Annotated in this window: 52 protein-coding genes (2 of these 52 running past the window's edge); 23 read left to right on the top strand and 29 right to left on the bottom strand. The window is 71.3% G+C overall.

What is annotated here, in order from left to right:
* The 3 genes in view from ACZ6S4_RS12085 to ACZ6S4_RS12075 are tightly spaced (at most 5 nt apart) and all read left to right on the top strand, a layout consistent with a single transcriptional unit that may run on beyond the window.
* Positions 1-81 carry the 3' end of a Gfo/Idh/MocA family protein gene (locus ACZ6S4_RS12085; protein WP_465474953.1) on the top strand. The gene continues 969 nt to the left of window position 1, outside the view, so only the last 81 of its 1050 coding nucleotides appear in the window; the start codon falls outside the window, past its left edge; its stop codon occupies positions 79-81.
* Positions 78-956: a sugar phosphate isomerase/epimerase family protein gene (locus ACZ6S4_RS12080; RefSeq protein ID WP_465474952.1), complete on the top strand. Its 879-nt coding sequence runs from the start codon at positions 78-80 to the stop codon at positions 954-956. Before ACZ6S4_RS12085 ends, ACZ6S4_RS12080 begins: the two co-directional genes overlap by 4 nt.
* Before the next feature lie 5 nt (positions 957-961).
* Positions 962-2284: a lactate racemase domain-containing protein gene (locus tag ACZ6S4_RS12075; RefSeq protein WP_465474951.1), complete on the top strand. Its 1323-nt coding sequence runs from the start codon at positions 962-964 to the stop codon at positions 2282-2284.
* On the opposite strand, the gene ACZ6S4_RS12070 is transcribed toward ACZ6S4_RS12075, so the two are convergent.
* From ACZ6S4_RS12070 to ACZ6S4_RS12030, 9 genes are all read right to left on the bottom strand, one after another.
* Complete coding sequence (locus ACZ6S4_RS12070; RefSeq protein ID WP_465474950.1) at positions 2185-3264, bottom strand: LacI family DNA-binding transcriptional regulator; 1080 nt, start codon at positions 3262-3264, stop codon at positions 2185-2187. The two genes, ACZ6S4_RS12075 and ACZ6S4_RS12070, sit on opposite strands and share 100 nt — an antisense overlap.
* A 25-nt stretch (positions 3265-3289) precedes the next feature.
* On the bottom strand, positions 3290-4522 hold the full coding sequence (gene larC / locus ACZ6S4_RS12065) for a nickel pincer cofactor biosynthesis protein LarC (protein ID WP_465474949.1): 1233 nt from the start codon (positions 4520-4522) through the stop codon (positions 3290-3292).
* Positions 4519-5193 carry a nickel pincer cofactor biosynthesis protein LarB gene (larB, locus tag ACZ6S4_RS12060; RefSeq protein ID WP_465474948.1) on the bottom strand — a complete coding sequence of 225 codons (675 nt, stop codon included), beginning with the start codon at positions 5191-5193 and terminating at the stop codon, positions 4519-4521. Before larB ends, larC begins: the two co-directional genes overlap by 4 nt.
* The gene (larE, locus tag ACZ6S4_RS12055; RefSeq protein ID WP_465474947.1) at positions 5186-6007 is read right to left on the bottom strand and encodes an ATP-dependent sacrificial sulfur transferase LarE; all 822 of its coding nucleotides are present in this window, start codon (positions 6005-6007) and stop codon (positions 5186-5188) included. The genes larB and larE overlap by 8 nt, the downstream gene beginning before the upstream one ends.
* Positions 6008-6100: 93 nt before the next feature.
* Positions 6101-7069 (bottom strand): NAD(P)/FAD-dependent oxidoreductase, encoded by a 969-nt coding sequence (locus ACZ6S4_RS12050; RefSeq protein ID WP_465474946.1) that lies wholly within the window; start codon positions 7067-7069, stop codon positions 6101-6103.
* 8 nt (positions 7070-7077) lie between these two features.
* Entirely contained in the window at positions 7078-7971 is an 894-nt protein-coding gene (locus ACZ6S4_RS12045; RefSeq protein WP_465474945.1) for a carbohydrate ABC transporter permease, read from the bottom strand.
* Between the two features lie 33 nt (positions 7972-8004).
* Positions 8005-8904 (bottom strand): carbohydrate ABC transporter permease, encoded by a 900-nt coding sequence (locus ACZ6S4_RS12040; RefSeq protein WP_465474944.1) that lies wholly within the window; start codon positions 8902-8904, stop codon positions 8005-8007.
* Position 8905: 1 nt separating this feature from the next.
* Positions 8906-10258 (bottom strand): ABC transporter substrate-binding protein, encoded by a 1353-nt coding sequence (locus tag ACZ6S4_RS12035; protein ID WP_465474943.1) that lies wholly within the window; start codon positions 10256-10258, stop codon positions 8906-8908.
* Positions 10228-11232 (bottom strand): EamA family transporter, encoded by a 1005-nt coding sequence (locus ACZ6S4_RS12030; RefSeq protein WP_465474942.1) that lies wholly within the window; start codon positions 11230-11232, stop codon positions 10228-10230. The genes ACZ6S4_RS12035 and ACZ6S4_RS12030 overlap by 31 nt, the downstream gene beginning before the upstream one ends.
* 70 nt (positions 11233-11302) lie before the next feature.
* Between ACZ6S4_RS12030 and ACZ6S4_RS12025 the strand changes: the two genes are divergently transcribed.
* A complete protein-coding gene (locus tag ACZ6S4_RS12025; protein WP_465474941.1) occupies positions 11303-12268 on the top strand; it encodes a GlxA family transcriptional regulator in 966 nt (321 codons plus the stop codon).
* Between the two features lie 377 nt (positions 12269-12645).
* On the opposite strand, the gene ACZ6S4_RS12020 is transcribed toward ACZ6S4_RS12025, so the two are convergent.
* The 3 genes from ACZ6S4_RS12020 to ACZ6S4_RS12010 form a co-directional block, all read right to left on the bottom strand.
* A complete protein-coding gene (locus ACZ6S4_RS12020) occupies positions 12646-13434 on the bottom strand; it encodes an ABC transporter permease (protein WP_465474940.1) in 789 nt (262 codons plus the stop codon).
* On the bottom strand, positions 13431-14411 hold the full coding sequence (locus ACZ6S4_RS12015) for an ABC transporter ATP-binding protein (RefSeq protein ID WP_465474939.1): 981 nt from the start codon (positions 14409-14411) through the stop codon (positions 13431-13433). The genes ACZ6S4_RS12020 and ACZ6S4_RS12015 overlap by 4 nt, the downstream gene beginning before the upstream one ends.
* A 110-nt stretch (positions 14412-14521) precedes the next feature.
* Entirely contained in the window at positions 14522-15052 is a 531-nt protein-coding gene (locus ACZ6S4_RS12010) for an EXLDI protein (protein ID WP_465474938.1), read from the bottom strand.
* Positions 15053-15239: 187 nt separating this feature from the next.
* Between ACZ6S4_RS12010 and ACZ6S4_RS12005 the strand changes: the two genes are divergently transcribed.
* Positions 15240-15986: an alpha/beta hydrolase gene (locus ACZ6S4_RS12005; RefSeq protein WP_465474937.1), complete on the top strand. Its 747-nt coding sequence runs from the start codon at positions 15240-15242 to the stop codon at positions 15984-15986.
* Between the two features lie 99 nt (positions 15987-16085).
* On the opposite strand, the gene ACZ6S4_RS12000 is transcribed toward ACZ6S4_RS12005, so the two are convergent.
* Positions 16086-16502: a MerR family transcriptional regulator gene (locus tag ACZ6S4_RS12000; RefSeq protein ID WP_465474936.1), complete on the bottom strand. Its 417-nt coding sequence runs from the start codon at positions 16500-16502 to the stop codon at positions 16086-16088.
* Between the two features lie 75 nt (positions 16503-16577).
* Between ACZ6S4_RS12000 and ACZ6S4_RS11995 the strand changes: the two genes are divergently transcribed.
* Positions 16578-17339 carry a methyltransferase domain-containing protein gene (locus ACZ6S4_RS11995; RefSeq protein WP_465474935.1) on the top strand — a complete coding sequence of 254 codons (762 nt, stop codon included), beginning with the start codon at positions 16578-16580 and terminating at the stop codon, positions 17337-17339.
* 626 nt (positions 17340-17965) lie between these two features.
* Here the strand turns inward: ACZ6S4_RS11995 and ACZ6S4_RS11990 are convergent.
* Both ACZ6S4_RS11990 and ACZ6S4_RS11985 read right to left on the bottom strand, forming a co-directional pair.
* On the bottom strand, positions 17966-18850 hold the full coding sequence (locus ACZ6S4_RS11990) for an MFS transporter (protein WP_465474934.1): 885 nt from the start codon (positions 18848-18850) through the stop codon (positions 17966-17968).
* Entirely contained in the window at positions 18820-19173 is a 354-nt protein-coding gene (locus ACZ6S4_RS11985; RefSeq protein WP_465474933.1) for a hypothetical protein, read from the bottom strand. Before ACZ6S4_RS11985 ends, ACZ6S4_RS11990 begins: the two co-directional genes overlap by 31 nt.
* Positions 19174-19203: 30 nt before the next feature.
* Here ACZ6S4_RS11985 and ACZ6S4_RS11980 point away from each other — a divergent pair, with 30 nt between their 5' ends.
* Positions 19204-20235 (top strand): LacI family DNA-binding transcriptional regulator, encoded by a 1032-nt coding sequence (locus tag ACZ6S4_RS11980; RefSeq protein WP_465474932.1) that lies wholly within the window; start codon positions 19204-19206, stop codon positions 20233-20235.
* A gap of 487 nt (positions 20236-20722) precedes the next feature.
* Complete coding sequence (locus ACZ6S4_RS11975; RefSeq protein WP_465474931.1) at positions 20723-22918, top strand: heavy metal translocating P-type ATPase; 2196 nt, start codon at positions 20723-20725, stop codon at positions 22916-22918.
* On the opposite strand, the gene ACZ6S4_RS11970 is transcribed toward ACZ6S4_RS11975, so the two are convergent.
* Positions 22896-23435, bottom strand: coding sequence for a DUF2269 domain-containing protein (locus tag ACZ6S4_RS11970; protein ID WP_465475075.1), 540 nt, complete (start codon positions 23433-23435; stop codon positions 22896-22898). The genes ACZ6S4_RS11975 and ACZ6S4_RS11970 overlap by 23 nt on opposite strands.
* Positions 23436-23437: 2 nt before the next feature.
* Positions 23438-23572: a hypothetical protein gene (locus ACZ6S4_RS11965; protein ID WP_465474930.1), complete on the bottom strand. Its 135-nt coding sequence runs from the start codon at positions 23570-23572 to the stop codon at positions 23438-23440.
* An 82-nt stretch (positions 23573-23654) separates the two neighbouring features.
* Here ACZ6S4_RS11965 and ACZ6S4_RS11960 point away from each other — a divergent pair, with 82 nt between their 5' ends.
* From ACZ6S4_RS11960 to ACZ6S4_RS11930, 7 genes are all read left to right on the top strand, one after another.
* On the top strand, positions 23655-24224 hold the full coding sequence (locus ACZ6S4_RS11960; protein WP_465474929.1) for a TetR/AcrR family transcriptional regulator: 570 nt from the start codon (positions 23655-23657) through the stop codon (positions 24222-24224).
* 30 nt (positions 24225-24254) lie between these two features.
* On the top strand, positions 24255-24908 hold the full coding sequence (locus tag ACZ6S4_RS11955; protein ID WP_465474928.1) for a hypothetical protein: 654 nt from the start codon (positions 24255-24257) through the stop codon (positions 24906-24908).
* A gap of 99 nt (positions 24909-25007) precedes the next feature.
* Positions 25008-25634, top strand: coding sequence for a DUF305 domain-containing protein (locus ACZ6S4_RS11950; protein WP_465474927.1), 627 nt, complete (start codon positions 25008-25010; stop codon positions 25632-25634).
* A gap of 101 nt (positions 25635-25735) precedes the next feature.
* Complete coding sequence (locus ACZ6S4_RS11945; RefSeq protein ID WP_465474926.1) at positions 25736-25945, top strand: heavy-metal-associated domain-containing protein; 210 nt, start codon at positions 25736-25738, stop codon at positions 25943-25945.
* Positions 25946-25947: 2 nt separating this feature from the next.
* On the top strand, positions 25948-26901 hold the full coding sequence (locus ACZ6S4_RS11940; protein ID WP_465474925.1) for a hypothetical protein: 954 nt from the start codon (positions 25948-25950) through the stop codon (positions 26899-26901).
* 12 nt (positions 26902-26913) lie between these two features.
* Positions 26914-29175, top strand: coding sequence for a heavy metal translocating P-type ATPase (locus ACZ6S4_RS11935; protein ID WP_465474924.1), 2262 nt, complete (start codon positions 26914-26916; stop codon positions 29173-29175).
* Between the two features lie 25 nt (positions 29176-29200).
* Positions 29201-29851: a hypothetical protein gene (locus ACZ6S4_RS11930; RefSeq protein ID WP_465474923.1), complete on the top strand. Its 651-nt coding sequence runs from the start codon at positions 29201-29203 to the stop codon at positions 29849-29851.
* Here ACZ6S4_RS11930 and ACZ6S4_RS11925 read toward each other — a convergent pair.
* Entirely contained in the window at positions 29822-30019 is a 198-nt protein-coding gene (locus ACZ6S4_RS11925; RefSeq protein WP_465474922.1) for a hypothetical protein, read from the bottom strand. The genes ACZ6S4_RS11930 and ACZ6S4_RS11925 overlap by 30 nt on opposite strands.
* Positions 30020-30078: 59 nt before the next feature.
* A complete protein-coding gene (locus tag ACZ6S4_RS11920) occupies positions 30079-31677 on the bottom strand; it encodes an MFS transporter (RefSeq protein WP_465474921.1) in 1599 nt (532 codons plus the stop codon).
* Between the two features lie 105 nt (positions 31678-31782).
* Here ACZ6S4_RS11920 and ACZ6S4_RS11915 point away from each other — a divergent pair, with 105 nt between their 5' ends.
* Positions 31783-32148, top strand: a complete 366-nt coding sequence (locus ACZ6S4_RS11915) for a hypothetical protein (protein ID WP_465474920.1) — start codon at positions 31783-31785, stop codon at positions 32146-32148.
* A complete protein-coding gene (locus ACZ6S4_RS11910) occupies positions 32145-33656 on the top strand; it encodes a P-loop NTPase (protein ID WP_465474919.1) in 1512 nt (503 codons plus the stop codon). Before ACZ6S4_RS11915 ends, ACZ6S4_RS11910 begins: the two co-directional genes overlap by 4 nt.
* Positions 33657-33691: 35 nt before the next feature.
* Here ACZ6S4_RS11910 and ACZ6S4_RS11905 read toward each other — a convergent pair whose 3' ends face one another.
* Positions 33692-34804 (bottom strand): YncE family protein, encoded by a 1113-nt coding sequence (locus ACZ6S4_RS11905; protein ID WP_465474918.1) that lies wholly within the window; start codon positions 34802-34804, stop codon positions 33692-33694.
* A gap of 401 nt (positions 34805-35205) precedes the next feature.
* Here ACZ6S4_RS11905 and ACZ6S4_RS11900 point away from each other — a divergent pair, with 401 nt between their 5' ends.
* Positions 35206-44010, top strand: a complete 8805-nt coding sequence (locus ACZ6S4_RS11900) for a DNRLRE domain-containing protein (RefSeq protein WP_465474917.1) — start codon at positions 35206-35208, stop codon at positions 44008-44010.
* Positions 44011-44083: 73 nt separating this feature from the next.
* Complete coding sequence (locus tag ACZ6S4_RS11895; protein WP_465474916.1) at positions 44084-44431, top strand: hypothetical protein; 348 nt, start codon at positions 44084-44086, stop codon at positions 44429-44431.
* A 34-nt stretch (positions 44432-44465) separates the two neighbouring features.
* On the opposite strand, the gene ACZ6S4_RS11890 is transcribed toward ACZ6S4_RS11895, so the two are convergent.
* From ACZ6S4_RS11890 to ACZ6S4_RS11860, 7 genes are all read right to left on the bottom strand, one after another.
* Positions 44466-45665, bottom strand: coding sequence for an MFS transporter (locus ACZ6S4_RS11890; protein WP_465474915.1), 1200 nt, complete (start codon positions 45663-45665; stop codon positions 44466-44468).
* A gap of 230 nt (positions 45666-45895) precedes the next feature.
* A complete protein-coding gene (locus tag ACZ6S4_RS11885; RefSeq protein ID WP_465474914.1) occupies positions 45896-46108 on the bottom strand; it encodes a hypothetical protein in 213 nt (70 codons plus the stop codon).
* Positions 46108-47490 (bottom strand): dihydrolipoyl dehydrogenase family protein, encoded by a 1383-nt coding sequence (locus tag ACZ6S4_RS11880; protein ID WP_465474913.1) that lies wholly within the window; start codon positions 47488-47490, stop codon positions 46108-46110. Before ACZ6S4_RS11880 ends, ACZ6S4_RS11885 begins: the two co-directional genes overlap by 1 nt.
* The gene (locus ACZ6S4_RS11875; protein WP_465474912.1) at positions 47487-47675 is read right to left on the bottom strand and encodes a hypothetical protein; all 189 of its coding nucleotides are present in this window, start codon (positions 47673-47675) and stop codon (positions 47487-47489) included. The genes ACZ6S4_RS11880 and ACZ6S4_RS11875 overlap by 4 nt, the downstream gene beginning before the upstream one ends.
* 119 nt (positions 47676-47794) lie before the next feature.
* Positions 47795-48310, bottom strand: coding sequence for a VOC family protein (locus tag ACZ6S4_RS11870; RefSeq protein ID WP_465474911.1), 516 nt, complete (start codon positions 48308-48310; stop codon positions 47795-47797).
* A 107-nt stretch (positions 48311-48417) separates the two neighbouring features.
* Positions 48418-49239 (bottom strand): hypothetical protein, encoded by an 822-nt coding sequence (locus ACZ6S4_RS11865; RefSeq protein WP_465474910.1) that lies wholly within the window; start codon positions 49237-49239, stop codon positions 48418-48420.
* Between the two features lie 26 nt (positions 49240-49265).
* Positions 49266-50201, bottom strand: a complete 936-nt coding sequence (locus ACZ6S4_RS11860; protein ID WP_465474909.1) for an oxidoreductase — start codon at positions 50199-50201, stop codon at positions 49266-49268.
* A gap of 80 nt (positions 50202-50281) precedes the next feature.
* Between ACZ6S4_RS11860 and ACZ6S4_RS11855 the strand changes: the two genes are divergently transcribed.
* From ACZ6S4_RS11855 to ACZ6S4_RS11845, 3 genes are all read left to right on the top strand, one after another.
* A complete protein-coding gene (locus ACZ6S4_RS11855; RefSeq protein WP_465474908.1) occupies positions 50282-50902 on the top strand; it encodes an acyl-CoA-like ligand-binding transcription factor in 621 nt (206 codons plus the stop codon).
* A 309-nt stretch (positions 50903-51211) separates the two neighbouring features.
* Positions 51212-51778 (top strand): hypothetical protein, encoded by a 567-nt coding sequence (locus tag ACZ6S4_RS11850; protein WP_465474907.1) that lies wholly within the window; start codon positions 51212-51214, stop codon positions 51776-51778.
* 108 nt (positions 51779-51886) lie between these two features.
* Positions 51887-52669, top strand: a complete 783-nt coding sequence (locus ACZ6S4_RS11845; protein ID WP_465475074.1) for an SAM-dependent methyltransferase — start codon at positions 51887-51889, stop codon at positions 52667-52669.
* Here ACZ6S4_RS11845 and ACZ6S4_RS11840 read toward each other — a convergent pair whose 3' ends face one another.
* Complete coding sequence (locus tag ACZ6S4_RS11840) at positions 52670-53317, bottom strand: alpha/beta hydrolase (RefSeq protein ID WP_465474906.1); 648 nt, start codon at positions 53315-53317, stop codon at positions 52670-52672. It lies immediately after the preceding gene.
* Positions 53318-53613: 296 nt separating this feature from the next.
* Here ACZ6S4_RS11840 and ACZ6S4_RS11835 point away from each other — a divergent pair, with 296 nt between their 5' ends.
* A complete protein-coding gene (locus ACZ6S4_RS11835; protein WP_465474905.1) occupies positions 53614-54378 on the top strand; it encodes an NAD-dependent epimerase/dehydratase family protein in 765 nt (254 codons plus the stop codon).
* 705 nt (positions 54379-55083) lie between these two features.
* On the opposite strand, the gene ACZ6S4_RS11830 is transcribed toward ACZ6S4_RS11835, so the two are convergent.
* Positions 55084-55576: the 3' portion of an NAD(P)-dependent alcohol dehydrogenase gene (locus ACZ6S4_RS11830; protein ID WP_465474904.1), read on the bottom strand. It continues 470 nt past the right edge of the window; the window shows 493 of its 963 coding nt (coding positions 471-963); the start codon falls outside the window, past its right edge — the gene reads right to left on this strand; it ends in the stop codon at positions 55084-55086.

Genomic DNA, 55576 nt, shown 5'->3' with positions numbered 1-55576 from the left:
GAGACCAACCGGCAGTCGATCGGCGTCATCACCGGCGCGTACGAGTCCGCGCGGACCGGAAGGCCGGTGCGCCTGTCATGAGCACGCCACGCATCGCCGCCAATCCCATTCCGTACTGGAGCCGGGCCGGCAAGACCAGGGAGGTGTTCGCCGAGGCGTTCCGGGACTTCCAGGAGATCGGCTTCACCGCGGTCAAGGCCGACGTGCCCGACGACATGACCGCGGCGGAGTACCGGGACTGGATCGCCGGCTACGGCCTGGCCCCGGCGCTGAGCCTGTTCAACTCACCGTTCGACGAGACGGTCGACCTGGCCGCGGAGATCGAGCGGGCCAAGCGGTTCGCGGCGACCCAGGTGGCGCTCGGCCTCGACCGTACGATGATCTCGTCGATGGCCGTGCCCGCCCGGATGGCCGAACCGGCCGCCGGCGCCGATTTCGACGCGGGCCGGTTGGCGCGCGCGATCGACAACTGCGGCGCGGTCTGCCGGGTGTTGCAGGCCGAAGGGCTGCGCCCGCTGCACCACTCGCACGTCGGCGGCGTCTTCGAGACCGAGGACGAGATCGTCCGCCTGCTCGACGACCTCGGCCCCGGCGTGATCGGCTTCGGACCGGACACCGGTCACCTGCGCTGGGCCGGCATCGACCCCGCGCCGTTCATCCGGCGCTACGCCGACCGGATGGGCGGCATCCACCTCAAGGACTGCTTCCCGGACCTGCTGAGCCCCGAGAGCCGAAAGGGCATGAGCTACCACGAAGTGCAGGCCACCAAGCGACTGTGGGCCGAGCCCGGCCTGGGCGTCGTCGACTTCGCGGCGGTGCTCGCGGCCGTCCCGGCGGACTACGACGGCGACTTCATGATCGAGGTGGACGAGCCCAGCATGGACTCCCGCGCCGAGTCGCACCGCATCTCGTTCGAGTGGGCCCGGCGCAATCTGCCGGTGCAGGGCGGAGGATGAAGGACATGACTTCCCTGACGACCGGAACCAGGCAGCGTGCGGCCCGGATCGGTGGCGCGGACCGCGTCCTCGGCGCCCGCGAGGTCACCGCCTTCATCGCCGAGCAGCTGGCCGGCATCGACGCCGACGGGCTCAGCGTCTGCGTGCTGGTCCCCGACGCGACCCGCAACTGCCCGCTGCCGCTGCTGGTCAGCGCGGTGCACCGGGCCCTGCACGGGCGGGCCTCCCGGCTCACCGTGCTGATCGCGCTGGGCACGCACGGGGCGATGAGCGACGACGCGCTGGCCGAGCACCTCGGATACCGCGGGCGGGACCTGGCCGATGTCTATCCGGGCACGACCGTGCGCAACCACGAGTGGTGGAAGCCCGAGACCTTCGCCGACCTGGGCACCATCCCGTCCGCGCGGATCGAGGAGCTCTCCGAGGGCCGGATGAGCGGCGACGTGGAGGTGCTGCTCAACCGGGCCGTGGTCGACCACGACATCGCCCTGGTGGTCGGGCCGGTGCTCCCGCACGAGGTTGTCGGCATGTCCGGCGGCAACAAGTACTTCTTCCCCGGTGTCGCCGGTCAGAAGATCATCGACGTGTCGCACTGGCTGGGCGCGCTGATCACCTCGGCCGAGATCATCGGTACGACCGAGGTCACGCCGGTACGGGCGCTGATCAACGACGGCGCCGCCCTGATCCCCGCGCGCACGTACGCGCTGTGCGTGGTGACCGCCGAGACGCCGGAGGAGGACGACGGCATCCCCGCGGACAGCGACCGCGGCACCGCCTTGCACTCGGTCTCCTTCGGCGACTGCGTCTCGTCCTGGGAGAGCGCCGCCGAGATCAGCGCCGCGACCCACGTGACCTACCTCGACGCGCCGGTCCGCCGGGTGCTGTCGCTGGTCCCGCCCATGTACGGCGAGATCTGGACCGGCGCCAAGGGCGTCTACAAGGTCGAGCCGGTGGTGGCCGACGGTGGCGAGGTCATCCTGTACGCCCCGCACATCCGCGAGATCGCCACCAGCCACCCGGAGATCCACGAGATCGGCTACCACTGCCGCGACTACTTCGTGCGGCAGTGGGACGCCTTCAAGCACATCCACTGGGGCGTGCTCGCGCACTCCACGCACCTGCGCGGGGCCGGCACGTACGACCCGGCGACCGGCGAGGAGCGGCTGCGGGTGGATGTGACGCTGGCGACCGGCATCCCGGAAGAGGTCTGCCGCGCGCTGAACCTGGGCTACCGCGACCCGGCCACGATCGACGTCGCCGACTTCACGGCCGACCCGGACACGCTGGTCGTGCCGCGGGCCGGGGAGGTGCTCTTCCGCCTGCGCTGACTCGTCGACTGGCGGACGACCAGGCGGACCGGGAGCACCAGGGGCGTGCCGCTGGGCCGGGTGCCGTGCCACACCGCGATGCAGTTGCGCACCCCGGTGAGGCCCATCCGGTACAGCGGCGAGGCGATCGTGGTCAGCTGCGGATTGACCAGCTCGTCGTAGACGATGTTGTCGAAGCCGACCACGCTGACGTCGTGCGGGACGGTGACGCCCAGCTTGTGCAGCCCGTTCATGATCCCGATGGCCAGCATGTCGTTGTACGCGAGCACCGCCGTCGCGCCCAGCTCGGCCACCCGCCGCGCGGCGCTCAGCCCGGCCAGCACGGTGGGCTCGTTCGGGCCGATGCGCCGTACGTCGAGCGGCAGCTGAGCCGCCGCCTCCCGCAGCGCCCGCCAGCGCACCCCGTCGGCCCAGCTGATCTCCGGGCCGGCCACGTACAGCACGGAGTCGTGGCCGAGCGCGCAGAGGTGTTCCGCCGCCTGCCGGATCCCGCGCTCGTTGTCGTTCACCACGCAGCTGGCCTCGGGGATGATCCGGTTGAGCAGCACCACCGGCTTCTGCTTGGCCATCATCCGCAGGGCCGAGTCGCTCATCCGGGAACTGGCGATGACGATGCCGTCTACCTGTTCCATCTCCCGCTCGATGGTCTGCCGCTCGACCTCCGGCGACTCGTTGGTGTGCAGCAGGACCAGCTGGTATCCGGCCTCGCGGGCGGCCTCGTACCCGCCTTTGATGATCTCGCCGTAGAACGGGTTGGTGACGTCGGCGATGACCAGCCCGATCGAGCGGTGCGTGGGCCGGACGCCGGGTTGCTGGCCGTTGAGCGGCCCGGACCGGTAGCCGAGGCGTTCCGCCGCCTGGAAGATCTTCTGGGCGGTCTCGGCGTGCACCCGGCCCGGCCGCGAGTAGGCCCGGGACACGGTGGAGGCGGCCACGCCGGCTTCCCGCGCGACGTCGTAGATCGTCGGGCGTCGCCCCATGCCGCTCATCGTAGGCCCGGTCCGGTCAAAAGACGCCGGTCCGGTATTCATGGCTGTCGTGGTATGCGGCCCCCACGACCAGCCCGGCCGCGGTTGCCGCTGCGGCGGCCTGGTGCAGCACCAGCCGCTCGGGACGCCCCAGCCGGCGGGCCGCCGCGGCGACGTCGTCGAACTCGGGCATGACCTGCGTGATGACGCCGTCCCGGTGGGCCACCTTGACCGCGATCGTGCCGCCGTTCAGCTCAATGTCCACGAAGGCCCGCGGCACCGCGTACCGGTGCAGCACGTGTTCGCGGACACCCAGTGTGCTGGTGTCGCGGAGCATCCGTTCGCGCAGCACACCGGCGCTATGCGGCCGGCACAGCACGCTCAAGGTGTGCGCGGGACGACCCTTCTTCATGACGATCGGTACGAGCCACGCGTCGGCGGCACCGTCGGCCAGCAGTCCGGCCAGCACGCCCGGCCACAGCCGCGGGTCGAGGTCGTCGACGTTGGTCTCCAGCATGATCATCGGCTCGGCGGGCTCCGCGGGCGTCAGGACACCCACGAGGACCCGGACCACGTTCGCCCGCCCCGGGGTGTCCCGGCCGCCGGCGCCGGACCCGACCTCCTCGACCGCCATCGCCGGCAGGTCCTCGCAGGAGGTCGCGAGCGCCCGGATCGCCGCCATCCCCGTCGGGGTGGCCAGCTCGCCGGTGCCACCGGCGCGGACCCGCCAGCCGCGGGCCAGCTGCGCCACGGCCGGTACGGGTACGGGCAGGTCGCCGTGGCCGGACCGGACCCGCCCGGAGCCCACCGCCACCTCACCCGCGGACACGGTGGCGACGTCGAGCTCCTCCAGGGCGGCACAGACCCCGACCACGTCCGCGATGGAGTCCAGCGCGCCGACCTCGTGGAAGTGCACGTCGTCGACCGGTATGCCGTGCACCCGTGCCTCCACGTCGGCGAGCCGGGCGAACACCGCGCCCGCCCGGTCGCGGACCCGGCCGGCCAGGTCGGCCTGGGCGAGCAGCTCGCGGATGCCGTGCCAGGTGCGGTGCGGTGGGTCGGCCACGAGTGGCTGCGCGTCGACCTTGAGCGCCCGCAGCCCGGCCCGGGTAACCGTCGTCGCCGTGAGCTCGATCGAGCCGGGGAGCACCGCGTCGACCGCCCGCTGGACGGCGGTCAGCTCGGCTCCCGCGTCGACGAGGGCGCCCAGCAGCATGTCGCCGGCCACGCCCGCCGACGCGTCGATCCACGCGTGCCGGCCGGGGCTCACGCGTCGTCCGCCGGGGCAGCGATCTGCGCGGCGAGGTGGCCGGCGCCGTACCCGTTGTCGATGTTGACCACCGCGACGCCGGGCGCGCAGGAGTTGAGCATGGTGAGCAGCGGCGCCAGTCCGCCGAAGGCGGCGCCGTAGCCCACGGACGTCGGCACGGCGACCACCGGCGCGGCGACCAGACCCGCGACCACGCTGGGCAGAGCGCCGTCCATCCCGGCGACCACGACGACGACCCGGGCCCGGCGCAGCAGGTCGAGCTGGCCCAGCACCCGGTGCAGCCCCGCCACGCCCACGTCGACCACCAGTTCGGTGCGGCGGCCCAGGTAGCGCGCGGTCTGCCTGGCCTCGCGCGCGACCCGCAGGTCGGAGGTGCCGGCCGCGACCACGACTATCAGCCCGCCGGTACTCTCCGGCGGCTCGGGCGGCCAGGCGAGCAGGCCCGCCTCGGTGTCGTGGACGGCGTCGGGCAGCTCGTGCAGGACCGCCTTGGCGTGGGCAGGCCCGGCCCGGGTGAACAGGGTGACCACGTCGGGGCGGGCGCGTACGGCGGCCGCGATGCCGGCGACCTGCTCCGGGGTCTTGCCCTCGCAGTAGATCGCCTCCGGATAGCCGCGGCGGGCGGTGCGTCCGAGATCCAGCTGCGCGAAGCCGGACAGCTCGTCAGACATCGCCGGCCCGGACCAGCGGCAGGGTGAAGGCGCCGGACTGCACGCCGGCCAGATCGACGGTGACGAAGCGGAAACCCGCCGCCACGACGGCGTCGCGGATGGCGGTGCGCAGCGGGTCGGTGACGGCGCGCGGCAGGTCCTCCGGGGGCAACTCGAGGCGGGCGATGTCGCCGTGGTGGCGTACCCGCAGGTCGGTGAAGCCCAGCCGGCGCAGCGCCGCCTCGGCCCGGTCGATCTGCACCAGCTTGCGGGGCACGACCTCGGTGAAGTGCGGGATCCGGGACGCGAGGCAGGGCGCGGCGGGTTTGTCCGCGCACGGCAGGCCCAGCTCCCGGGCGATCTCACGGACCGCCGCTTTGCCGAGCCCGGCGTCCGCCAGCGGCCGCAGCACCCGGTGCTCGGCCGCGGCACGCGCACCGGGCCGGTCCGGCCGGCGGGCGTCGTCGGCGTTCTCGCCGTACGCGACCGCGTCCAGCCGGTGCCCGGCCACGACCTCGTCGGTGATGACGGTGAACAGCTCGTCCTTGCAGTGGAAGCAGCGGTCCGGCCCGTTGGCCCGGTACGCCGCCCGGTCGCCCTCGTGGGTGACCACCTCGACGAGGGTCGCGCCGATGTGGGCGGCGACGCGATGGGCGGCGGCACGTTCGTCGGCGGCGAGGCTGGGGGAGACGCCCAGGATCGCCACGACCCGATCCCGGCCCAGCGCCCGTACCGCCAGGGCGAGCAGGACGGAGGAGTCCACGCCGCCGGAGAACGCGACGCCCAGCCGGCCGATGCCGGCGAGCCGGTCGGTGACGGCGGCCGCACCGATCATGGAGTGTCCTTCCCTCGACGGGATGTCGGTCCACCCACCATCCCAAGCGTCCGGCCCGAGCATTGGCAAGCGATTGCCAGAAGTTGTGCCGCGTCAGCCGCCCTCCGAGGAGTGGCCGGGGAAGAGGTGGGCGCCGGGATCGATGGCCACGGCCGCGTTGTTCACGGCGGTGGCCGCCTCGCCGAAGCCGGTGGCGATCAGCCGCACCTTGCCCGGATAGTCCACGATGTCCCCGGCGGCGAACACCCGCGGCAGGTTGGTCGCCATCGTGCTGCTCACCACGATGTGCCGGCGGTCCAGCTCGAGCCCCCACTCCGCGAGCGGGCCGAGGTCGGCGGTGAAGCCCAGCGCCGCCACCACGGTGTCCACCGGCAGGCGGGTGGTCCCGGCCCGGTCCACCGCGACGTCCGCATGCGTCACCGTCTCGACCCCGTGCAGGGCCGTGACCTGTGCGTTCACCAGGATGGTCACGGGCAGCGCCTGGACCCGGGCGACAGTGGCGGCGTGCGCCCGGAACCGGTCGCGGCGGTGCACCAGTGTCACCGAGCGCGCCACGTCGTGCAGCGCCAGCGCCCAGTCGAAGGCCGAGTCGCCACCGCCGACGATGAGCACGTCGTGCCCGGCCAGGCCGGCCGGCCGCGGCACGAAGTAGACGATCCCGGCGCCGGGAAAGCTCTGGGCGGCCGGCAGCGGGCGTGGAGTGAAGCTGCCCAGGCCACCGGTCACGATGACCGCGCCACAGCCCAGGTCGCTGCCGTCGGCCAGGTGCAACACCGGCAGCCCGTCGCGGTACGAGAGCTTCTCCGCGCGTACCCCGAGAAGGTAGTGCGGCGCGAACGGCGCCGCCTGGGCGACCAGGTTGGTGACCAGGTCGCGGCCCTTGATCGACGGCAGGCCGGCGACATCGAAGATGTCCTTCTCCGGATACAGCGCGGTGATCTGCCCGCCCGGTTCCGGCAGCGTGTCCACCACCGCCACGGTCAGGCCGCGGAAGCCCGCGTAGTACGCGGCGAACAGCCCGGTGGGGCCGGCCCCGATGACGGCGACATCGACTGCTCGCATCTCTTTGCTCACCCCTTGCGGCCTTGAGTGGCCACGCCCTCGACAAAGTACCGCTGGCACAGGAAGAAGGCGATGATCATCGGTACGGTGGTGAGCACCGCACCGGCCAGCACCACCTCCCACTGCGCCTCGCCGGCCTGGCCGAACTGGTCGAGGATCGACTTCATGCCCCGGGGCATCGTGAACAGTGCCGGGTCACGCAGGTAGATGAGCGGCTTGAGCAGGTCCGACCAGCTCGCCCGCAGCTCGAAGACGAACGAGACGATGAGCGCCGGCTTGCACAGCGGCACCGCGATCCGCCAGAACAGCCGCCAGTAGCCGGCGCCGTCCACCCGGGCCGCCTCGAACAGCTCGCGGGGCACGCCGAGGAAGAACTGCCGGATCAGGAAGATGTAGAACGCGCTGCCGAACAGGTTGCTCGCCCACAGCGGCACCTGCGTGGCGGCCAGGCCCAGCTCGTTCCAGATGAGGTAGGTCGGGATCATCGTGACCGCGCCGGGCAGCATCATCGTGCCGATCACCGAGGCGAACAGCGCATTGCGTCCGGGGAAGCGGAAGTACGCGAAGCCGAACGCCACGATCGCACTCGACACGGTCACCGCCGCGGCCGCCGCCAGCGCGACCACGACGCTGTTGACCATCCAGGTGAACACCGGCGCCGCCGACCAGATGGTGGCGTAGTTCTCCGGCGCCCAGTGCCGCGGGACCAGCACATTGTCGAAGACCTCCGGCCGCGGTTTCAGCGACGCGCTGATCAGCCACGCGAACGGATACAGGAACACCACGGCGGCGGCCGAGAGGGCCGTCCACAGCACCCATCGGTGCCGCTGCCGGCGCCCGGAGTGCCGGGGCGCGCCGGTGTCCACGGTAGCCAGGGCCTGCGGCTCCTGCAGCGCGGTCATGGCCTCACTCGCTCTCGTCGCGCAGTCATCGCCTCACTCGCTTTCGTAGTAGACGAAGCGGCGGCTGAGCCGGACCTGGACCAGGCTGATCAGCACGATGATCAGGAACAGCAGCCAGGCCAGCGCCGACGCGTAGCCCATGTGCAGGAACTGGAACGCCTGCTGGAACAGGTAGATGACGTAGAACAGGGCCGCGTCGTTGCCGTACGTCTGCTGGTTGGCGCTGCCGAAGAACGCGGTGTAGACCTCGTCGAAGGTCTGCAGCGAGCTGATCGTGTTGATGATCAGCGTGAAGAACAGCGCGCCGCTGATCATCGGCACGGTCACCGCCCGGAACCGGGCCCACGGTGACGCGCCGTCCATCTCGGCCGCCTCGTAGAGGTCGCGCGGCACGTTCTGCAGCGCGGCCAGGTAGATGATCACCGTGCTGCCCAGGCTCCAGGCGCTCATCAGCACGAGGCCGGGCTTGATCCACGGCCCGTCGGAGGTCCAGTCGGGCCCGTTGATCCCGACCCACCCGAGCGCCTCGTTGATCAGGCCGATCTGGCCGTTGAACAGCAGCAGGAAGAGCACGCCCACGGCCACCTTGGGGGTGATCGTCGGCAGGTAGAAGATCGTCCGGAAGAAGCCGGCCGACCGGCGCCCGGCCCGGGCCAGCAGCATGGCCAGTCCCAGCGCCACGGCCATGGTCAGCGGCACGTGCAGCACGGTGTAGAACATCGTGTTGGCCAGGCCGGCGCGCACCTTGGGATCGGCCAGCAGCATCCGGTAGTTCTCCCCGCCCACGAAGGCGGTGCTGGTCAGCACGTCGTAGTCGGTGAAGGACAGCACCAGGCTGGCGACCATCGGCCCGGCCAGGAACACCAGGAACCCGACGATCCACGGCGACAGGAAGCCGTACGCGGCCCAGGTCTCGCGACGGCGCGCCGTCATCTCAGGAGCCGCTGTTGGCTTTGTCCAGAGCCGCCTGCGCCTGTTGCTGAGCCTGGGCGAGTGCTGCGGCCGGCTGCTGCTCGCCGGCCAGCACCCGGTTCACCGCGTCCTGCCAGGCCGCCTTGAACTCCTCGCCGGCGGCCAGCGCCGGCTCGGAGAACCCGGCCTCCTGCGTCTGCCGGACCGTCTGCACGGCGGCGTCGAACCCGGCGTGACCGGTGGGCTTCACGACGTCCTGGAAGATCACCTCGTCGGCCTTGATGTTGCCGGTGAACAGGCCGGTGAACGGCGCGCCCTCGGCCTGCCGGGCCGCCGCCCGGGCCTTGGCGGCCGCGATCCAGGAGTCGGTCTCGGTCATTTTCTTGATCCACTTGCAGGCCTGGGTGGGATGCGCGCTCTTGGCCGGGATGGCCCAGGCGTTGCCGGTGATCCAGTCCACCGGCTGCCCGTCGACGCCGCGGAACGGGGCAACGGTCAGCTTCACGTCGGGGGAGTTCTCGCCCAGCACGCTGAGGTAGAAGTCCTCCATCGGGAAGGCCCCGAGCTGATCGGTGGCGAACTGGTTCTTGGCGCCGAAGAAGTCGAAGGAGTCGCGGAAGGACTTGAACTTCGCCCAGCCGCCCTGCGCGTTGATCAGGGAGACGGCGAAGGTGAGCGCCTCGACCACCTTCGGATCGGTCAGCTGCGCTGTCCGGCCGTCCTGGCTGACCAGCGAGCCGCCGTTGGCCCGGGCCCACATCGGCAGGAACTCGGGGATCTTGGGGTCGAAGCCGATCCGGGACAGCTTGCCCCCGCGCATCGCGGTGAGCTTCCTGGTGGCGGCGGTCAGAGCCGGCCAGTCGGCGGTGCTGAACGCCGCCGGGTCCAGTCCGGCCTCGGCGAAGGCGGTGTCATTGATCATCAGGACCCGGTTGTTGTAGAACTCCGGCAGGCCGTACAGCGTGCCGCCGAGGGTGGCCTCGGTGACCGCGGCCGGACGGAACTGTCCCAGGTCGATCTTCTCGCGCTCGACACAGTCGGTCAGCGGCAGGATCGCCTTCTTGACCGCGTACGTGCCGAGCAGCCGTCGTTCCAGGTAGACCAGGTCGGGCGGGCTGCCCGAAGCCACCGCGGACAGGAACTGCTGGGCGCTGAAGCTGCCCTCGGACGCCTTGGCGCTGCTGGGGGCGATCGCGGCGTTGGCCGCGTCGAACCGCGTCTTCGCGACCTCGTCGCCGGTGCCGAAACCCATCATGGTCAGGGTCACCGTGGCGTTGTCGGAGTCTTCGCCGGAGCTGCCGACCCCGCCACAGCCGGCCGCCATCGCCACCACGAGGGCGGCACTCACTGCCGCCCGGATCGATCGGATGAACATCGATGTTCTCCTGTCGGCGCACGTTCCCGTAGCCGGAATATAGGATCGCGTCGATCCCTCCGCAATTCGGGACGCCCGGAGCCGGCCGCGGGTCTCCCGGGCAGCACGATCAGTGCCACCGCACCGGCGATGACCAAACCGGCCAGGACAGTGCGACCACCCAGCGGCTCGTCCAGCAGCCACCAGCCGAGCAGCACCGCCACCACCGGGTTGACGAAGGCGTACGTGCCGGCGATCCGGGCCGGTGCGTGCCGCAGCAGCCACTCGTACGCGCTGTAGGCCAGCAGGCTGCCGAACACGATCAGGTAGCCCACCGCCAGCAGCGAGCCGGTCACGTCCGCGGACAGGTCGATCCGGCCGAACTCGCCGCCCAGGCCACCGAGCACGGCCAGGGCAGCGCCGGCACAGATCATCTCCACGGCGCTGGCCAGCAGCGGCTGCTCCGGGTGCGCGGCGTGGCGGCCGTACACCGAGCCGAGGCCCCAGGACATCGCCCCACCCAGAGCCACCGCGGCGGCGAGCGGGTCGGGTGAGGTGCCGGAGAACGGGTTCACCAGCACGCCGACGCCGGCGATCCCGGCGATCAGGCCCACGGCGACCGGCGCGCTGATCCGTTCCCGGTCGACGATGCGGGTGCCCAGCACCATCCACAGCGGGATCGTGGCGAGCAGCAGGGCCGCCGTACCGGAGGAGATCTCCTGCTCCGCCCACGTCGCCCCGCCGGTGCCCGCGGCCGGCAGCAGCAGGCCCTGGACCAGGCCGGCCCGCCACTGCGCCGGGGTGGGCCGGCGCCAGCTCCGATCCGGCCGCTGCCGCCGCCGCCAGGCACACCAGGCGTAGAGCAGCAGCCCGGCGACGAGGAAACGCACCGCGCTGAGGGTCAGCGGCGGCAGGTGCTCGACGGCCACCTTCAGGGCCAGATACGTCGAGCCCCAGACGACGTACACGATCGCGAGAGGTCCGAGAAGAGGCATACCTTCACCGTGCCCCGATCCGGGACGGCAGACTTGCCAGGCACCCCGCAGTTTCTGCCAAGATGGGACGATGCCGTCGGACGTCGCGGTGGTGGTCGCCGCCCCGGTGCCGGCCTTCGAGCTGGGCATCGTCAGTGAGTTGTTCGGGCTGCGCCGGCTGGACCCGGAGCTGCCGTCGTACCGGTATGCGGTCTGCGCCGAGCGGCGCACGCCGATGCCCACCTCCACCGGCTTCTCGGTCACCCCGACCCACACCCTGCGCCGGCTCGCGACCGCCGACCTGATCATCGTCACCGGCGCCGCCCCGCCGATTCCGCCACCGACGCCCGCGCTGCTCGCGGCGCTGCGCCGGGCCGCCGCCCGCGGCGCCCGGCTGGCCGCGGTCTGCACAGGAGCGTTCGTGCTTGGCGAGGCCGGGCTGCTCGACGGGCGCCGCGCCACCACCCACTGGGGGTACGCGGACGACCTCGCCGCCCGCCATCCGGGCACGACCGTCGACCCGGACAGCATCTACGTGGTCGACGGTCCCATCGCGACCAGCGCCGGGGCGTCCGCCGCGATCGACCTGTGCCTGCACCTGATCCGCGCCGACCACGGCGCCGACGTCGCCAACCGGGTGGCGCGCGAGCTGGTCGTGCCGGCCCACCGCAGCGGCGGGCAGTCGCAGTTCACCCGTACGCCGGTGAGCGCCCCGCAGCTGCCGGGCTCGCGTACCCTGGCCGATCTGCTGGACTGGGTCACCGCGCACCCGGACGCGGATCTGTCCGTGGGCGCGCTGGCCGCCCGGGCGGCGATGTCACCGCGAACCTTCGCCCGGCACTTCGCGGCCGCCACCGGCTCCAGCCCGGCTGCCTGGGTCCGCTCGCAACGGGTCCGCCTGGCCGAGCAGATGCTGGAACGTGACGGGGCCACGATCGCTGCTGTTGCACGGCGGTGTGGACTGGGCAGTCCGGACACCTTGCGGCGGCACTTCCGGGCTGTGCGAGGCGTCAGCCCGGAGCAATACCGCACGGCGTTCGGTACGCCCGCCCACTGACCTGGTCCGGTCCGCGAGTAAGTCTCCGGCTCGCCCGGTGATTGGGCGCGCCTTCCGTGAGCGGGCCGCCGGGCTCGGCTGCTGGGTGGGCGCGTTTCGTGAGGGGGCCCGCTGGGCTCGCCTGTTGGGTGGGTGCCTTTCGTAAGAGGGTCCGCTGGGCTGGCCTGTTGGGTGGGCGCCTTTCGTGAGGGGGTCCGCTGGGCTGGCCTGTTGGGTGGGCGCCTTTCGTGACGGGGTCCGCTGGGCTCGCCTGCTGGGTGGCCGTCTTCTGCGAGCACGTCGCCGGCCCGCCTACTGAACGGCGGCTCTCCGCGAGCAGGCCGCCGGGTCCGGTCCTTGTCCGGCCGGAACCATCGCCCTCGCCCGCCGGGCGGCGGCTACTGCGCGGCCCGTCGGTAAAACAGGCGCTTGGCCCACAGGTAGGACGCCAGCGCGATTGCCGCACACCACGCCAGCGCGATCGCTGCGCTGGTGCCGATGCCTGTGCCGAGCAGCAGTCCACGGAGTGTCTCGATGGCCGGGGTGAAGGGCTGGTACTCGGCGAACCAGCGCAATTCGGCGGGCATGGTGGCGGTGGGCACGAAGCCGCTGCCCAGGAACGGCAGCACGGTGAGGACCATGGGCAGGTTGCTCGCGGTCTCGACGCTGTCGCTGACCAGGCCGAGAGCAACCGAGAGCCAGATCAGCGCGAACGCGACGGCGGCGAGGACACCCGCGGCGGCGAGCCACTCGACGGCGGTGGCATCGGGGCGGAAGCCGATCAGCAGCGCGACACCGAGCACGACGGCGATGCTGAGCACGGTCTGCGCCATGCTGCCGAGCACATGTCCGGTCAGCACAGAGGCCCGCGAGATGGCCATCGTGCGGAAACGGGCCATGATGCCCTCGGTCGTGTCCATGGCCACGGAGATAGCGGTGCCCTGGGCGGCGCCGGCCGCCGCGAACAGCAGAATGCCGGGCACCAGGTAGTCGAGATAGGCGGCCCGGTCACCGCCGGCGCCGAGACCGGCGCCGAGCGTGGCTCCGAAGACGTAGACGAACAGCAGCAGGAAGATGACCGGGACACCGACGAGGATGCCGGTCAGTGACGGATAGCGCCGGATGTGGCGGAGCTGCCGGCGCAGCATGGTCGCTGAGTCGGTCATGGCGCGGGCCGGACTTGTCATCGGGGTCCCTCCTGATCGGTTTCCGGGGCGGCGGTGGACCGGGGCTGCCCGGTGAAGGCGAAGAAGACGTCGTCCAGGTCCGGAGTGTGGATCGACAGCCGGTCGATCTCGGTGCCCGCGTGCTCGAGCCGATCCAGAACGGACCGCAGTGATCGCACGTCGCCGTCGCTCGGCACTTGCAGGGTGAGCGCGGCGTCGTCCCGCTGTCCGGATCCGAGCGCGTCGGCAGCCGCGTGCAACGCGGCGGGGTCGGCGAACGTGAGCATGATGTGCCCGCCGTGAACCTTGCGCTTGAGCTCGTCGGGGGAGCCCTCGACGACGATGCGGCCGTTGTCGAGCAGGGCGATCCGGTCGGCCAGCTCGTCGGCTTCGTCAAGGTACTGGGTGGTCAGGAACACCGTGACTCCCTGGGCGGCGAGTCCGCGGATGAGCTGCCACATCGCCTGCCGGCTGCGCGGGTCGAGGCCCGTTGTGGGCTCGTCCAGGAAGATCAGCCGCGGACTGCCGACCAGCGTCATCGCCAGATCGAGCCGGCGACGCATCCCTCCGGAGTAGACCGAGGCCGGGGTGCGGACCAGATCGGCCAGGCCGAAGCGCGTGATCAGCTCGTTGACACGGCGCCGGCCCTCAGCGCGACCGAGATGGTGCAGGTCGGCCATCAGCCGGAGGTTCTCCTCCCCGGTGAGCAGCTTGTCGACGGCGGAGAACTGGCCCGTGACGCCAATCGCGGCCCGGACAGCGTCCGGCTCGCCGGTCACGTCATGGCCGGTGACGCGGATCGATCCCGCATCGGCGGGCACCAGCGTGGACAGGATCCGTACGACGGTGGTCTTGCCCGCTCCGTTCGGTCCGAGCAGGGCGAACACCGTTCCCTCGGCGACCGTGAGATCGATGCCGTCCAGGACGACTGTGCCGCCGAACGTCTTGCGCAGGCCGGACACCGAGATGGCCGGCCGGGTCATGGTCGTCGCTGCCATTGCTTCTCCTTCAGGTCGCAGGTGGCCGCGCCGGGGACAGGCGCCATCGCCGGTCGAGCCGCCGGAGCGGGACCGGGCGAAGGCTGCTTGTCACAGCCGGTGGGTGGTGCTCAGATGTCGAGGTCCTCGATGGTGGGCTGGTCGACCAGGTCGGCGACCACGTCGTAGAGCTCGTCCGGCACCATGCCGCGCAGCTCCTCCAGCGAGCCGGCGACCCGCAGGCTCGACTCGGCCGGCGTACGGGTGAAGGTCTGGTCGGCGCTCCAGTCACCGACCCAGGCCCGCCAGCCGGTGTTCCACTTCTCGGCGTTCGGGCCGACGTTGGTGTAGGCCTCGGAGCGTTCCAGGTGGACGACGAACTTCTCGCTGCGGGACCGGTAGACGCGGAAGGTCTCCGTGCGCTCGTTGGTGGATCGTTCCCACTGGGCCAGGAGCACGCCGGAGAAGCGCTGTTTGCGGCCGAGGCCGGGGCCGACGCGGACGACGATCTCGTCGTAGCCCTGCTTGCGGCCCTCCTCGACCTCGACGAAGCGGCGCAGCGCCGCCGTGATGGTCGCCGAGAGCGTGCCGCCGGCCAACTCCTGGGCACGCTGATAAAGCGGCAGGTCGTCGTCGGCCACATAGATCGTCTTGTTGGGCATGCGCTGACTATACGCATACATGTACGTACACACAATGGCGCTGTGATACGTTCAGCGCCGCTGATGTGACCCGAGGAGGTGAGACCGATCAACGCTGTGACAGGTCGGGACTCCCTCCTTCGAAAGGTCTAGCTCGCTAGTTCTGGGGGAGTGCCCGCGAAAGGCATCCCGAAAGGCTTCACACCTCATGCGCTTCACCTCGCGGACGTCGTCGGACGGCGTCACCGAACAGCTCTTCACGCTCACCTCACCATTGGGTGCGGTCGTCCCGGGCGTCTTGTGGACGCCGGAGCACGCCGCCGGCGTCCGTCCGCTGATCCTGATGGGTCATGGCGGCGGTCAGCACAAACAGGCTCCCGGCATCGTGGGACGGGCCCGCCGTTTCGTCGCCGAGGGTGGCTTCGCGGTGGCGGCCCTCGACGCGCCCGGTCACGGTGACCGGCCGCGGAGTGCGGAACAGGACCGGATCATCGGCGAGCTGCGCAGTCGCGCGCAGGCCGGGGGAGAACCAACCCCGGTGGTTGCCTCGCTGCACAATCTGCTTGCCGGGCAGGCCGTACCGGAATGGCGAGCGGCCATCGACGCCCTGCAGAAGCTCGACCATGTCGGCGCGGGACCGGTCGGGTACTGGGGGATGTCGATGGGCTGCGGGCTGGGCGTTCCGTTCGTCGCCGCCGAGCCGCGCGTCCGGGCCGCGGTGCTGGGTCTGAACGGGGCGGAGACGTCGGCGGAGGCGGCCGCGCGGATCACCGTGCCGGTGGAGTTCCTGGTGCAGTGGGACGATCGGCTGGTGCCGCGGGCGGCGAGCCTGGCGCTGTTCGAGCTCTTCGCTTCCGCGGAGAAGACGCTGCATGCCAACCCCGGCGGGCACGGGGATGTGCCGATGTTCGAGCTGGACAGTGCGCTGCGGTTCTTCGCCCGGCACCTGTACTGACGATTGGGTCGCCCGGGTCGGACGTCCCGGGTGGTCCCATGGTCTCGGCCAGGTCCACCCGTCGACCCGGGCGAGCGCCATCGCCTGGAAGTTCGGACGTCATGGGTGGTCCAGGGCCTCGGTCAGGTCCACCCCGTCGACCCGGGCGAGCGCCATCGCCTGGAAGTGCGGGCAGGCCTGGTAGTCCTGGTGCCGGCACCGCAAGCCGTGCTCCAGCAACGTCTGCGACAGCGTGAGTCGGGCGATCCGCTCCCGCACCTGAGTGAGCTGGCTGCGCAACACCTCACGCCGTTGCCTGCGGTCCGGTGCGGTGAACAGCTCCCGGAGCTGCTCCAGGCTGAAGCCCGCGTCCTTGCCCAGGAGAATCTCCGCGACCCGGGTCACGTGCGCGGTGCCGTACACCCGGCGGCCCGCGACCCGCCGCGCCGGCGTCAGCAGGCCCATGTCCTCCCAATGGCGCAGCACGTGCGTGGCCAGGCCGAAGCGGTGTGCCAGCTCGCCGATCGAATACTCCATCGACCCTTCCCTCCCGCTTTCTTGACTTCAGGTCAGGTTGACTTCAGGTCGACCTGAAGTCGCACACTCGGCCGCATGCCCGAGACGCACAGCGCCCACACGGACGCCGACACTCTGATCCGAGCACTCGACGCCGCCGAGAACACGCCCGGCGCCGTCACGTTACGCGCGCGCAGCTATGAGCTGCTGCGGTTGTCCACAGGCGCGACGGTGGTCGACGTCGGCTGCGGCACCGGCCGCGCGGTGGCCGAACTCGCGGGGCGCGGCGCCCGGGCCGTCGGCGTGGACCTCGATCCCGCCATGCTGGCGGCGGCCCGCGACCGCTTCCCGGAGCTCGACCTGCGCGCCGCCGATGCGGCCGATCTGCCCTTGGGCGAGGGTGCGGCGCAGGGTTACCGGGCGGACAAGGTTTACCACGTGCTGCCCGATCCGGTCGCCGCCCTTGTCGAGGCTCGCCGGGTCCTTGCCCCCGGTGGTCGCATAGTGCTGCTGGGTCAGGACTGGGACACGATGGTGATCGACTCCGATCAGGGGGCTCTGACTCGCCGGATCGTGTACGCGCGTGCGGACACGATCCGCCATCCTCGGGTTGCTCGCGCTTACCGCAATCTGTTGCTGAACGCGGGTTTCCGGGAGGTGGAGCTTGAGGTGCACACCATGGTGTTCACCGACGCCTCAACTTTGCCGCTGCTCGCCGGGCATGCGGCTGCGGCTCGCAACACCGGTGCCATCAGCGATGAGGAGGCTGAGGGGTGGGTCGGTGAACAGAATCGGCGTGCCGCTGCGGGTCGGTTGCTGCTAGCTGTCCCGATGTTCCTGGCCGCCGGGACCCGCTGAGAGTCGGCGGGTGGCTGGGTTGCTGTTCGTGCCGCTCCGGATTCAGGGATGGGTGGGCTTCTTGATGGCGGGGTGCGCCTGAGGTGGCCGGCGCTGGCATTGCCGGTGGGAGCAACGCTCGGCTCTCATCCGCGGCCGGCACCCAGGCGGATGGTGTTGTTTCTGTTCGTGCCACTGAGATTCGAGGATGCGTGGGATTTGCCGATGCCGGGGTGCGCCTGAGGGTGGCCGGCTCTGGGACCGCCATTGATAGCCGGCGGGTGGCAAGCTTTCCAGTCGTGCCGCTGAGAGCCGGGGCGTAACGGACTTGGATGGTCCCGGTGCTGATGGTCGGGATGGCCGGCTCTTGGTCTCGGCGCTGAGTATTGGGTGGCGGGCTGGCTGGTCCAGGCAGAAGGCCGGCGGGTGATCGGTTTCCTGCCGCTGGAGGTCAGGCACAGGTGGGCATCCTGATGCTGGGGTGAGCCTGAAGTCGCTAACGTCCTGGCCTGCCGCTGTGAGCCGGCGCCCGGCCAGTCTGCTGTCCGCGCGTCGCGCTGACCCCGGCCGGGTCCTGGTCCAGCTGCGACTCGTTGAGTGTTGGAAGCGGTCGGCAATCTGCTGAAAGTCGGTTCAGGCGCTGAGAGTCAGGTCCGGCGGGCTGGATGGTAGTGCGGCACGGCGGGCTGGGGCGTCACCACGTATCGGCTCAGAGCCAGCAGCGGCAAGGTCAGCACAGCCAGGACAACACCGAGCGCCGCGACCGCGAGCATCGCGCCGCGCAGACCCGCCGCTGACGCCCACAGGCCGACGTAGACCGGACCCAGCAGGAAGCCGAGGTACGACACCACCGTCACGATCGAGGTCGCTCGCCCGCGCGAGGACTCGACGACGTTGCGCGAGACGATGCTCAGCAGCGTCGGGAACAGGGCCGCAGTCCCGGCGGCGGCGAGAACGAGCCCGGCCAGAGCGACCGGCACGGACGTGGCCCGCGCAACCACCGTCGCGCCGGCCGCGGCCACGAGGGATCCGAGGACGAGGACCACGCGGGCGTGGGCCGGGCTCAGCGCACTGACTGCGAAGCGGGTGACCGCCACGACGGCGGCGAACACCGCAGGTGCGAGCGCGCTCAGCCCCGGCCCGGTGGTGAGGACGTCCTCCAGGAAGACCGCACCCCAGCTCTGATGGGCGTTCTCGCCGGCGAACGCGAGCGCGCCGAGCGTACCCACGAGAAGCAGCGGCACAAGCGGCATCCGGACGCCCCGTGTCGGCTCGGGCAGGACCGGCCCGGAGTCGCCGGCGGGCAGGGCTCGGTTGATGGCGGCACCAGTCACAACGGACAGCAGCAGGACGGCCGCGAACGGCACCCAGGTCGGCGCGTCGAGGACGTACGCCGCACCGGTGCCGAGGCTGGATACGACGACCACGGTGGAGAACGCGGCCCCGGCCCGGGTGATGACCGGCCGGCCGGACCGCTGCTCGGCGCGGCCGCCGATCGAGTTCATCGCGACGTCGGCTGCGCCGCTGGCCATGCCCACGCCGAGAGGCCGGCACACAGGCTGACGAGCCCGCTCGCCGTGACGGCCGCGACCACCCCGGCCCCGCCGAGGACGACCACCAGCAGGGCGGCGCAGCGCAGACCCCAGCGGTCCAGCGCCCGACCGGTCAGCAGCATGGCGGGCAGGGCGCCGGCACTGATGAACAGCAGGGCGATGCCGAGCTGGGCGTCATCGAGTCCGGCCTGGTCACGAACTCGCGGCACGGCCGAGCCCCAGGTGCCCCAGAACGCGCCGAAGATCCCCGAGGCGAGATAGGCGGCTGTGGTGAGGCGGTGGTACGACGTGGCGAGCTGCATTGTGTAACGCTACACAGCTACGATGGCCGGGTGCAACCGCGCCCGCCCGCCTCCCGCCGGGTCACGATGACCGATGTGGCCCGGGCGGCCGGCGTGTCGCCTATGACCGTCTCCTACACCTACAACCGTCCGCAGCGGGTCTCCGTCGAGACCCGGGCCAAGGTCCTCGAGACAGCGACGGCGCTCGGCTACGCCGGGCCGGATCCCAGCGCCCGGTCCTTGCGGTACGGCGCCACCCGGACCGTCGGCGTCGTGCTCGGCGAGCACCTCACCTACGCCTTCGACGACCCGCAGGCGGTCCTGTTCCTCGCCGGCATCGCCGAGGTCTGCGCCGAGCGCGGATACGGCCTGCTCATCGTCCCCACCGGTACGGGTGACGACGACCGTGACCGGGTGGCAGCCGCGGCGGTCGATGCCTACGTCGTCTGGACGACCACAGCCGACGACCCGGTGCTCGCCGCCGCCACGGGCACCCGCCGTCCGGTCGTCATCCACAGTGGACCTGTTCTGGACGGCACGGTGACGCTGGGCATCGACAACCGCGCTGCGGCCCGCGCGGTTGGGGCTGAGGTCTTCGCGACTGCCCGGCGCCCAGCCGTGCTCAGCTTCCCCGTCGACCGGCAGCGGGACACCTTCATCCGCGCGGGCCTCGACCCCGGTGGCATCGCGTATCCCGTCACCCGGGACCGGCTGGCCGGCTACCGGGACGCCGCCCAGGAGCTCGGCCTCGACTGGTCCCAGGTGCCGGTCGCGGTGTGCCGCACCAACGACGAGGCCGAAGCCCGCGCGGTCATGCGCAAGCTCCTCGCATCGGCACCGGGCATCGACGCCGTCGCCGCGATGAACGACCCGATGGCGCTGGCCGCTCTGCGCGACGCGGGCGATCGGGTACGGATCAGCGGCTGGGACGACTCGGCGCTCGCCCGGGAGCACGGGCTCACCACCGTGGCCCAGTCGTTGCGCGAGCAGGGGGCTGCCTGCGCCGCGGCGGCGCTCGGCGATCCGGCACCGGACTTCCGCAATGCCTGGCACATGGTCCGACGCGCGTCCACCGGCGGCTGACCGCGGGGTGCCGGCCGATCGCGGGGCGGTGGCCGATCGCAAGGTGCCGGCCGATCGCGAGGCGGTGGCCGATCGCGGGCGGCGGCAGCCCGCGGGGCGGTGGCCGATCGCGGGGCGCCGGCCGATCGCGGGGCGCCGGCCGATCACGGGGCGCCGGCCGATCACGGGGCGCCGGCCGATCACGGGGCGCCGGCCGATCACGGGGCGCCGGCCGATCACGGGGCGCCGGCCGATCACGAGGCGGCGGCCGATCACGAGGCGGCGGCCGATCACGAGGCGGCGGCCGATCACGAGGCGGCGGCCGATCACGAGGCGGCGGCCGATCGCAAGGCGCCGGCCGATCACTAGACGGCGGCCGATCGCGAGGCGCCGGCTGACCGCGAGGCGGCAGCCGATCGCGAGGCGGTTGTGACGCCTGAGCCTGTGACCTGACAGACCTTGCCGGGTACCCCCAGGGGGTATACCTTGACTCCCGGAGGTGGCCACGATGAATTCTGTAGACAGTGAGGGCCGGGCCCAGGGCCCGACCACGGCGGTCCACGAGCACCACCACGACGGCAACCACAGCGACGGCCACGGCGATCACGACCACCAAGCCGGCCACGGCGATCACGACGACCAAGCCGGCCACGGCGGGCATCAGGGCCATGACAAGCACGCCGGCCACGACCCCGAGATGTTCCGGCGCAAGTTCTGGCTGAGCCTCGCCCTCACCCTGCCGATCGTGCTCACCAGTCACATGGTGATGGACTGGTTCGGCTACTCCCTGGACTTCCCCGGGATGAGCCTCGTCGGCCCGGTCCTCGGCACGTTCGTGTTCGGTTACGGCGGGTGGCCGTTCCTGGCCGGCGCCGTCGCCGAGGTTCGGGACCGGGCGCCCGGCATGATGCTGCTCATCTCGATGGCCATCACCGTCGCCTACGCGGCATCGCTGGCCACCAGCTTCGGGGCGTTCGAGCTGGACTTCTGGTGGGAGCTCGCCGCCCTGGTGACCATCATGCTGCTCGGGCACTGGCAGGAGATGAAGGCGATCGGCCAGGCCCAGGGCGCCCTGGCCGCCCTGGCCGCGCTGCTGCCCGATGACGCCGAGCGGATCACCGCCGCCGGCGACGTCGACCGGGTGCCGGTCGCCGATCTGCGGGTGGGTGACACGGTGCTGGTGCGCTCCGGCGCCCGCGTGCCTGCCGACGGTCGCATCGTCGAGGGTTCGGCCGAGCTCGACGAGTCGATGATCACGGGGGAGAGCCGCCCGGTGGCCCGGGCGGCCGGCGATCGGGTCGTGGCCGGCACGGTCGCGACGGACTCCGCTCTTCGGGTACGGGTCGACGCGATCGGTGAGGACACCGCGCTGGCCGGCATCGGGCGTCTCGTCGCGCAGGCACAGGCCTCCAACGGCCGCGCGCAGGTTCTCGCCGACCGGTTCGCCGCGATGCTGTTCTCCATCGCTACGGCCGCGGCGGCGCTCACCTTCGTGGTGTGGTGGCTGCTGGGTGATGTGGACGGGGCTGTGGTCCGTACCGTGACGGTCTTGGTCATCGCGTGCCCGCACGCGCTCGGCCTGGCCATTCCGCTGGTGATCGCGTTGTCCACGGCCGTGTCGGCCAAGGCCGGCATCCTGGTCAAGGACCGGCTGGCGCTGGAGCGGATGCGCACCGTCGACGCCGTGCTGTTCGACAAGACCGGAACGTTGACCAAGGGCGCCCACACCGTCACGGGCATCGCCGTCGCGGACGGTGAGAACGAGGACGACGTGTTGCGCCTGGCCGCCGCGGTCGAGGCGGACAGTGAGCATCCGCTGGCCCGAGCCATCGTCGCGGTCGCCGAGCAGCGCGGACTGCGTGCGTCGGCCCGGGACTTCCGGTCACTGACCGGCCGCGGGGTGCAGGCGGTCGTCGATGACACCGCGTACGCCGTGGGTGGACCGTCCCTGCTGCGTGAGCTGAACGTCGAGGTGCCGGCCGGGTTGCGCCGTACCGCTGAGGAGTGGTCACGGCGTGGCGCCGCGGTCCTGCATCTGCTGCGATTGACGCCTGAGTCCTTCGAAGAAAAACGGCCCGCGGACGGCGGTCCGCAGGTGCTGGGCGCGTTCGCCTTGGAGGACGAGGTTCGTCCCGAGGCGCGCGAGGCCATCGCCGACCTGCGGGCGCAGGGCGTGCGGAAGATCGTGATGATCACCGGGGACGCCCGCCCGGTGGCCGAGGCGGTCGCGGCTGACCTGGGGTTCCGGCCCGGCGTCGACGAGGTCTTCGCCGAGGTGCTGCCGGCCGACAAGGATCGCGCGGTCGCGGAGTTGCAGGGCCGGGGGCTGACCGTGGCGATGGTGGGCGACGGCGTCAACGACGCGCCCGCGCTGGCCCGCGCCGATGTCGGCATCGCCATCGGGGCCGGCACGGACGTGGCCATCGAGTCGGCCGGCGTGGTGCTCGCCTCGTCCGACCCGCGCGGGGTGACCGGGGTGATCCGGCTGTCCCGGGCGTCCTACCGCAAGATGGTGCAGAACCTGGGCTGGGCGGCCGGGTACAACGTCATCGCGATCCCGCTCGCCGCGGGCGTCCTGGCCTGGGCCGGGTTCACGCTCAGCCCGGCGGTCGGCGCCGTGCTCATGTCGGCGTCCACCATCGTCGTGGCGCTCAACGCCCAGTTGCTGCGGCGGGTGCGGCTCACGCCCGGCCCGAGGGTGTGACCCCGGCGGGCTGTTGCCGCAGCTGCGCACGCCGACCGTGGCCGGTCGTGCCGCGCGGCTTGTAGATCGACAGCACCGTGGCGATCAGGAGAAGCACGACGGCGGCAGCGCTGTGCAGCACGGGGGACGGGTCGGCCAGGCCGGCGGTCCCGTCGCTGCCCGGCGCCGCCGCCTCGGCCCGGTCGGCCAGGACGGCGAGCGTGCCCATGTAGAGCAGCAGCACGCCGGTCGCGAAGAGGTTCATCAGCAGCTTGATCAGCACCCAGTAGTGGCGGAACAGGCCCCACGTGGTGCCGAGTGACTGCACCACCCCGGTGGCCAGCGAGGCCACGCTGAGCGGGACGAGCACGTACCAGCCCAGCGGCTCCAGCGTCAGGTGGACCGCGCGGACCAGCTCCCCGTCGTCCGAGCTCAGGCCGATCACGCTCAGCGCCAGGGACGTGACCACCGCGCCGAGCCATCCGACGGAACAGGCGACGTGGGCGACGAGCATCAGGCGCCGCACCGCGGGTGGCATCGTCACGCGGCGGGTCCCGGCCAGGTGCCGGTGTGCCGGCCCGGATCGTGGCCGGTGAACAGCGCGACGAGCACCAGGACGGCCAGCGCGATCCCGACGACGGCGAACACTTTGACCCAGCGTGGCAGCTCGCTCATCACCCCATGAAACCATTTTGCGAGACAGCCTGTCTACTTCAAAGACACCATGACTTCGGTACGGCGTACGTATGCTGACGGGGTGCCGAAGCTGTGGAACGACACGATCGACGGGCACCGCCGTACCGTGCACGCGGCGATCCTGGACGCCGCCGCCGCACTGGCCGCCGAGCACGGCCTGGCCTCGGTCACCATGTCGCAGATCGCCAGCAGTGCCGGCATCGGCCGCGCCACGCTCTACAAGTACTTCCCCGACGTCGACGCGATCCTGGTGGCGTGGCACAAGCGCCAGATCGAGCACCATTTGCAGCAGCTCGTCGCGGCGCGGGACAGCGCCCCGGAGCCCGGCCGGCAGCTCGCCGCGGTGCTCGACGCCTTCGCGCTCATCTCGCACGAGCATCACGGCAAGGATCTCGCGCTCGCTCTGCACCAGCGTGCGCACGTCGGCCGCGCCCACCAGCATCTGCGGGACCTCGTCACCGAGCTGATCAGCCGGGCGGCGGCCGCCGGGGAGGTGCGTGGTGACATCGCCGCGGGGGAGCTGGCCACGTACTGTCTGCATGCCCTGACCGCGGCCAGTGACCTGCCGTCGAAGGCCGCCGTCGGCCGGCTGGTCACGCTCACGCTGGCCGGCCTGCGCCCGGCGGCGTAGCCGGCGAGGCGGCGCGCTAACTTGGACCCCGTGCCGCTAGATGAAGCAGGACAGACCGGGCGATCCGTCCGGTGGCTCCTGCTCGCCTGCACCCTGTTCGGCCTGGCCGCGATGCACACGATCGGCCATGCCGGCATGCGGCTGGAAGCCGCCGGTCACCACCCGGCCACGATGGCCGCGGCCATGCCGAGCGCGACCTGGGCCGAGCCCGCCGCCGCCGTGCGGGAGGCGACCTGGGCCGTGCTCGCCGCCCCCGCGCCAGGCGCGACCTGGGCCGTGCTCGCCGCCCCCGCGCCAGGCGCGACCTGGGCCGTGCTCGCCGCCCCCGCGCCAGGCGCGACCCGGGCCGAGCCCGCCGCCGCCGTGCGGGAGGCGGCCTGGGCCGTGCTCGCCGCCGCCATGCCAGGGGCGACCTCGGCCGAGCCCGCCGGCGCCGGCGGGTGTGATGGCGGATGCGCGCACGGTCCGGGGTCGGCGCCGCACGGCGGGATGGCCGGCTGGAGCGTCTGCCTCGCCGTGCTCGGGGCCGTCGCGACGCTGATCCTGCTCGCGATGCTGGTGGCGCCGTCGCGCCGGCGGGAGCGTCCGGCCTCGGTGGCGGATCCGTGGGCCGTCGTGTCCCGGGGCCCGCCGGTCAGATCCGCCGGACTCGCCGTGGCCGCAGTGTCGGTGCTGCGCATATAGGACGCCGCGTCGCCCACCCCTGTCCCGGGGCGGGCCGCGCTCTGTCCTCGTGCACGTTCACCGATACCGAAAGGCCCTCTTGTGTTGAAGCATTCTGTGTTGCCGCGCCGTGCTCTGCTCGCGGGCGTGACCGCCACCGCGCTGCTGGCGTTGTCCGCCTGCGGTGACGACATGTCGGGTTCCGGCATGGATCACGGCTCGGCCCCGGCCGCGAGTGCCGCGGCCCCCGCGGGGAGTGCGCCGGCCGGCGCCGCGGCGTTCAACGACGCCGACGTGATGTTCGCCCAGATGATGACCGTGCACCACCGTGAGGCCGTCGAGATGGCCGACCTGGCCGGCACGCGCGCCGCGGACGCCGAGGTGACGGCCCTGGCCGCCAAGATCAAGGCGGCCCAGCAGCCGGAGATCAGCACGATGACCGGCTGGCTCGGCGCGTGGGGTCGGCCGGCGCCGGAGCCGGGCATGGCCATGCCGGTCATGGGGCACGGCGCGATGCCGGGCGACATGTCGGCCGCCGACCTGGAGAAGCTGGCGGCCGCCAAGGGTGTGGCCTTCGACAAGCAGTTCCTCACCATGATGATCGCCCACCATGAGGGTGCCGTGACCATGGCGCAGGACGAGCTGAAGGACGGCTCGAACACCGACGCCAAGACGCTCGCCCAGAAGATCGTCACCGATCAGCAGGCCGAGATCGCCACGATGCGGTCGATCCTCGGCCGGTTGTAGGACCGTCGGTCCGGCCGGGCGCCTGAGCGGGTGCCCGGCCGTGCTGGGTGTCACTCCCCATGCCGCTTGATACCCTTGGGGGGTATGGGTAGTGTGAAGGAATGACGACGACAAAGACCTACACCGTGACCGGAATGACCTGCTCGCACTGCGTCGGCGCGGTCAGCGCCGAGGTCGGCCGGCTCCCCGGCGTCACCGACGTGCGGGTCGACCTGGCCACCGGCGCGGTCACGGTCACCAGCGACCAGCCGGCCGACGACGAGGCGGTCGCCGCGGCTGTCGACGAGGCGGGTTACGAGGTGGTGAGGTAGCGATGGGCACCCCACTCAAGCTCGGTTCCTTCGTGCTCGGCCTGGCTGTCGTGTTCTCCGCGGCGTTCGGCCTCGGCAATCTGGCCGACCCGGCCGACAGTGCGACCACCACCACGACGGCCCACAGCGACGGCGGTCACGACAGTGCCGCCGCGGCGGACAGCCCCGGCGAGCACGTTCCGGCCGGCCTCCAGATTGCCCAGGACGGCTACCAGCTCCAGCCGCTCTCCCCGGCCCTGGCCGTCGGCCAGCCGCAGCCGTTCGCCTTCCGGATCACCGGACCGGACGGCGCGCCCGTCACCAGCTACACCATGAGCCATGACAAGGACCTGCACCTGATCGTGGTGCGCCGGGACCTGTCCGGCTTCCAGCACGTGCACCCTGCTCTCGCCGCGGACGGCACCTGGTCGATCCCGCTGGCAGTTCCCGCCGCGGGGCAGTACAGGGTCTTTGCCGACTTCCGGCCCGCGGGGCACGCGGAGGGCCTGACGCTGGGCGCGGACGTGCCGGCGCCGGGCGACTACCGGCCACGGCCCCTGCCCGCGGCGGCACGGACGGCCACCGTCGACGGCTACACCGTCACTCTGGAGGGCGATCTGGTTCCGGGTGCGTCGTCGAAGCTGACGCTGTCGGTCGCCAAGGGCGGCGCGCCGGTCACCGACCTCCAGCCGTACCTGGGCGCGTACGGGCATCTCGTGGCTCTGCGGGCCGGCGACCTCGCCTACCTGCACGTCCACCCCGACGGTGCCCCGGGCGACGGCAAGACCGCTGCCGGGCCGCGGGTCACCTTCTACGCTGAAGTTCCGTCGAGCGGCAGCTACCGGCTGTACCTGGACTTCCAGCACGCCGGCAAGGTACGCACCGCTGAGTTCACCGCCATAGCGGGTACTCCGATGGTGACGCCGGAACCGTCCGTCGCGGGCGGGCACGACACCACCGACCACAGCCACGAGTGAGGGAGAGCAGCCATGGCATCAGGCGCCGAGCCGCTGCTGACGGCACCGAACCGGATCGAGCTGTCGATCGGTGGCATGACCTGTGCCTCCTGCGCGTCGCGGATCGAGAAGAAGCTCAACCGCATGGACGGGGTCACCGCCACGGTCAACTACGCCACCGAGAAGGCCTCCGTCACGTTCCCGGCCGCCGTCACCGCCGATGATCTGATCGCCACGGTGGAGAAGACCGGCTACACCGCCGAGGTGCCGCCCCCGCCGCGTACGGCGGACGGCCCGGCGGAACCGGCGCAGCCGGCCGACGAGTTGCGCGGGTTGCGGACCCGGCTGTGGACGTCGATCGTGCTCAGCGTGCCGGTGATCGCCCTGGCCATGATCCCGGCGCTGCAGTTCACGTACTGGCAGTGGCTGTCGCTGACGCTGGCCGCGCCGGTCGTCGTCTACGGCGGGCTGCCGTTCCACCGGGCGGCGTGGACCAACCTGCGGCACGGCGCCGCCACCATGGACACGCTCATCTCGCTGGGCACCCTGGCGGCGTTCGGCTGGTCGCTGTGGGCCCTGTTCTTCGGCACCGCCGGCATCCCCGGCATGGTCCACCCGTTCAGCTTCGCCGTCACCCGCGGCGACGGCGCCGGCAACATCTATCTCGAGGCCGCCGCCGGGGTCACCACCTTCCTCCTGGCCGGCCGGTACTTCGAGGCCCGCTCCAAGCGCCGCGCCGGAGCCGCCCTGCGCGCGCTGATGGAGCTCGGCGCCAAGGACGTCGCCGTGCTGCGCAACGGCACCGAGACCCGCATCCCCGTCAGTGAGCTCGCGGTGGGCGACCGCTTCGTGGTACGGCCGGGGGAGAAGGTCGCCACGGACGGCGTTGTCGAGGACGGTGTCTCGGCGGTCGACGCCAGCATGCTCACCGGCGAGTCCGTACCCGTGGAGGTCGGCGCCGGGGACACCGTGGTCGGCGCGACGGTCAACGCCGGCGGCCGGCTGGTCGTGCGGGCCACCCGCATCGGCGCGGACACCCAGCTCGCGCAGATGGCGACGCTGGTCGAGCAGGCCCAGACCGGCAAGGCCGCGGTCCAGCGCCTCGCCGACCGCATCTCCGGGGTCTTCGTGCCGATCGTCATCGCTCTCGCCACCGCCACGCTGGGCTGGTGGGTCGGCACCGGCAGCGGCTGGACCGCCGCGTTCACCGCCGCCGTGTCCGTGCTCATCATCGCGTGCCCGTGTGCGCTGGGCCTGGCCACGCCGACGGCGCTGCTGGTCGGCACGGGCCGCGGCGCCCAGCTCGGCATCCTGATCAAGGGGCCGGAGGTGCTCGAGGCGACCCGTACGGTGGACACGGTCGTGCTGGACAAGACCGGCACCGTCACCACCGGCCGGATGACCCTGCTCGACGTCGTCGCCGGCGACGAAGTCGACGCCGACGAGGTGCTGCGCCGGGCCGGGGCTGTCGAGGCCGCGTCCGAGCACCCGATCGCCCAGGCCGTCGCGACCGCCGCCACCGACCGGGTCGGCGTGCTGCCGGCCGTGACCGGCTTCGCCAACCTCGAGGGCCTCGGCGTACGCGGCACCGTGGACGGCGTCGAGATCCTGGTCGGACGGCTGCGGCTGCTGGAACGCGAAGGACTCGACGTCCCGGCCGGCCTCAAGCGGGCTGCCGCCGATGCCGAGGCTGCCGGGCGTACCGCGATCGTGGCCGGCTGGGACGGCCGGGCCCGCGCCGTCCTCGCGGTCGCGGACGCCGTCAAACCGACCAGCCGGCAGGCCGTCGCCGCCCTGCGCGCCCTGGGTCTGACACCGGTGCTGCTGACCGGCGACAACACGACCGTGGCCCGGGCGGTGGCCGCCGACGTCGGCATCACCGAGGTCGTCGCCGAGGTGCTGCCGGCCGACAAGGTCGACGTGGTCAAGCGGCTGCAGGCCGAGGGCAAGGTCGTCGCGATGGTCGGCGACGGCGTCAACGACGCCGCCGCCCTGGCCCAGGCCGACCTGGGCCTGGCCATGGGGACCGGTACCGACGTGGCCATCGAGGCGTCCGACCTCACCCTGGTCCGCGGTGACCTGCTGGCCGCGGTCGACGCGATCCGGCTGTCCCGGCGCACCTTGCGGATCATCAAGAGCAACCTGTTCTGGGCGTTCGCCTACAACATCGCGGCGCTGCCGCTGGCCGCGGCCGGCCTGCTCAACCCGATGATCGCCGGCGCCGCGATGGCGTTCTCCTCGGTGTTCGTGGTGGCCAACAGCCTGCGCCTGCGCCGCTTCGCCGGCGCTGTCTGACCTGCGCGAGAAGGGAGCTATCGCCATGTCCACGAGTTCCACGGCCGCGGCCCGCGCCGGGCTGTGGGCCCTGCCCGCGTACGGGGTGCTGCTGGGCCTGAGCACCGTGACCCACCAGCCCTCGGTCGACGACTTCGACGCCTACGCTCGCTACGTCACGACCGATGTGTTCCTGGTCAGCCATCTCGGTGCCAGCGTCCTCGGCGCCGGCCTGGCCGTCCTCGGCGCGACCGCCGTCACCGCGCTGCTGGTGCACGGCCGGGCCGCGCGCGCCGCGATCACCGGGCTGGTGCTGACCGTGCTGGCCAACGTGTTCCTGGCCGCGGCGTTCGGCAGCGCCGCCTTCGTCCAGCCCGGTATCGGCCGTGCCCACCTCGACGGCGTCGCAGGCATGCCGGATCTGAACGCTGACACCGCGTACGGGCCGGCCTTGTTCGCCACCGCACTGAGCGCCACGTTCCTGCTCATCGTCGCGGCGGGCGTGCTCGGCACCGCCATCGCCCGGACGAACCGGCGGCTGCGCTGGTACGGCGTCGGTTACGCCGTCCTCATCGCGGTCTTCGCCCTGTCCGGCTTCTTCCTGCAGCCGGTCCAGCCGTGGAGTGGTTTCGCCCTGGCCGCGGTAACCGCGGCCCTGGCGATGCGGCTACCGAGGATCGTCACCGCCCACACGTGACCCCCTCTGTCCATGGTGGTCAGAGCTCAGGTGCCGGTTGTGCTTGCGGGTGATGTCGAAGGTGTCCGGGTCGGGGAAGGTCTGCGGGTCGCGGTTGGCCGCCATCAGCGCCATCGGGGCCAGCTCCTCCTGCTCCTCGGGCGTGAGGCGCTGCAGGACCTGGGCCATGTGGCGCCGGGATCGGCATTGTCCGGGAAACGACGGATGCGGCGGTCCATCGTTGGTGGTCAGCGGGCCGAGATCAGGTGGCTCACCTGTGGTGGGCCGTCGGCCAGCGCGTGGGCCCGTTCCTCCACCGCCCGGTCGGCCCCGGTCAGCCGGCCGCCGTGCTGCCGCAGGTGCTCGTCCCAGCTCGGCACCAGGTACGCCTCGACGAAGCGGTCCGGCTGCTCCCCGTCCCGGAACAGGCCCCAGCGCACCGCGCCGGTCCGCAGCCGGCTGCGGCGTACCGCCTCCATCGCCTCGACGAACGCCGCCGCGCGTTCGGGGCTCACCGGATAGCTGGCGGTGACCAGGACCGGGCCGTCCTGGCTGTCCGGGTCCAGCTCCAGGTGCGGCTCGGGCCAGAACACGGCCGGTTCGCGGTTCAGGCCGGTGGTGTCGCGCATCGGCCACCAGCGCAGCGTCGCCGCGCCGGCCAGCATGAGGACGGCGGCGGTCAGGTGCGCGGGCACCAGCCCCCACATGTCCGACAGGGCGCCCCAGGCGAGGGCGCCGGCGGCCTGGGCCCCGGCGAAGACCATCTGGTAGACCGCGAGGCCGCGGGCGCGTACCCAGTTGGGCAGGAACAGTTGCATCGCGGCGTTCACGCTGGACAGCACCATGACCCACGCGACGCCGGCCGGCAACAGCGCCGCGACGACGACGGCCTCGGAGCGGCTCAGCGCGAGGACGGTGAGGACCAGGGCGAAACCCGTGCCGGCGACCAGCAGCAGCCGGTTCAGGGACCAGCGGGCCCGCAACCGGGGGAGCAGCAGCGCGCCGGCCACCGCGCCGACGCCGACCGCGCCGAGCAGGACGCCGTACCCGCCGGAGCCGAGCCCCAGGCGACGGCTGGCGACCAGGGGGAGCAGGGCCCAGAGGGCACTGCCGGGGATCAGGAACAGACCCGCGCGCAGCAGGATGCGGCGGACCACCGGTGAATACCGGACGTAGCGGCCGCCGGAGCGGACTGCTGCGGCGAACCGTTCCGGCGCGGTGCCCATCGTGGCGGCCGGGGGCCGCCAGCGCCACAGGACGAGCGCGAACACGACGAAGGAGAGGGTGTTGAGCGCGAACACCACACCGACACCGGTACGGGCGATCAGCACGCCCGCGACCGCGGGGCCGACCGCCCGGGCCAGGTTCATGCTGATCGCCCCGAGCGCGGAGGCGGAGGCCAGCTGGGGCCGCGGCACCAGCTCGGGGATGACGGCCTGCCAGGCCGGGGCGGTCAGCGCCTGACCGGCGCCGAGCGCGAAGGTGAGCGTCAGCAGCAGGGTCGGCGGCATCCGCTGGACGAACGTCAGCACGGTGAGCAGAACACCCACCGCGACCAGGAACGCCTGCACGCCGATGAGCAGCCGGCGCCGGTCGAAGGTGTCGGCCAGCGCGCCGGACGGCATCGCCAGCAGCACGATCGGCAGGGTGCTGGCGGTCTGGACCACCGCGACCAGGGTGTCGGTCCCGGACTGCTCGACGAGCAGCCACTGGGCTCCGACCGTCTGCATCCACGTGCCGATGTTGCTGGCCAGCAGAGCGAGCCACAGGCTGCGGAAGGCGGCGACGCGCAACGGTGCCCACGCCGAGGGCGGCGCGACCCGGGCGGTGGATGACTGGGCGCTCACCGTACGGGTCTACCCGGGCCCGCCACGCTCTACCGCCGGGCGGGAAATCCTCGATGGGGTGACGGAGCTTGGCGCAGCCGCGCGGCGGGCCTTCTAATGTGTGCCGTGATGGAGTTCAGCCGGCGCGCCGGATGTGTCGTGGCCGGGTTGCTGGTCCTCGGGCTCGTGGCGCTGTTCGCCGCGACCGGCCTGGACACGGCCGACAAGGTCGCCAGCGCGGTCTGTGCCGTGCTCGCCGTGGTGGCGCTCTGCTGGCAGTATCTGGTGTCGCCACCCGGTTCCGGCGCGCCTCCGGTGAGTGTCCCCGGTCCCGGTGCCGTCGCGGTCGGCGGTGACAACAACGCGGAAGTGAGCACCCGGTTCGCCGGCCCGGTCCCGGCGGCGGCATCCGGCGCGAGCGGGCCCGCATCGGTCGTGGTCGGTGGCACGAGCACTGCTGCCATCCGTACCGATGTGCAGTTGTGGCAGTGACGCCCGACCGCGGCCGGGCGGCCCACGCGGCCGGGCCCGGTGCGGTCAGCGTCGGCGGCGACGTGCACGCTCCGATCACCACCCACGTGTACGGCGGCGACGGCCCGATGTTCACCGTCGAGACGCCACCGCCCGAGCTGCCCCACGAGTTCGCGGATCTCGCCGCGTTGCGGGAGCAGCCCAGCAAGCTGCTCAACGCCCGCCGCCGGGTGATCCCGTTCAGCGGCCGGGCCCGGGAGCTCGGCGAGCTGGCGGCCTGGCGTGACCACGGGCCACGGCGAGCGGCCCGGCTGATCTGTGCCGCCGGTGGTGAGGGCAAGACCCGGCTCGCCGCGCGGGCCGCCGAGCTCGCCGCCGCAGCCGGCTGGACGGTCGGCTGGGCGCGGCACCGCACCGACACCCCGGGCGGCGGCGCACCGCTCACCGTGGCCGGCGACCATCCGCTGCTCATCGTCGTGGACTACGCCGAACGCTGGCCGTTGACGCACCTGCAGTCACTGCTGGACCGGTACGCCCGGCACACCGGTCCGCTGCGGGTGCTCCTGCTGGCCCGGTCGCTGAGCTGGTGGTCGGTGGCCGACTCGATCTGCGACAAGCTCGGGATCATCACGGGCGTACCGGTGCCGCTGGAGCCGCTCGCCGGCACCGACGCCGAACGGCAGGCGCTGTTCGAGACGGCCTGCCGGCGCTTCGCCGAGATCTACGGGCTGCCCGCGTCCACGGAATTCGCCGTCCCCGGTGGTCCCGCGGACCGCGCCTACGGCTCAGTGCTGACCGTGCACATGGCCGCGCTCGCCGTCGTCGACGCGAACGCCCAGCACCAGCTGGCCCCGAGGGGCGCGAGGGACCTGTCGCGGTATCTGCTCAACCGCGAGTGCCACTACTGGACCGTGCTGCACGGCGAGCACCGGTCCACCACGGCCGCGCGGGCGGTCTTCATCGCCTGCATCACCGGTGGCCTGCCCCAGCCCGCCGGCGCCGCGCTGCTCACCCGCAGCGGACTGCCCGCGGCCGCCGGCACGAGCGCCCAGCAGATCCTCGACGCCCACGCGCGCTGCTATCCGCCCACCACCGCCGGGACGGTCCTGGAACCTCTGTACCCCGATCGTCTCGCCGAGGACTTCATCGGGCTCACCCTGCGTACCGATCAGCCGGACAGCCTGGCCGACCCCTGGTGCGGCAGCTCGCTCACCGACGTCTTCGCCCGCGAAGCCGGGCGGGTGCCCGGCCATGCGGGCCGCGGGCTGATCTTCCTCGCCGCGGCCGCGGCGACCTGGCCGCACGTCGGTACGGCGCTGCGTACGCTGCTGCACGCCGATCCGTCGCTGGCGGTCGAGGCCGGCGGCCCGGCGTTGCTGGCGATCACCCCGTACGCCGACGCGGAGATCGCCGCGGCCATCAGCCGGCACCTCACCGAGCGCAGCATCGACCTGCACCCGGCGGCCGCCCTGCTCAGCTGCGGCATCCTGCAGGTGTCACTGCTGCTGAACAGCCGCCGGGGCACGTGATGTGGGGGCGCGGCTCGGCGGCCGCGCCCCACCGGTCATGAGGTCGGGTTGTTGACGACGTGCAGGGTCGGTGCGCCGCCCGCGGCCGGCTGGGTGACGGCGTACAGGGTCTCGCTGTCGGGGGACCAGACCAGTCCGCGCGGGGCGAGCACGTCACTGGTGATGTCGATGCGCCGCTCGGGGACGACACCGCCGGTCTCGTAGACGTAGATGTCGTCGCCGCCGGCGCGGACTCCGTTGGCGACGTGGTAGTCGTCGGGCGCCGCGGCGACGGCGACCGGGTAGTACCCGGTGTAGTAGGAGCCACGGCCGGACAGGTCGTCGAGCGCGTACGCCTGGGTCGCGTTGCGGGATCCGGCCCCGGTCAGCAGGGTCTGGCCGTACTTGTCGATGCTGATGTCGTTGAGGTTGCTGCCCGGCGCGGTGCCCGAGGTCCTGGTGGTCAGGTCACCGCTCTCGCCGATGTCGTAGACGTACACCGTGGACAGGCTGAGGTTCAGCTGCGCGGCGACCAGCGGACCGGCGGCGTCGTCGTGGGCGGCGAGCAGCGGTGCCCGCTGGAAGCGGACGTCGCCCTGGGTGTTGAGGTCGATGGTGGGCTTCGGCGGCGTGCTCGGGGTCGGCGAGGGCGACGGCGACGCGGACGGGGACGCGGACGGGTCGGGCTCCACCGGTTCCGGGAACTTCACCCGGCCCACGCCGCCGCTCCAGGTGCCGTCGCAGCCGTGGCCGAACCAGAGCAGCTCGCCGGCCCGGACGAGGTGGGTGGGGCACGTCCGCGCGCCGGTGCTGTAGCGGGCGGTCTCCTTGAGGGTATGGGTGTCGATCACCGAGATCGCGTCGCCGGCGGCCTGGGCGACGTAGAGCTTGTGGTTGTCGGCGTTCAGGGCCAGGCCGGTCGCGCCGTACTGACCGGTGATCGTCTTCTTCACGCGACCCTGGAGGTCGGTGACGACGACGCCGTTGGAGCTGGATCCACCGGAGATGTAGACCTGGTCGTGGTCCTGGTCGACGACGAGGTCACCGAAGGCTGGCAGCCCCAGCTGGTTGTCGAGGGCCTGCGCGGGCCCTCCTGAATAGACGATTGTCGTAACAGCCAGGGCGGCGACGGCCGCACCTGCGAATATGCGGCTGTTCGGCACCTTCATTGATTCCTCCCCCGTGACACAACGATGGCGCAGGCAGGTTATGCACGCCGTTCCGGGTCGCGCTGTCCCGGTCGCCGTCGTATCGCAGGTGCTGGAGATTGGGACATTCCGACTGCGGCAGAAGCATCGGACCATTGAGGACGGTCATTGCCGGTCACGGATCCGGCTGATACGGTCGCTGCCAGCTATCGGCTGCGTACCACCACACGGGGGGCCGGATCCGCTCGGTCCGACGCGCTTTGCACGCGTCGCAATCTTTCTGTCAACCGAGTCGGCCAGCGACATTCACCAGCGCACATCCGCCCTGCCCGCACGCCCATTGTTTCCATGGCGACGTGTGGCGATAGAGGCTGCCTGTTCCGTCGCATGTCCGCACCTCCATCGAGGAGAGCTCGACGAGCATGGACACCCATTCTCCGCACAATCGCCGTCGTCGTACCGCCATCGGCGCGGGCCTGCTCGGCCTGCTGCTCATCAGCTCGGGCCTGGTCGCCACGCAGCGCCTCGGTGACGACGGGTCGTCTCAATCCGCCGAGGAACGCGCCCGTGATGCCGTGGTGCTCGCCGACCCGCCCCCGGGCATGCCGCCGGTCAAGGGCCGCCCGGTCGCCGCCACCCCACCGGGACCGGGCAGCAGCCTGCCGGACCGGCAGAAGGCGCCCACCGGCAAGACGTTGCCGGCCGCGAAACGGGTCGCGGAGAAGATCTCGGCGCGTACGTCGAACGCCAAGGTGTGGACCCTGGCCGACGGCCGCACGCAGGCCGAGGTCAGCGGCACGCCGCTGCACTACCGCGACGCCGGCGGACGCTGGCAGGACATCGACACCACGGTCCGGCGCACCGGCGAGCAGGGGTACGTCTACCGCGCCGGCCAGAACTCCTTCGACAGCCGCTTCGGCGACCGCACCGACCGGCTCGTCCGCTACGACCTGGGTGGACGCTCGGTGTCCGTCGGCGTCGCCGGGGCCGCCCGCAAGGTGACACCCAAGGTGCGCGGCAGCGCGGTGCGCTATCCGGACGTGTTCGGCAGCGCCGACGTCGCGTACGACGTGAACGCCTCGGCGCTGAAGGAGAAGATCGTGCTCGACAAGGCCCCGGCCGGGGCCGCGTCGTACACCTTCACCCTCGCGCTCGACGGGGTCACCGCCGCCGCGCAGCCGGACGGCTCGATCGCCTTCCGGGCCGCCGACGCCGACGGTGCGCCGCTGTTCTACCTGCCGAAGCCGTACATGTACGACAGCGGTGCCGACCCGGCCACGCCGACCGGCACCGGGTGGAGCAACAAGGTCACCCAGGTTCTCACCGGCTCCGGCTCCGCGCTGCGGCTCACCGTCACGGCCGACGAGAAGTGGCTGCGCGACGGCGCCCGCAAGTACCCGGTGGTCATCGACCCCACCATCAAGGTGCAGCCGCAGGTGGGCCAGGCCCAGGACGGCATGATCAACTCGTACGACCCGGCGGTCAACTACGACACGTCGTGGCGGCTGTCGGTCGGCACCAATCAGGTCAGCGGGTCCACCAACGCGATCTTCCGCAGCCTGGTGAAGTTCCCGCTCAGCGAGGTCCCGGCCGGCACGAAGCTGGACTCGGCCCAGCTCAAGATGTACTTCGACCAGAACATGGTGAACGCGCAGGACGGCACCGTGGTGCCGATCAACGCGCACCGGGTCACCGCGGCCTGGAACGAGAGCACGGTCACCTGGAACAACATCAACACCGCGGTCGGCGAGATCGGCACCAACACCGAGCAGATCGACAACGCCGACTCCGGCAAGACCGCGGCCGTGGGGGAGTGGCCCTCGGTCAGCGCCGCGGCCGCACTGAGCGGCAGCTACCGCACCAACAGCGGGGCCACCACCGGCGACACCTACACCTGGGTGCCGCGGGTCACCGAGACCGGCAAGTACGACGTGCAGGTGCACTACGTCCCCGGCGCCGACCGCGCCACCAACGCGCCGTACACGGTCTTCCACACCGGTGGCAGCACGGTGAAGACGGTCAACCAGACCACCGGGTCGGGCAGCGGGGCCTGGGTGTCGCTGGGCGAGTTCTCCTTCAACGCCGGCACCACCCACAAGGTCGTCCTGGGTGACGTGGCCGGCAAGACCGTCGTGGCCGACGGCGTGCGCCTGGTCAAGAAGGCCGCCGACAGCAAGGGCGCCTTCCAGAACCACGCTTGGCACACCTTCAGCGTCCGGTCGATCGTGCAGGACTGGATCGACGGCAAGCAGGCCAACCACGGTTTCGTGCTGAAGACCCCGAACGAGGCCAGCGTGCTCAGCGGCCCCCGCTACGAGGGCGCGGAGAACGCCTTCGGCGGCGAGGTCGACACCTTCCCGACCCTGCTGTTGACCTGGGGCCGGCCCGGCGTCACGCTGCAGATGCCGACGACGATCCGCTCCACCGGCGCCGAGCTGGCCTGGAGCGCCTACGCCGACCCGTCGAGCAGCACCAGCGACGACATCGTCGAGTACCAGGTGCACCGCAGCTCCGCGCAGAGCTTCATCCCCTCGGAGCGCACCCTGGTCGCACCCATCCTCAAGGACCGCACGTCCTACAGCGACACCAGCGGCACACCGACGCCGGCGAACAACGCCACCGAGTTCGGTGCCCCGTTCTACTACATGATCGTCGTGAAGACCCGCGACGGGCAGCTCATCCCGTCCCCGACCGAGCAGGTGCAGCTGCCCAAGGCCGGCCACATCGTGCGCGTGCTGCAGGGCAACTCCACCGACACGACGCTGACCAGCAAGCAGCCCGACACCGGCCACGACGTGCTCGACGGGGGCGGGCTGGTCCAGATCGGCAACAACGGCTCGATCTTCGGCACCAGCCGGGCCGTGGTGAAGTGGCCCAGCATGACCGGGCTGCCCACGGGCACCAAGGTGCTCAGCGCGAAGGTCGGCCTCTGGGGTGCGTACTCCGAGGGTGACGGCGGCGCCACCTTCAACATGCACGGCCTGACCCGTGACTTCGACGAGGCCACCGGCTCGTGGAACAAGGCCGCCGGCTCCACCGCCTGGACCACCCCCGGTGGCGACTACACCGCGGCGGCGTCCGGTTCGGTGACCAACATCGGCACCGATCCGCGCTGGCAGAACTGGAATGCCACGTCGCTGGTGCAGGGCTGGGTCAACACCCCGAGCAGCAACAAGGGTGTGCTGTTCCGGCTGGCCAACGAGTCCACGCCGACGCAACGGGTGCTGTTCACCGCGGGTGAGGTGCCCGACATCCGGCAGCGGCCCCGCCTCGAGGTGATCTACACGGCGCCGGCCACGGAGAACACGTACTACGCGCCGACCGTGCCCTCGCGGATGATCCCCGGTGACGAGTACACGTCCCCGGTGACCATCACCAACTCGACGAGCTCGCCGCTGGCCAAGGCGGACTGGGTGCTGTCGTACCGGTGGGAGCTGGCCGACGGCACCGACGTCACCACCGGGGACAACCAGCGTGAGACCCCGCTGCCGGTGGATCTCGCCTCCGGCGCGGTGACCACGGTCAACGCGAAGATCATGACGCCGGTCCGCTCGGACCAGGGCAACAAGCGGCAGAAGTTCGTGCTCAAGTGGGACCTGCGCAACAAGACCACCAACCAGTGGCTGTCGCAGGTGTGGGAGATCCCGCCGCTGGCCCAGCCCGTGACCGTCGAGGATCCGACCTCCGACCAGCTCGGGCTGGAGAAGTTCTACCAGTACACCGGCCAGAACGCGGGCGCCGGTTCGACCGTGATGGTGAACCAGTTCTCCGGCAACGCGGTGTTCAGCTACAACGCGTTCAGCAACCCGAGCCGCGGCCTGTCCACGTTCCTGCGGCTGTCGTACAACAGCCAGGACAGTTCCAATTCCTACATCGGGTACGGCTGGTCGCTGTCGACCTCGACCGTCACCCGGCTCGGCTCACCGCTGCAGTTCTCCGGCGGTGACCCCCGCTGGCCGGCGAAGATCACGCTGACCGACGGCGACGGCACCAGCCACTTCTTCGACCTCAACAAGCACAACAGCAGCAACGAGGCCGACTGGGACTACGACAGTGCCGCGGGCGTGCACCTCTATCTGCAGCGCAACGGCGACGACCCGACCCGTACCTGGGTGATGACCCGCCCGGACCGCAGCCAGTTCTTCTTCGACGTGGACGGCTACCAGACCGCCGTCATCGACAAGAACGGCAACGACCTGCGGTTCACCTACGAGCGGGTCAAGGTCGGCAACCGCAACACCGGCGTGCTGAAGTACATCACCGACGCCACCGGCCGCCGCACGCTGACCTTCGAGTACTTCAACAGCGGCGACAACTTCGCCTTCTTCACCGGCAACAGCGACACCAAGCAGTCCGGCACGAACCTGGCCAACGGCCAGATCGTCAACCAGCTGCGGGCGATCACCGACGTCACCGGGCGCCGGATCACCCTGACCTACAACGACAAGGGCCTGCTGCGCGAGGTCCTCGACGGGCAGGGCACGCCGGACGAGAAGCCGTTCGGCTTCTACTACGACGACTCCTCCGGCCTCAACAACCCCAAGCTCGTCCGGGTCGACGATCCCCGCGGCAACGGCACCAAGCTGGGCTACTTCCCGGCGTCCGCGGGCAACCTGCTCAAGTGGCGGACCGAGAAGGTCATCGACCGCAACGACAAGAACATCGACTTCACCTACACCGACCCGGACGGCTCGACCGGCTCGTTCATCGAGAACGTCGTCACCGACGCCAACGGGCACGCCTCGAAGTACCTGCTCGACGGCTTCGGCCGGCCCACCCTGCTGACCAACGCCAAGCAGCAGAAGACCGAACTGACCTGGGACGCCGACAACAACGTGCGGCGCCTGGCCGAGGACAACGGCGCGGTCACCACCTGGGTCTACGACGAGAAGACCGGCCTGCCGCTGGAGATCAAGGATCCGGAGGCGAACAAGAACAACTGGCCGGCGCAGAAACTCGAGTACCGGTTCGGGCTCAAGGGCCACACCGCCGAGCTGATCGGCAAGACATCTCCTGAGGGCCGCAAGCACACCTTCGGCTACGACGCCTACGGCAACCTGACCTCGGTCACCGACCCCAAGGGCAACGCGACCACGGCCGCCGGTGACTACACCTCGGTCTACACGTACGACACGTGGGGTCAGCAGAAGACCTCGACCGACGCCAACGACAACACCACCAGGTACGACGACTACGACCCGGTCGGCTATCCGCGCACGATCACTGACGCCCTCAACCAGAAGGAGACGTACGAGTACGACGCGATCGGCAACGTCGTCTCCATCACCGACGCCGCCGGCAAGACCTCGACGTACACCTACGACGTCTTCGGCCGGCCGCTGAACTCCCGGGAACCGAAGGACGCGGCGAACAACGTCTACATCGTCACGCCGGGCCCGACCTACGACGGCAACGACAACGTGGTGCGCGAGGAGGCCGCCAACGGGGCCGTGACGGAGTCGGGCCACGATCCGACCGACCGGCTGGAGTTCCGCAAGGAGCCCAGTGACGGCAGCGGTGCGCCGGAGCGCATCACCACCTACGACTACGACAACGTCGGCAACCTGCTGCGTGACACCGAGCCCAAGGGCAACCTGACCGCGACCCCGGACGACTACACGACGACCTACCGCTACGACGAGCTGAACCAGGTCATAGAGGCCACCGATCCGCTCGGCGGCCGGGTCGTCTCCACCTACGACAACGTGGGGAACCTGAAGACCGCGGCGGATCAGCGCAAGTCGGCGACCACCGACCCCGACGACTACAACGCGAAGTACGACTACGACCTCAACCACCGGCAGATCGCGATCACCGACGCGGCCGGCAACGTCACGAAGACGGAGTACGACCGCGACGGCAACCCGACTGCCACGGTGGACCGGGAGAACAACCGCACCACCGTCAAGTTCGACCCGCGTTCCGCGGTCGAGGAGATCAAAGCTCCGCACAAGACCGTCGACGGCACGACGACGTACCGCACCTCCAAGTTCGAGTACGACGAGGTCGGCAACAAGACCCGGGCCATCTCACCACGGGGTGTCGAGACCACCGGCGACTTGAACGATTTCGCCACGGTGACCGTCTACGACGTGCTGAACCGGGTCAAGGAGCAGCAGGAGCCGTACGCCTCCGGGGACGACCGGTACAAGACGGCCGACAAGACCGTCTACACCTACGACGAGGTCGGCAACACCAGGACGGTGAGTTCCCCGCCGTCGGAGGGTGAGACGACCCGGCCCGAGATCAAGTACACGTACTGGGACAACGGCTGGAACCGCACCAGCACCGACGCCTTCGGCATCAAGACCGAGTACGACTACGACACCATCGGCAACCAGACCTCCCGCAAGGTGACCGGGGCGAACAACAAGACCCGGCAGATGAACTGGACGTTCTTCCCGGACGGCAAGCAGAAGACCCAGTCCGACGACGGCGCCGGCTCCGGCACCGCCCGGAAGAACTTCGAGTTCTCCTACGACGCCAACGCCAACCTGACGACGATGCTCGACAAGAGCACCGACGCCAGGATCGACACGTACGCGATGACGTACGACGTGGTCAACCGCATGGAGAAGGTCGAGGAGAAGCTCGACGGCTCGGTCAAGAACACCACCAGGTACGGCTACGACGTCAACGACAACCTGCTCGAGCTGACGCACGACAAGACGTACTCGAAGTACACCTACGACGCCCGCGACCTGGTCTCGGAGCTGAAGAACGGCAAGACCGCCACCGACTCCGACGCGAAGACGACCACCTTCACGTACACGAAGCGGGGCCAGGTCGCCACGGAGAAGAAGGGCAACGGCAACACCGTCACCTACGACTACTACCTCGACGAGCAGCTGCAGAAGCAGGTCGAGAAGAAGTCGAACGGCACGGTGGTCAACGAGCACACCATCGAGTACGACGCCAACGGCCACCGGGCCAAGGACGTCGCCAAGAAGCAGAACGCGGACAACAAGTCCGCGACGATCGACACCACCACGACCTACGAGTACGACCCGAGGGACCGGATCCGCAAGCAGGTCAAGACCGGTAGCGGTGCCGGCACCGAGACGTATGTCCACGACGCCAACAGCAACGTCATCGAGCAGTCGGTCAAGAACACCAGGACCACGTTCAACTACGACAGGAACCGGCTCAAGACCTCCACGTCCACCACCGCCGGCATCTCGGTCAGCTCGACGTTCAAGTACGACGACTTCGGCCGGCAGGAAAGCACGACGACGGACGGCAAGGAGACCGAGAAGTACACCTACGACGGCTTCGACCGCACGACCAAGTACACCAAGACGCCCGGTGGCGACACCGAGTACACCTACGACCCGCTGGACCGTCAGCTCACCCGCAAGCAGAACGACAAGACCACCAAGTTCTCCTACCTCGGGCTGGCCGAGCAGATGCTGTCGGAGGAGGAGGGCGGCAAGCTCCGCAAGACCTACCAGTACGGGCCGGACGGCAACCTGCTGTCGCAGGCGAAGTTCAAGGACGACGGCAGCTTCGAGACGTCCTACCAGGGTTACAACCCGCACACCGACGTCGAGCAGATCACCGACGAGCGGGGCGACTCCCGGGCGACGTACGGCTACACCGCGTACGGCAGCAACGACGACGCCCAGTTCAGCGGCGCCGACAAGCCCGACGCCGGCAACCCGGAGGATCCGAACAAGGAGCCGTACAACGCCTACCGGTTCAACGGCAAGCGGTTCGACCAGTCCTCCGGCTCGTACGACATGGGGTTCCGGGACTACGACCCCGGCCTGAACCGGTTCCTGACCCAGGACAGCTACAACGGCGCCCTGGACGACATGAACCTGTCGACCGACCCGTTCACCAACAACCGGTACGCGTTCGGCGGCGGCAACCCGATCTCGCAGGTGGAGATCGACGGCCACTTCTCACTCAGCGACGTCGGCCACGCGGCGCTGGACGTCGCCGGCCTCGTACCCGGTGTCGGAGAGGTCGCCGACCTGGCCAACGCGGCCTGGTACGCGGCCGAGGGCGACTACGGCAACGCGGCCCTGTCGGCGGCCTCGGCGATCCCGTTCGCCGGCTACGCGGCCAGCGCCGCCAAGGGCGCCAAGTACGCCGCCAAGGGCGTCGACGCCGCCCAGTCGGCGGCCAAGGGTGCCGACGCCGCGCGCAGCGGGTCGAAGGCGGCCAACGCGGCCCAGGGTGGCGGTAAAGCCGCACCGTCGCCCGGCAAGGCATCGTCCGGCGGCGGTGGCCCGACCGGCGGTGCCAAGGCAACCGGCGGCGGTGGTAGCGCAGGACCAGCCAAGGCACGCGGCGGCGGTGGCGGCGGTGGCGCGAAGAGCGGCGGCACGGCGGCCTCCCGTGGGAGCAGCTGTGCGAGCAACAGCTTCGTGCCCGGCACGGCCGTGCTCATGGCGGACGGCTCGTTGAAGGCCATCGAGGACATCGACCTCGGCGACGAGGTGCTGGCCGGTGACCCGGAGCTGGGTATCACCGAGAGCCGGCCGGTCATCGACCTGATCCCCGGTGACGGGGAAAAACAACTGGTCGAGATCACCGTCGACACCGACGGCGCGGCCGGCAAAGCCACGGGAAGCGTCATCGCGACCGACGGCCACCCGTTCTGGGTCGATCAGCTGGGCAAGTTCGTCCCCGCCGCGGAGCTGCGGACCGGCGACATGGTCGAGGACGTCGACGGCAATCTCCTCGAGGTCAAGGCGACGCACACCTGGAAGGAGACCCGGCAGGTCCACAACCTGACCGTCGACGGCATCCACACGTACTACGTCGTCGTCGGGACCGCCACGGTTCTGGTGCACAACTGTGGTGGAAAGATCCCGTACAACAGCGACGGTCTCAGCACTGCGGCGTACAAGGCCCGTGGGGGTGGTGGATTCCCCACCGGCCCGCGGACCAAGGCGCCCGGCGGCAACGTCGCGGTGGCCAAGGTCGACGGTCACAACGGCCTGGTCACCGGCTTCAGCAAGGGCGACGGCTACCATTCCGAGGACCACATCATCGATCAGATCAACGCGATGAAGGCCAAGGGCAACAACGTCGGGAAAATCACCGAACTGTACAGCGAACGGCAACCCTGCTCCGCGTGTGCGAGCAAGCTCTCCGGTTATCTGGCGGACAATGCGCGGGTGACCTGGTCGGTTCCCTGGGGCGATAATGCGCTGGTCAATTCCGTGGCCAATGAGATGCTGGCGGGGATGATACGAAGAGCCAGCGGCGGACGGTAGTGCGGCGAGGGGCCCGGGGAACGAATTCCCGGGCCCCTTTGTCGTGGTGCGGCGAATGGATTAGTCTCGGCGAATGGCTGACGAGGCACTCGAGAACACAGTGGCGCGGGAGTTGCAGGCCGCCGGACTGCAGGCTTCGTCATTCGACGAACCGCAGGCCGGCGGCTTCGGTGTCGAACCGGACGACGGTTTCGTCTCGGTGGTCTGGACGCCGTCCGAGGCATTGAGCTCCGTCGCCTTCGACAAACTGATGGCGGGAGAGACGGAGCACGAGGCGGTCCTGCACATGGGACGGGTCAAGCACCTGATGGCGACCGCGATCCTGGGGATCCTGCAGTCCGCCGGCCTCGAGGCCAGGATGAGCACGGACGACATGGCTCCGGCCACGGTGGAGGTCCGATCGGGCGGCGCCGCGCGGTGAGCCGCTAGCGGCGCGGTCCCGCCCGAGCCGTTTGTCAGGCGCCGAGAAGCCGTCGCGAAGAAGCGTGCGCGTGCACCCACCACGCGAGGGGAAGGGCGATCAGCACCACCGCCTGGATCGCGAGCAACGCCGCAACGATGCCCCAGCGGTCGGCCACCAGCCCGGCTCCCAGCGCGACGAGCGCGTACAGCACGCTGCCGAGCAGCGACGCGAGCGAACCCATCGTCGCGCGTTCCCGGTCGGTGAACTCGCGCTGGAGCAGCGTCTGCTGGGCGATCGTCGACATGCCGTAGGCCGGTGACCCCAGCAGCACGGGCGAGAACACCGTCGGCTTGACCAGCGCCACGACGTTCGCCACGGTGTCGAACAGCTCGCCGGACAGCAGGGTGCGCGTCGCGCCCAGCCGGCCGATCACCCAGCCACTGACGCGGAAGCCGGCGAAGGCCACGGCGTGGCCGAAGGTGCGCCACAGGCCCAGCGCCCAGAGCGGCCACAGCCCGGCCACGAACACCGGCGACAGCTGCGCCGCGCTCTCGCTGCTGTACCGAAGCGCCGACACCAGGGTCATCCGGCGGAGCACCGGATTACCGCGGATGCCGCGCAGGGCCGATCCGAGATGCACCAGCACGGTCGATTCCAGCGGGCCGTGCACCCGCGGTTCCCGGACCCGCCAGGCGATGAACACGCACAGAATCTGCGGCACGACCGACAGCACGACCACCCCGCGCAGCGACCAGGCGCCGCCGACCACGCCACCCACGGCCGCCGCCAGGGCGAGCGCGAGCTGGAACATCGAGTTCACCCGGCCCGAGTGCCGGGGGAACTCCTCCTCCCGGCCGGCTTCGAGCAGCGTGTCGTAGAGCAGAGACTCGTTGTTGCCGCTCCACAGTGCCGTGGCCAGTCCCTCCAGCACAACGGCGGCGAGGAGGAGGCCGTAGCCCGGGGCGGCGGCGTACCCGAGATGGGCGGCCACCATGACGACGGCACCGGCGATCATGGTGCCGCGCCGGCCGAGGCGGTCGGAGAGCACCCCGGTCGGGACCTCGAACGCGGCCGAGGACAGCATCTTCACCGCGAGAAGGCTGGCGGCGGCGGTGTACGAGCCGGTGACCTGTGCGAAGTAGATGACCATGATGGGCCCGTACAGGCGGAAGTCGCCGCAGAAGTTGAACCAGCTCAGCAGGCGGACGTTGCGGTGGACAGGATGAGCAGCGGATTGCGGGCGTGCGGACACAGCGGAACTCCCGGAGAGGCGAACGGAGACGCCAGACAGCGCCACGGGCCGGTGACAGGTGTCACCTCGCCCCGGCGACCGGGATGGGTGCTGTGCTGCTACCCGCGCGGCTCTAGCAGCCGGCGACCGCGGTCACCAGGGGGCGAACGGAAGCTCCGGTCATCGTGGTGGCCATCAGTGCTCCTCTTTTCTCCGGGCGGACGCGCCGCAACGGCTGCAACTCTATCGACTCAGCCGACTTCGGCGAGCAGCCGACGGGCCGCCGCCTCGTCGGCGGCGGCCACCAGCACGTGCACGCCCTGCAGCTGCAACTGCGGCTCCTGCCCGCCGGCGTCGTCGGCCGACGAGGCTGCCCGGAGACCCTGGCTGCGCAGCAGGCCGACGATGAGCTCCGCCTCGGTGCGGCTGCCGACGACGGCCACGGACACGGCGGCGCGGTCCATCACGCCTCCTGACCGGCGGGCGCAGCCGCGGCCCGGGCGCGGGTGATCTGCGCGTCGAGGTCGCGCAGGGCCTGGAAGACGGCCTCGGAGAACGTCGGGAACGGCTGGATGACGTCGAGCAGCACCGGCACCGGCGTGCCCGTACGGATCGCCAGCGTCACCTGCTGGAGCCACTCACCCGCCTCGGGCCCCAGGGCGTAGGCCCCGGTGATCCGCTCGCCGTCCGACACCAGGGTGAGGAAACCTGGCTGGGTGTCGTAGGCGCGGGTGTAGGTCGACGTCCGCGGGACACCGCTGAGCTGGATCGTGGCGGTGAAGTCGCCCTCGGCCGCGCCGACCGCGGCCGCCTGCGGGTCGCAGAAAATGACCCGGGGCACGGCCTCGTAGTGCGCCTCGCGGTGCCCGCCGAGGATGTTCGACGCGACGACCCGGCCCTGGTACTCACCGACGTGGGTGAGCAGCCACAGCCCGGTGACGTCCCCGATGGCCCAGAGGTTCGGCCCGGCGGAGAGCCGGCTGTCGACGGCGATCCCGCGGGGGTCCGGGGTGATGCCGACCGTCTCGAGCCCGATGTCGGTGACCCGCGGCCGCCGGCCGGTCGCGACGAGCAGGCGGTCACCTCTCACCTCGGAGCCGTCCCCGAACGCCAGCACGTATTCGTCACCGTCGAGCCGGGCAGCGGTCGGCGCCTGGCCGAGCCGCAGCTCGATGCCGTCGGCGCGCAGAACCTCCGCCACCTGGTCACCGAGCGCCCGCGGCTCCCGCGGCAGCAGGTGGTCGCCGCGCTGCACGAGCGTGACGGACCCGCCGAGCCGGGTGACCGCCTGCGCCATCTCGACACCGATCGCCCCGCCGCCGAGCACCAGCAGCCGCCGGGGCACCTCGGTCAGGCCGGTGACCTCCCGGTCCGTCCACACCCCGGGCAGCTCGGCCAGCCCGGGCAGCGGCGGGAAGGCGGGATCCGAACCGGTGGCGACCACGACATGCCCGGCGGTGTACGTCGTCCCGTCCACCTCGACCGCACCCGGCCCGGCCAGCCGGCCCCGGCCGCGGATCACCTCGATCCCGGCGCCGCGCGCCCACGCCACCTGGCCGGCGTCGTCGTAGTTCGACACCATGAAGTCACGCCAGGCCAGCGCCGACTTCACGTCGACGGTCCCGGTCACGGCCTCCCTGGCGCCGGGGGCGTTGCGGGCCCCGGCCAGCGCCTCCCCGGGCCGCAGCAGCGTCTTGGACGGAATGCAGCCCCAGTAGGAGCACTCGCCGCCCAGCAGCTCCCGCTCCACCATGGCCACGCGCAGGCCACCCGCGGCCAGCGCGGCGGCGCAGTGCTCCCCGGGCGCGCCGGCCCCGAGCACGATCACGTCGAAGCCGGTGGTCATCGCGGCGACCCTTCCAGGGCGGCGGTGGCGTCCCGGTACGCCTCTTCCGCGCTTCGGCCTTGCCGGCGGGCGACCACGAAGGCCGCGTACCAGTCCCACCAGTGATGTTTCGGTGCGGTCGGCTCGTACCGGCCGTGGTTGTCCTCGGCCTCACGCAGAAGCTCGGCCAGCGCTGCGACGTCCATCAGGTGCCCTCCGTGTCCGTTGCGGAACCGGCTCGCCGCCGGTCATCTCACTCTCGCCCGGCCCGGCCCGGGCTCGCGCCCGGGAAACCCACTGGTCGCCGGGCCCCCGTACCTGCTCCTCAGACCCGGCCCGGCAGCCGGTCGGTGAGCTCCTGGAGCAGCCAGCGGTTGCCGTCGGGGTCCTCGAACGTCGCGTACGAGGCGTAGGAGCGGCGCTCCGGGTCCGGACCGCTGGCGTGGCCGGCGGGGTCGGCGACGAAACCGGCGCCGAGGCTGCCGCCGGCGTCGTGGAAGATCTCGCTGACCGGTACGCCCTGGGACACGAGCTGCGCGCGGGCGACCTCGATGTCGTCGACCGCGAGCAGCAGCCCGCCGTTCTGGCCCGGCTGGGCGGTGGTGACGCCGGTGCCCAGAATGATCGAGGCGGTCGACCCGGGCGGGGTGAGCTGCACGGCGTGGTAGCCACCGCCGGGATCGATGTCGGCGTCGAGCCGCCACCCCAGCCCCAGATAGAAGTCCCGGGCGCGGGCGGCGTCGGCGACCGGAAGAACGGCGACCTCGAGCCGGTACGCCACGCTGGTGCCGGCGGGACCGGCGGTCTGCGGTTCGCCACTGACATGGGTGCTGCTGGTCATGATGACCTCCTTGGACCGAATTGCTGACAGCCCGAAGTCTTCTCGCACAGCACCCCGGTCGCGCCCGTGTGAGGCACTGGTATGCCCACGGGGCCCGTGCACCGGGGTCAGCCCGTCTGGAGATCGACCTGGATGCTGTCGGAGTCGGGCACGATCCGTACCCCGGCCCGGGGGTCCGCCGCCGCCACCAGATACCACCGGTCGTTCTTGCGGGTCAGCGCCAGGAGTCCCCGGTACTCATGCTTGAACCTGGTGTCCGCGGCCGTCCCGGCGAGGTGGGTGACGCCCGCTCCGACCAGGCCGAGGTCGTCCTCGGAGTGGATCACGACGCGCGGGATCGTGCCCGGGTCACGCGCCGCGAGCCGGGCGGAGTAGAAGCCGCAGATCTCGCCGAGCACGGACAGGATCGCTATCCCGAGGACACCGACGAGCAGCAGGCGACCGCGCCGTCCGATCAGAGCCAGGACCGGTACGTGGGGATTGTCCGCGTGCAGCCAGACGAGGGCCATCGCGCACAGCAGGATGCCGCAGGTGCCGGTCGCCCGCAGGACCTGCGGCAGGAGACTGGCGGAGGGCGCGGTGACGCTCGTCAGCAGGGCGAACAGCACCACGGCGGCGATGACCGCGGCGGTCGCCACCCGCGGCCGGTCAGCGTGCAGCCGCTTCACCGCCTGGAACGCGGGCACCGCCGCCGACGCGATGAGGAAGGCGATGATCGCCAGCCAGAGCAGCAGGCGCCCGCCCTGCAGCACGATGCCGCTCGTGGCGTCGCCCAGCAGCCGGGCCGGCAGGCCGAAGTAACCGTAGAAGCTGGCCACGACGAAGTAGCCGAGGAAGTACAGCGCCGCCACGAAGAACGCGGTCTGGGCGACAACCGATTGGATCAGGGGCAGGTAGCGATCAGTCGTTGGTGCCGAGGGGCTGTTCATACCGACCATGGTCGGCCCGGATGCGCTCAGACGGACGGCTTCAGGGCGCTGAAGCGTACGCCGGTGGCCTGTTCGGACAGCTCCCACAGCCGGCGGCCGTGGCCGGGGTCGGTCGCCGCGGGCGACAGCCGGCCCGGTGCCGGCTGACCACGCAGCTCGCCCGGCCCGTCCGGGGCGATGAGCTCGCCCGGCCGGGCCGCCGGGTCGGTGGCGGCGAACAGCTGGGGCCGGGCGCCCCGGTCGGCCGGCTGGGCCAGCAACGGGTTGCCGATCCGGCCCAGCAGGAACCGCCAGAGCGCGGTCGTGGAGCTGGTCTGCAGGTTGGTGGCGGTGTAACCGGGATGGGCGAGCATGCTGCGCACCGGGCTGCCGGCCGCGGTCAGCCGGCGGTGCAGCTCCCGGGCGAAGATCGCGTTGGCCAGCTTGGACGTGTTGTAGGCGCCCATCGGGGAGTAGCGCCGCTCGCCGGCCGGGTCGGCGGGCGGCCGGGCCTGCCGGTGGTTGACCGAGGTCACGGTGACGACGCGCGCGTCGCGGCCGGCGAGCAGCAGGTCGAACAGCAGCCCGGTGAGAGCGAAGTGCCCGAGGTGGTTGGTGGCGAACTGCAGCTCGTGCCCCTGCGGGGTGAGGGTGCGCGGCGGGGCCATCACCCCGGCGTTGTTGATCAACACGTCGATCCGGGCGTGGTCGGTGCGCATTCTGTCGGCGAAGGTCCGTACCGAATCGGGGTCGGCCAGGTCGATGCGCCGTACCTCCAGCTCCGCGCCGGGCCGGGCCGCCGCGATGCCGGCGGCCGCGCGGTGGCCCTTCTCCTCATCCCGTACGGCGAGAACGACGCGCGCGCGGTGGGCGGCGAGCGCCCGGGCCGTGGCGAGGCCGAGCCCGCTCGTGGCGCCGGTGACGACGAAGGTACGGCCGCTCTGGTCGGGAATCTGTGCCTCGGTCCAACCGTCAGCAGTCATGGGTCCCACTGTGCTATCGGTGGCACAATGAGTCAAGAAGTGCCCGACAGGACAGATGAGGCCTGACGTAGCATCTGGCCATGCGATCTCGGACCGACAGCAGCGTGGCGGAACGGAAACGCCAGCTGGTCGCCGACGAGTTGCGCGACGCGGCCCTGATGCTGCTCGCCACCCGTGGCTTCGACGCGGTGACCGTCGACGACATCGTCACCGCTGCCGGCATGTCCCGGCGCACCTTCAACCGCTACTACGCCTCCAAGGAGGACGTGGTCGTCCGGTTCCTGGCCGACATGGGCGCCGACATCGTGGCCGCGCTGGCCGAGCGGCCCCCCGCCGAGCCGCCGTCGGTCGCGCTGCGCCACGCGGTCTGGGTGCCGCTGGCCGCCTGCACCGACCATCCCGACCACATCGAACGGGCCCGCAAGGTGGTCCGTCTGGTCCTGGACACCCCCGCCCTGCAGGCCCGCTGGCTGGAACGCCAGACCCAGTGGCGGGCCGGGCTGATCGCCGAGCTGGCCGCCCGCCGCGGCCTCGACCCGGACACCGACCCGTACCCGCGGATCGCCGCCGGGATGGCCCTGGTCGTGTTCGACACCGTGCTCCAGCAGTGGCAGCCGGGTGACGACGAGCAGCGCCTCGCCGAGCTGACCGACCAGGCGTTCGCGGTCGTGGCGCCGGCCCTGGACGCGCCCGCCGGTTGACCCGGCGCGTTGCGCTGGTTGACCCGGCGCGTTGCGCTGGTTGACCCGGCGCGTTGCGCTGGTTGACCCGGCGCGTTGCGCTGGTTGACCCGGCGCGTTGCGCTGCTTTGACCCGTGCGCTGCGCTGCTTGACCCGTGCGCTGCGCTGGTTGACCGGCGCGCTGCGCTGAGCAAGCCCGGGGCGTCGCTACGGCCGGCTGCGTAGCCGATGAGTCGCCGCTCGACGTACGCGATGGGCCCGGCGATCCGGCACCGTGACAGGGAAGCCTGCGGCGCGATCGCGCCGCACCGGACCCTGAGGAGAGCCTGATGAGGTCAGCATCAACGATGCGCACGACCCGGCCCGCCGCGGCGGGGAGCGGCTTCGTCCTCGGCCGGCGATGGCGCCGGGCCACCCTGATCCTGCACATCATCGCCGGTGGCACCTGGATCGGCATCGACGTCATGGTCGCCGTCCTGGTCTGGACCGGGCGCTACGGGTCGGACGCCGACGTGCGCGGCCTGGCCTACCGGGCGCTGGCTGCCTTCGCCGTGTGGCCGATGCTCACGGCCGGGCTGATCTGCCTGCTCAGCGGCCTCGTGCTGGGCCTCGGTACCAAGTGGGGGCTGCTGCGCTACTGGTGGGTGGCGGTGAAGCTGGTGCTGAACCTGGTGCTCTGCACATTGATCATCGTGGCGCTGGAGCCGGGCATGGCGGCCGTCGCCGCGTACGGTCGGGAGCTGGGATCAGGAGCGCAACCTCCGGACGAGGTCTCCTCGCTGTTCTTCCCGCCGGCCGTCTCGCTGACTGCCCTGACGGTCGCGACCGTGCTCAGCGTGGTCAAGCCGTGGGGCCGGATCGGCCGACGTGATCGGCCTACTACGATGGCCCGGTAGGAGCTCGTGGGCACGCTGCTGCGGGACCCGGCGCCACATTGTCAAGGATGACGGGAGACCGTGGTGAGCACCGACGAGCAGTGGTCGAGCGGCGCGTCCCGCATCGACATGACCAGGCCGCACCCGGCGCGACGGTACGACTACTGGCTCGGCGGCAAGGACAACTTCCAAGCCGACCGGGAGGCCGCCGAGGCGATCGCCGCGGTGTTCCCGCACATCCGTACGGCCGCCCGGGAGAACCGCGCCTTCATGCAGCGGGCGGTGAACCACCTCGCCGCCGAGACCGGCATCCGCCAGTTCCTCGACATCGGCACCGGGCTGCCGACCGCGAACAACGTGCACGACGTGGCGCAGGGCATCGCCCCGGAGTCACGCATCGTCTATGTGGACAACGACCCGCTGGTGCTGACCCACGCCCGGGCCCTGCTGACCAGCTCCGAGCAGGGCGCGACGGCCTACATCGACGCCGACGTGCGCGACCCGGAGAAGATCCTGCGCGACCCGGCCGTGCGCGAGACCCTGGACTGGTCGAAGCCGGTGGCGCTGCTGTTGGTGGCGGTCCTGCACTTCGTCGAGGACTCCGAGGACCCGTACGGCATCGTGACCAGGCTGGTCGACGAGCTGCCGGCGGGCAGTTACCTGGTGCTGTCGCACGCGACGTTCGACCCGCTGGACCCGGAGACGATCGCGGCCATGAACGCGGTCAACGAGGGGATCAAGCCGCGCTTCTCCCCGCGTACGCTGGCCGAGGTGTCCCGCTTCTTCGAGGGCCTCGACCTGCTGGAGCCGGGCATCGTCTCGGTGTCCGACTGGCGCCCGGAGGGTGACGGCCCGCGGCCGAGCCCCGCGGAAGCCACAGGTTACGGCGCGGTGGCCGCTGTCCGTCGCTGATCACCCGTACGCGGTCAGACGTTCCGCCAGCTCGCGCGGCCGGCTCAGCGCGGGAGTGTGTCCGCCGTCGATCTCGTCCGGGGTGATGCCCAGGCGTTCCCCGGCGACGCGGCGAAGATAGCCGGGCGGGAACAGGCGGTCGTCACGGCAGATCAGCACCCGGGTGGGGACGGCGGGCCAGGCCTTCAGCGGCGACGGTTCACCCATCCGGGTCTCGGACTGGTAGCGGCCGCGGCGGAGTGCCTCAGCGGCCAGGTCCGGCCGGACGTCGTGGTAGAACAGGGCTCTCTCGTCGTCGTATCGGCCGGCTAGGTCTTCGCTGTAGCCGGTGTGCTTCCAGTAGTCGGCGGGTGCCTCGCCCGGGGCGGGGATCATGGGTGCGACCAGGACGAGCAGGCGCGCCGCCACCCGCTCGCAGACGAGTGGGGCGACGAAACCGCCGGCTGACTGCGCGACGACGATCACGTCGCTGCGGTGGCCGATCGCGCTGACCACCGTGTCCACGTAGTCGGGCAGGCCTGCGGAGTCGTCGTCGCAGGGGAGGTCGGGGGCGAGGGTGTCGTGGCCGCGCGCCTGCAGCTCGGCCTCGACCAGGTGCCAGTACCAGCCGACGTCGCCGGCGCCGTGAATGAGGACGTAGGTGGCCACGAGTGGAATCTACGCTGAGGTGAGCCGCCGGACCTTGAGGTGAACCTGAACCCGGCGCTCCTTGGGGCCGGCGCTCCCGGGATCTGGCCTTCCTGGACCTGGCGCTTTGCCTGGACTTGGCGCTTTGCCTGGACTTGGCGCTTTGGCTGGACTTGGCGCTTTGGCTGGACTTGGCGCTTTGGCTGGACTTGGCGCTTTGGCTGGACTTGGCGCTCTCCCTGGAACCGGCGCCGTTCCGGGACCTGGCGCTCTCTTGGACCTGGCATGAGATGGCGTCGGGTGGGCACACCTTGCCCATGGCAGTGATCCTCCTGACCGGCGCGTCCGGCTCCATCGGGCACATGCTCCGCGAGCGCCTGGCGCACCACGAGCTGCGCCTGACCGACGTGCGGGCCGGCGAAGGGGTCGAGGCGCTGGACGTCACCGACGCGACCGCCGTCGAGCGGGCGTGCCGGGGCGTCGACGCGGTGGTGCACCTGGGCGGGATCGCCGGCGAGGGGCCGTTCGAGGACGTGCTGGCCGTCAACGTGCGCGGCACCGAACGGGTGCTGCAGGCCGCGCACGACACCGGGGTGCCGCGGGTGGTGCTGGCGTCGAGCAACCACGCGGTAGGCCTGTACGAGCGTGCCGATGCCGGCCCGGAGGGCCTGGCCGACGACGTGCCGCCGCGGCCGGACTCCTACTACGGCTGGAGCAAGGCGGCCATGGAGGCGTTGGGCCGGCTTTACTACGACCGGTACGGCTTGCACGTCATCTGCCTGCGAATCGGCTCGTGCATTGAGCAGCCCGGCGACCCGCGGGATCTGTCGGTGTGGCTTTCGCCCGATGACGTGGCGCGACTGGTGGAGGCGTCGCTCGGGGCGACCGGGTGGCGGCTGGTGTGGGGTGTCTCGGCGAACACCCGGCGGTGGTGGTCGGGGGCGGGCGGCCGGGCGATCGGCTACGAGCCGCGGGACGACGCAGAGCGGTGGGCGGCAACGGTGGGGGAGCCGGACCTGACGCTGCCGGAGCACCGGCTCGTCGGTGGGACGATGGCCGAGAAGCCGCTCGGGAAGCCTTGACTTCCTCGGCCGCCTTGTCGGTGGAGCGGTGCTGGCGGAAGTCGCTCGGGAAGCCGTGATTGCTCGGCCGCCTTGTCGGTGGAGCGGTGCTGGCGGAAGTCGCTCGGGAAGCCGTGATTGCTCGGCCGCCTTGTCGGTGGAGCGGTGCTGGCGGAAGTCGCTCGGGGAGCCGTGATTGCTCGGCCGCCTTGTCGGTGGAGCGGTGCTGGCGGAAGTCGCTCGGGAGATGTGACTACCTCAGCCGGCCGGTCAGGGCGCGGAGCCACTGCCGTAAGGAGGACGGGCCGGCGTTCGTGCCGGGCGTGGGCAGGGGGGGGCGGCGGCGTCCACCGGTATCCCGCCTCGGAGATGTGCCGCAGCATCCACGCTCGCCCCTGCTCGCCTGTGGTGTGCCCGGTGTAGCTCATCGGCCGCGCCCGCATCGCCCGTTCCCGCGAACTGGCGCGCCGCGCGCGGGTCGATCGCCACCTCCGTGGCGGGCGCGGTCCCAGCGGGAGGTTGTGCGCCCGGTCCGCCAGCGCTCGGATCTCCGCCAGCACCTCGTCGGTGTTCACCGTTCCCGGCTGCCGGCTCGGTTTCCCGGCCAAAGCACGGATCTCGATCAGCGCGTGATAGGCGAGCAGGCCGCCGACCTTACGATCGTCGACCTCCACGCTCGGTGCTCGGAACATGCCGCCATCATTGCTTCCCTTCGCCAGATCAGGCTCAGGTGAGGGTGATGACGACGTTGCCGGTCTTGTGGCCGCTGTCGACGTACCGGTGCGCCTCGGCGAGGTCGGCCAGCGGGTAGCTGCGGTCGATGATGACGCGGAGCGCGTCCTGTGCGAGCAGGTCGCGCAGCTCGGCCAGGGCCGCGTGCTTGCGTACCGACATGCCGGTGCGCACCCGCGGTCCGCCGGTGATCGCGGTACGCAGGGCGAGCACGTTGTTCACCAGTCCTGTCGTCGGCAGGTAGCAGCCCCTCGGCGCCAGCACAGCCCGGCACTGGGCGAACGAGCTCCGGCCCACCGTGTCGAAGACGACGTCGTACCGTTCGCCGCCGGCGGTGAAGTCCTCGACGGTGTAGTCGTAGACCCGTTCCGCACCCAGCGACTCGACGAGTTCCGCGTTGCGGCCGCTGCACACGGCGTGGACCACTGCGCCGGTCCGCCTCGCCAGCTGGACCGCGTACGTGCCGATGCTGCCGGAGCCGCCGATG

The sequence above is a fragment of the Actinoplanes sp. NPDC051405 genome, from assembly GCF_055586185.1.
Note: the sequence above shows the minus strand (reverse complement) of the source record. Positions and strands in the feature narration are given on the sequence as shown.

What these genes read in the sequence shown, in the direction of transcription:
- ACZ6S4_RS12080 (WP_465474952.1), top strand. Translation starts at nt 78, where the DNA reads ATGAGCACGCCACGCATCGCCGCCAATCCCATTCCGTACTGGAGCCGG.
- ACZ6S4_RS12075 (WP_465474951.1), top strand. Translation starts at nt 962, where the DNA reads ATGACTTCCCTGACGACCGGAACCAGGCAGCGTGCGGCCCGGATCGGT.
- ACZ6S4_RS12070 (WP_465474950.1), bottom strand. Translation starts at nt 3,264, where the DNA reads ATGGGGCGACGCCCGACGATCTACGACGTCGCGCGGGAAGCCGGCGTG.
- larB (WP_465474948.1), bottom strand. Translation starts at nt 5,193, where the DNA reads ATGTCTGACGAGCTGTCCGGCTTCGCGCAGCTGGATCTCGGACGCACC.
- larE (WP_465474947.1), bottom strand. Translation starts at nt 6,007, where the DNA reads ATGATCGGTGCGGCCGCCGTCACCGACCGGCTCGCCGGCATCGGCCGG.
- ACZ6S4_RS12050 (WP_465474946.1), bottom strand. Translation starts at nt 7,069, where the DNA reads ATGCGAGCAGTCGATGTCGCCGTCATCGGGGCCGGCCCCACCGGGCTG.
- ACZ6S4_RS12045 (WP_465474945.1), bottom strand. Translation starts at nt 7,971, where the DNA reads ATGACCGCGCTGCAGGAGCCGCAGGCCCTGGCTACCGTGGACACCGGC.
- ACZ6S4_RS12040 (WP_465474944.1), bottom strand. Translation starts at nt 8,904, where the DNA reads ATGACGGCGCGCCGTCGCGAGACCTGGGCCGCGTACGGCTTCCTGTCG.
- ACZ6S4_RS12035 (WP_465474943.1), bottom strand. Translation starts at nt 10,258, where the DNA reads ATGTTCATCCGATCGATCCGGGCGGCAGTGAGTGCCGCCCTCGTGGTG.
- ACZ6S4_RS12030 (WP_465474942.1), bottom strand. Translation starts at nt 11,232, where the DNA reads ATGCCTCTTCTCGGACCTCTCGCGATCGTGTACGTCGTCTGGGGCTCG.
- ACZ6S4_RS12025 (WP_465474941.1), top strand. Translation starts at nt 11,303, where the DNA reads ATGCCGTCGGACGTCGCGGTGGTGGTCGCCGCCCCGGTGCCGGCCTTC.
- ACZ6S4_RS12020 (WP_465474940.1), bottom strand. Translation starts at nt 13,434, where the DNA reads ATGACAAGTCCGGCCCGCGCCATGACCGACTCAGCGACCATGCTGCGC.
- ACZ6S4_RS12015 (WP_465474939.1), bottom strand. Translation starts at nt 14,411, where the DNA reads ATGGCAGCGACGACCATGACCCGGCCGGCCATCTCGGTGTCCGGCCTG.
- ACZ6S4_RS12010 (WP_465474938.1), bottom strand. Translation starts at nt 15,052, where the DNA reads ATGCCCAACAAGACGATCTATGTGGCCGACGACGACCTGCCGCTTTAT.
- ACZ6S4_RS12005 (WP_465474937.1), top strand. Translation starts at nt 15,240, where the DNA reads ATGCGCTTCACCTCGCGGACGTCGTCGGACGGCGTCACCGAACAGCTC.
- ACZ6S4_RS12000 (WP_465474936.1), bottom strand. Translation starts at nt 16,502, where the DNA reads ATGGAGTATTCGATCGGCGAGCTGGCACACCGCTTCGGCCTGGCCACG.
- ACZ6S4_RS11995 (WP_465474935.1), top strand. Translation starts at nt 16,578, where the DNA reads ATGCCCGAGACGCACAGCGCCCACACGGACGCCGACACTCTGATCCGA.
- ACZ6S4_RS11990 (WP_465474934.1), bottom strand. Translation starts at nt 18,850, where the DNA reads ATGGCCAGCGGCGCAGCCGACGTCGCGATGAACTCGATCGGCGGCCGC.
- ACZ6S4_RS11985 (WP_465474933.1), bottom strand. Translation starts at nt 19,173, where the DNA reads ATGCAGCTCGCCACGTCGTACCACCGCCTCACCACAGCCGCCTATCTC.
- ACZ6S4_RS11975 (WP_465474931.1), top strand. Translation starts at nt 20,723, where the DNA reads ATGAATTCTGTAGACAGTGAGGGCCGGGCCCAGGGCCCGACCACGGCG.
- ACZ6S4_RS11970 (WP_465475075.1), bottom strand. Translation starts at nt 23,435, where the DNA reads ATGCCACCCGCGGTGCGGCGCCTGATGCTCGTCGCCCACGTCGCCTGT.
- ACZ6S4_RS11965 (WP_465474930.1), bottom strand. Translation starts at nt 23,572, where the DNA reads ATGAGCGAGCTGCCACGCTGGGTCAAAGTGTTCGCCGTCGTCGGGATC.
- ACZ6S4_RS11945 (WP_465474926.1), top strand. Translation starts at nt 25,736, where the DNA reads ATGACGACGACAAAGACCTACACCGTGACCGGAATGACCTGCTCGCAC.
- ACZ6S4_RS11940 (WP_465474925.1), top strand. Translation starts at nt 25,948, where the DNA reads ATGGGCACCCCACTCAAGCTCGGTTCCTTCGTGCTCGGCCTGGCTGTC.
- ACZ6S4_RS11935 (WP_465474924.1), top strand. Translation starts at nt 26,914, where the DNA reads ATGGCATCAGGCGCCGAGCCGCTGCTGACGGCACCGAACCGGATCGAG.
- ACZ6S4_RS11930 (WP_465474923.1), top strand. Translation starts at nt 29,201, where the DNA reads ATGTCCACGAGTTCCACGGCCGCGGCCCGCGCCGGGCTGTGGGCCCTG.
- ACZ6S4_RS11925 (WP_465474922.1), bottom strand. Translation starts at nt 30,019, where the DNA reads ATGGCCCAGGTCCTGCAGCGCCTCACGCCCGAGGAGCAGGAGGAGCTG.
- ACZ6S4_RS11905 (WP_465474918.1), bottom strand. Translation starts at nt 34,804, where the DNA reads ATGAAGGTGCCGAACAGCCGCATATTCGCAGGTGCGGCCGTCGCCGCC.
- ACZ6S4_RS11900 (WP_465474917.1), top strand. Translation starts at nt 35,206, where the DNA reads ATGGACACCCATTCTCCGCACAATCGCCGTCGTCGTACCGCCATCGGC.
- ACZ6S4_RS11895 (WP_465474916.1), top strand. Translation starts at nt 44,084, where the DNA reads ATGGCTGACGAGGCACTCGAGAACACAGTGGCGCGGGAGTTGCAGGCC.
- ACZ6S4_RS11885 (WP_465474914.1), bottom strand. Translation starts at nt 46,108, where the DNA reads ATGGACCGCGCCGCCGTGTCCGTGGCCGTCGTCGGCAGCCGCACCGAG.
- ACZ6S4_RS11880 (WP_465474913.1), bottom strand. Translation starts at nt 47,490, where the DNA reads ATGACCACCGGCTTCGACGTGATCGTGCTCGGGGCCGGCGCGCCCGGG.
- ACZ6S4_RS11875 (WP_465474912.1), bottom strand. Translation starts at nt 47,675, where the DNA reads ATGGACGTCGCAGCGCTGGCCGAGCTTCTGCGTGAGGCCGAGGACAAC.
- ACZ6S4_RS11870 (WP_465474911.1), bottom strand. Translation starts at nt 48,310, where the DNA reads ATGACCAGCAGCACCCATGTCAGTGGCGAACCGCAGACCGCCGGTCCC.
- ACZ6S4_RS11865 (WP_465474910.1), bottom strand. Translation starts at nt 49,239, where the DNA reads ATGAACAGCCCCTCGGCACCAACGACTGATCGCTACCTGCCCCTGATC.
- ACZ6S4_RS11860 (WP_465474909.1), bottom strand. Translation starts at nt 50,201, where the DNA reads ATGACTGCTGACGGTTGGACCGAGGCACAGATTCCCGACCAGAGCGGC.
- ACZ6S4_RS11855 (WP_465474908.1), top strand. Translation starts at nt 50,282, where the DNA reads ATGCGATCTCGGACCGACAGCAGCGTGGCGGAACGGAAACGCCAGCTG.
- ACZ6S4_RS11850 (WP_465474907.1), top strand. Translation starts at nt 51,212, where the DNA reads ATGAGGTCAGCATCAACGATGCGCACGACCCGGCCCGCCGCGGCGGGG.
- ACZ6S4_RS11845 (WP_465475074.1), top strand. Translation starts at nt 51,887, where the DNA reads ATGACCAGGCCGCACCCGGCGCGACGGTACGACTACTGGCTCGGCGGC.
- ACZ6S4_RS11835 (WP_465474905.1), top strand. Translation starts at nt 53,614, where the DNA reads ATGGCAGTGATCCTCCTGACCGGCGCGTCCGGCTCCATCGGGCACATG.